Origin of the sequence: Oribacterium sp. oral taxon 078 str. F0263 (assembly GCF_000469565.1) — a bacterium.
In the GTDB taxonomy this organism is placed as follows: domain Bacteria; phylum Bacillota; class Clostridia; order Lachnospirales; family Lachnospiraceae; genus Oribacterium.
The window spans coordinates 1-42,302 of the sequence record NZ_KI273088.1 but is presented as its reverse complement, the minus strand read 5'-3'; the positions used below and the strand labels follow the sequence as shown (position 1 = coordinate 42,302).

Sequence of the window (42,302 nt, the reverse complement as noted above, 5' to 3'; positions counted from 1 at the left end):
GGCGCCCGGTTTTCCGGGCGCCCGCTTCCGGTCCCGCACCTTGCAAAGCGGAGACACAAAGAGGAAGGAGAATATGAGCTTTACCCACCTGCATGTTCACACAAGCTATAGTCTCTTGGACGGGGCCGGGAAGATTCCGGAGATGATCGCCCGCGTGAAGGAGCTCGGCATGGATGCTGTGGCAATCACGGACCACGGTGTGATGTACGGCGTGATCGACTTCTATAAGGAGGCGAAGGCGCAGGGCATCCATCCGATTCTGGGCTGTGAAATCTATTTGAGCCCTGCCTCCCGCTTCGATAAAAGCTTCGGAAAGGCGGAGGCGAGATACTATCATCTTGTGCTGCTTGCGGAGAATGAGGAGGGATACCACAACCTCATGAAGCTTGTGACGAGGGGCTTCACGGAGGGATTTTACTATAAGCCGAGGGTGGACTTTGAGCTTCTAAGGCGCTATCACGGGGGGCTCATCGCGCTTTCCGCCTGTCTTGCAGGAGAGCTTGCGAGGGATCTCTCGCGGGATCAGTATGAGGAGGCGAAGGATGCGGCGCTCCGCTATCAGGAGATTTTCGGGAAGGGGAATTTCTTCCTGGAGCTCCAGGACCACGGCTATCCGGAGCAGAGGAAGGTCAATCAGGGCCTTCTTCGGCTCCACGAGGATACCGGGATCCCAATGGTTGCGACAAATGATATTCACTATACCTTCCGGGAGGATGCAAAGGCGCACGACATCCTGCTCTGCCTTCAGACGGGGAAGAAGCTGAACGATCAGGACCGGATGCGCTATCCCGGGGGACAGTTCTATATTAAGTCCGAGGAGGAGATGCGGGAGCTCTTCCCCTATGCCGAGGAGGCGATCTTAAATACCGGGAAGATCGCAGAGCGCTGCCAGGTGGAGATCGAGTTCGGACACTACCACCTCCCGAAGTATGAGGTTCCGGACGGCTTCACCCCCCTTTCCTATCTCAGGAAGCTCTGCGAGGAGGGCCTTGTGAGAAGATACGGGGAGGAGGCGGAGCGCCATCGGGAGAGGCTCTCCTATGAGCTCTCCGTCATAAGCTCCATGGGCTTTACCGAATATTTTCTGATCGTCTGGGATTATATCCATTTCGCGAAGACGCACGGCATCGCGGTCGGGCCCGGAAGAGGCTCCGCCGCGGGATCCATCGTCGCCTACAGCATCGGAATCACGGACATCGATCCGATGCGCTATCAGCTCCTCTTTGAGAGATTCCTGAACCCGGAGCGGGTGACGATGCCGGATATCGATGTGGACTTCGAATACGAGAGGCGGCAGGAGGTCATCGACTATGTGACCGGGAAGTACGGGAAGGAGCAGGTCAGCCAGATCATCACCTTCGGTACGCTCGCGGCGAAGGGAGTCGTCCGGGATGTCGGAAGAGTCATGGACATCCCCTATGCGAAGTGCGACATGATCGCAAAGCTCATCCCGAATGAGCTGAATATGACGCTCGAAAGGGCGCTCTTTGGAAGTCCGGATCTCAAGAAGCTCTATGAGGAGGACGAGGAGACGAGGCGGATCATCGATATGTCGAGGCGTCTCGAGGGACTGCCGAGGCACAGCTCCACCCATGCCGCGGGGGTTGTGATCGCGGGCTCTGCAGTCGAGGAATTCGTGCCTCTCTCGAAGAATACAGACGGCGCGGTGACGACGCAGTTTACGATGACGACGGTGGAGGAGCTCGGGCTTTTGAAGATGGATTTTCTGGGCCTTCGGACTTTGACGGTGATCCAGGATGCGATCCGCTTTGCGGAAAAGGATTACGGAAAGAGGATCGATCTCGAGAGGATGGATTATGAGGATCCGAAGGTCTATGAGATGATCTCCCGGGGGGACTGCGCGGGCGTCTTCCAGCTTGAGAGCGGCGGCATGGTTTCCTTTATGAAGCGGCTTCGCCCCACAAGCCTTGAGGATGTGATCGCGGGAGTATCCCTCTACCGGCCGGGGCCGATGGACTTCATCCCGAGGTACATCGAGGGGAAGAAGCATCCGGAAAGGGTGAGCTACGAGCACCCGAGGATCGAGCCGATTTTAAAGTCCACCTACGGCTGCATCGTCTATCAGGAGCAGGTCATGCAGATCGTGCGGGAGCTCGCGGGCTACTCGATGGGAAGGTCTGATCTCCTCCGCCGCGCCATGTCGAAGAAGAAGGCCTCCGTCATGGAGAAGGAGAGGAGGAACTTCGTCTATGGAAATCCGGAGGAGGGCATACCCGGCTGTCTCTCTGCGGGGATCTCCGAGCAGGTGGCGAATCATATCTACGACGAGATGATTGACTTCGCAAAATATGCCTTCAATAAGTCTCACGCCGCCTGCTATGCGCTTATCGCCTATCAGACCGCCTATCTTAAGTGCTATTACCCCGCGGAATTTTACGCGGCCCTCATGAGCTCCTTTATGGACAATGCGGGGAAGACCGCGGAGTATCTGGAGTTTGCGAGGGACCGGGAGATCCCCATCCTCCCGCCGGACATCAATCTCGCGGAGAGCGGCTTCTCCGTCTCGGACGCTTCGATCCGCTACGGGCTCAGCGCCGTGAAGGGGATCGGGAGGAGCGCGGCGGAGCAGATCATCGAGGAGAGGAGAAGGGGCGGAAAATTCCGGGACCTCGAGGACTTCCTTCTCCGCATCTCGGACCGGGGCGTAAACCGGAGGGCGGTCGAGTCCCTGATCTACTCCGGAGCTTTGGACAGCCTTCCCGGAAACCGGAGGGAGAAGGTGACTGCCCTTCCCTTCCTGCTGGAGTCGAAGTCGAAGGAGAAAAGGAACGCGATGGCGGGGCAGATGACGCTCGCGGATCTCCTGGGAGAGGACAACGAGGAGGCAGAGGCCTTTCGCTTCACCATGCCGGTCCTCCCGGAGTTTCCGAAGGCGGAGCTTCTCCGAAATGAGAAGGACGCGCTCGGGGTCTATCTCTCGGGGCATCCTCTGGACAGCGACCGGGAGCTTCTGGACTTCTATGTGGATGCAAAGGCGGGAGCCTTCCGGACGGATCCGGAGAGCGGAGAAGAGGGCGGACTCTCCGAGGGACAGCTTGTGACAGTCGGCGGTCTCCTCACGGAGATCCGGCAGAAGGTCACGAAGAAGAACGAGCTGATGGCCTTTCTCACGCTGGAGGACCGGCAGGGGAGCATCGAGGTCACGGTCTTCCCGAGGACCTTTCAGGAGCAGAGGGAGGCCTTAAACGGCGAGGAGAAGCTACTTATCCAAGGAAGGGTGCAGCTTGGAGACGGGCAGGATGCAAAGCTCATCGCAGAGCGGATCCTCCCCTTCCGGGAAGTCCCCCGGGAGCTCTGGATCCAATTTTCCGATAAGGAGGATTATCTTCGGAGGGAGAAGGCTCTCTCCGGGCTTCTCCATCCGCATCCGGGGGAGGCGGAGGTCTGTGTCTATCTCAGAAAGGAGCGGGCGGTGAAGCGTCTTTCGAAGGATAGCGCCGTATCCATCGAAGAAGAGCTCCTCCGTTCGCTCCGCTCCGGCTTTGGTGAAAAAAATATCAGGCTCCGCTACGGCCTATTGAAAAAAAGAGGGCGATGAATTATGATTCCAGTGTCAAAAGTCTGCCTCTGCTTTTTTGCTTTGCGGAATTGGATCGGGGCTCTGAGCCTCTGAGAAGGGGGGCGAAAAAAGCGGATGGAGACAGGGGCTTTCCCATCGGATTCCTTCCTGATGGGCAGAACGGAGGGAGCTATGGCTGCTAAGATAAAGACGATTGGAGTTTTGACCTCGGGAGGGGATGCGCCCGGCATGAACGCGGCGATCCGGAGTGTGGTCCGGACCGCGATTCACAACGGAGTGGCGGTCAAGGGCATCATGAGGGGCTACGCCGGACTTCTGGAGGAAGAGATCGTCGATATGAATACGACCTCCGTCTCCGACACGATCAGCCGCGGCGGCACGATTCTTTTCACCGCGCGCTGCAGGGAATTTACGACTGCGGAGGGGCAGGAAAAGGGGGCGGAGATCTGCCGAAAGCACGGGATCGACGGCATCGTCATCATCGGAGGGGACGGCTCCTTCCGCGGCGCGGGAAAGCTCTCCGCCCTCGGGATCAATACGATCGGGGTCCCAGGGACGATCGATCTGGATATCGCCTGCACGGATTACACGGTCGGCTTCGACACGGCGATCAACACGGCCATGCAGGCCATCGATAAGATCCGGGACACCTCGACCTCCCATGAGCGCTGCTCGATCATCGAGGTCATGGGACGCCGGGCGGGCTACATTGCCCTTTGGTGCGGCGTCTCGAACGGCGCGGAGGAGATCCTTCTTCCGGAGAAGTATGACGGCGACGAGCAGTCCATCATCAACCGGATCATCGAATCGAGAAAGCGCGGAAAGAAGCACTATATCATCATAAATGCGGAGGGAATCGGGCATTCCGGCTCGATGGCGAGGCGGATTGAGGCCGCGACCGGGATCGAAACCCGGGCGACCATACTCGGGCACATGCAGCGGGGCGGCTCTCCGACCTGCAAGGACCGCTATTACGCATCCATCATGGGGGCGAGGGCGGCGGAGCTTTTGGTCGAGGGAAAGTCCAACCGCCTGGTGGCCTATAAAAAGGGAGAGTTTGTGGACTATGATATTCAGGAGGCTCTCCGCATGACGAAGAACATCCCGGCGGAGCAGTACCGGGTCGCGAAGCTCCTGGTGCGCTGAGCTCTGCCCCTGCTTTTGAGAGGGGCGGCCGGCGTGAGTTTCGCTGTCCTCTTCGGTGCGGAAGCTTTTCTCCGACTGCCGCATGGAGCGGCGCGGGGATGGATCGTAAGAAATTCCGGGCGAGAGAATAGCCCGCTTATGGACTGCCCGGCCCCGGCTTTTGCTTTTTTGGGCAGGGGGAAGGCGGAATCATTTCCGGGAGGAAAGGAAGGGGAGCTTCTTTTGAAGGGAGAGGGAGGGAAGATGGCGGATGAGAGCTCGGTGCTCTGCGCCGCGAATTCTTATATCGAGAAGTTTTACTGGAATCCGGCCTATCGGCTTCCGGAGGAGGTGCGGAAGCGCCTTCAGATCCTGGCCGTCCGTTTCACAGAGGAGGTCGGCGGGATCCTGATCCTCCGCTTCAATGAGAGAGGAAGTCTGGAGCTTCAGTCTGTGTCGGAGGAGGGAGATTATCTCTACGACGAGATCGGAGCAGAGCTTAAGCTCCGGGAGCTTTCGGCGGAGAATCAGGAGCTTTTCCAGAAGCTGGAGCTGTATTTTCAGGGGATGGAGGCCATTCGGAGGGCAGGTGCGGTCTGTGAGAATAGGGAAGCTTGAGCTCAGGGGAAATCTCGTCCTCGCGCCGATGGCGGGGGTGACGGATCTCCCCTTTCGAATCCTCTGTGAGGAGCAGGGGATCGCGCTCTCCTGCACGGAGATGGTGAGCGCAAAGGCCGTGCTCTACGAAAGCCGGAATACAGAGGACATTCTTGAGAGGGGGAAGGGGGAGTTTCCGCTCGCCGTGCAGCTTTTCGGATCCGATCCGGAGATCATGGGCGAGATCGCGGCCCGCCTGGAGGAGCGCTTTGATGTCCTGGATGTCAATATGGGCTGCCCTGTCCCAAAGATCGTGAGAAACGGAGAGGGCTCCGCCCTGATGCGGGAGCCGGAGCTTGCCGGGAGGATCATAAAAGCGATGGTCTCGCGGGTTCATAAGCCTGTCACCGTGAAATTTCGAAAGGGCTTTTCCGCGGGGGAGTCCACCGCCCCGGAATTTGCGAAGCGGATGGAGGATGCGGGAGCGGCCGCGGTGACGGTGCACGGCCGGACGAGGGAGCAGTACTACAGCGGAAAGGCGGACTGGGAAGTTCTCCGATCGGTAAAGGAGGCGGTTTCCATCCCGGTCATCGGAAACGGGGATGTGTTTTCCCCGGAGGATGCGAAGCGCATGCTGAAGTCTACGGGCGTGGACGGGATCGCCCTCGCGAGAGCGGTGAGGGGGAATCCCTGGCTGATCCGCCGGACGATCCGCTTTTTGGAGAGCGGCGTCCTGCCGGAGGAGCCGGAGCTTGAGGAGAGACTCCGGCTCATGGAGCGTCACATTGCGCTTATGGTGGAGTACAAGGGGGAGAGGACCGCGGTGCGGGAGATGCGAAAGCATCTCTCTTGGTATACGGCGGGCCTTCCCCGCTCCTCGGACTTTCGGAGGAGAGTGAATGCCGCGGAGACATCGGAGGAGCTTCGGGGCCTGCTCTCTTTGCTCCGCGGATAGAGGCTTAAAAACGGGCCGATCGTGGAGACCGGGTTCCTTACGGCTTCTGGGGCCTGCTCTCTCTGCTCCTCTGATAGATGAAAGGCGGATGAGGGCGGGGCCCTGATATAAAAAAAGTCCTTGACAGCTCTCCCGCGCTTATGTTAAAAAGGGGAACCATAGAAACCGTTGATGCGGAGATAACGGCAGGCATGATCCCACAGAGAGCCCGCGATGCTGAGAATCGGGCGGAACTACAGTCTGTCAAATGGACCGCAGAGGGCGCAGTCAAAGGTTCCGGAGACGGATCCGAGTATTCTGCGACGTGAGGGAATACGTCAGTTTCCGGGGATATGTTGGTATCCCGCAAAGTGCGCGTCAGATCGCGAAGCAGGGTGGCACCGCGAAGAATCTCTTCGTCCCTGGCAGAAAGAAGCTCTTTCTGCCGGGGACTTTTTGCTGTATCAGTCATGGGAGCGAAGAGGATCACTTCTCAAAGGAAACGGCCTCTCTCGATGAGATCGGCGGAAGACCGGTGGGAGAAGAACGAAGGGAAGCGGTGCCGGGGCCGGGAAGGAAGAGGGCCTTTTTGAGGACAGGCAGGGCGGCGGGACGGCACAGAGGGAAAAGGAGGATTAAGCATGGAGAGAAAGGGAAGATTTGGATCCTACGGGGGGCAGTACATCCCGGAGATTTTGATGAATGCGGTGAATGAGCTCGAGGAGGCCTACCGGAAATACGGGGAGGATCCCGATTTCCAGGCGGAGCTGAAGGAGCTTTTAAACGAGTACGCCGGCCGGCCTTCCCGCCTCTACTTTGCGGAGAAGATGACGAGAGAGCTCGGCGGCGCGAAGATCTACCTGAAAAGAGAGGATCTGAATCACACCGGAGCGCACAAGATCAACAACGTCTTAGGACAGGCGCTTCTCGCAAAGAGGATGGGAAAGACCCGCCTCATCGCGGAGACCGGGGCGGGACAGCACGGTGTCGCGACGGCGACCGCGGCGGCTCTCTTCGGGATGGAATGCGTCATCTTCATGGGGAAGGAGGATGTGGAGCGGCAGGCCTTAAATGCCTACAGGATGAAGCTCCTCGGGGCGGAGCTTGTGTCCGTATCCAGCGGAACGGGGACGCTGAAGGATGCGGTCTCCCGGGCGATGGGGGAGTGGACCAGGAGAATCAGGGACACGCATTACTGCATGGGCTCCGTCGTGGGGCCGCATCCCTTCCCCATGATTGTGCGGGACTTTCAGTCGGTGATCTCCAGGGAGATCAAGGAGCAGATCCTGAAAAAGGAGGGGAAGCTCCCGGACGCCGTCATCGCCTGTGTGGGAGGAGGCTCCAACGCGATCGGCTCTTTCTGCTCCTTCATCGGGGATCCCGGGGTTCGCCTCATCGGCTGTGAGGCGGCGGGGAGAGGGCTTGACAGTCCGGAGACGGCGGCCAGCATCCGCGCCGGAAGCCCCGGCATCTTCCACGGCATGAAGTCCTATTTCTGTCAGGACCGCTATGGACAGATCGCGCCGGTCTATTCCATCTCTGCAGGGCTCGACTATCCGGGAGTCGGACCGGAGCACGCGGAGCTCTATGAGAGGGGGAGGGCGGAGTACGTGCCGGTGACGGACGAGGAGGCTCTGGAGGCCTTTGAGTATCTGTCCAGGACGGAGGGAATCATCCCGGCGATCGAATCCTCCCATGCCCTTGCCCATGCGATGAAAATTGCCGGGGAAATGCGGAAGGATCAGTGCATTGTGGTTACGGTCTCCGGGAGAGGGGACAAGGACTGCGCGTCCGTCGCGCGTTTGAGAGGGGAGGAGATCAGCGAATGAGCCGCATTAAAGAAGCATTTCAAAAGGGAAGGGCCTTTATCCCGTTTATCATCTGCGGGGATCCGGATCTTAAGACAACGGAGGAGATCGTTCGTGAGATGGCAAAGGGCGGAGCGGACCTCATCGGGCTCTGCATCCCCTTTTCCGATCCTGCGGCGGAGGGGGCCGCTGTCATGGAGGCGGAGCTTCGCGCTCTGAGAGGAGGGACAACGACAGACGCCGTCTTCTCCCTTACGAGAGAGCTTCGGAGAGAGCTTTCGCTCCCGCTTATTTACAGAAGCTATGCCAATGTTGTATTCTCCTACGGGACGGAGCGCTTTATGAAGGAGGCGGCGGAGGCCGGTGCCGATGCCCTGATCCTTCCGGATGTCCCCTTTGAGGAGAGGGAAGAATTTCTGGGAGCCGCGAAAAAGCACGGAATCTGCCTGATCTCCATGCTCGCCCCTTCTCCGGAGAAGAGGGTCCTTGCAATCGCCGGGGACTCGGAGGGCTTCCTCTGCCTCCTGCCCTCTCCGGATGCGGGGGAAGGGGGCCTGTCCGAAATGAGGGAGACAGCAAAACTCATCCGGGAAAAGAGCGGAATCCCCCTTGTGATTGATTTCGGGGAGAAGGAGGCGGAAGAGGCCGGGGAGGCAGCGGCATTCTTTGACGGACTGATCGCGATGCCCGCTCTTCCCGGACAGGGAAAGGCGGAGTACGCCGGGGTCTATGCAAAGAGAATGGCAGAGGCCGTGCACAGAGTGCGCTGATATCAAAAAACGCTGCGGCGGCCAGGGATACAGCGGCCTTCCACCGCGGGACTGCGAATCTCCGCCTGCGCTGCTGCTATGGCCGGGGATCGGCGGGGGACACAGCAGCCTCCCGCCTCGGGAATCGGATAGCCGTATGCCGTGGAAATCGGATCGCCGCCTGCGCTGCTGCGGCGTCGGCTTGTAGTAAGCTCCGCGCTATGGTAGAATACTCCGGTCAGAGAGCAGTGAAGTCAGTCGGAAGCTTGACTTGATACTATCGGGGGATTTGCCATGGACCACACGGAGAAGAAAAACGGGCGCTTTATCATCGCGATGGAGAGGCTTCGAAAGGAGCAGACTGCCGCGGCGAAGAGATTTTTTTTGGATGCGCTGACGCAGGATGCGGAGTTCTATGTGCCGATGAAGACCGCAGGGATCGGGAGAGAGAGAAAGCCCGCATTTGCCGTCCTAAATGACGGAGAGAAGCATCATTATTATGCGATCTTCACCTCGAAAAAGAGGGCAGAGCACTGGAATGCGGAGGAGAAAAGCTATGCGGTGCTGGACTTTCGGCAGCTTGCCGGGATGTCTCTCGGGGATGAGCGGATCTCCGGCTTCGTGATCGATGCGGGGACGGAGGACATGATTCTCGGAAGGAAGCTGATTATGGATGCCCTCCGCGTAAAGAGAGCGAGAGAGCTCGGGGAGGAGGCGGTCGAGGTAGAGGGGGAGATCCGCTTCCGGGAGCCGACGGGAGACTACTGGGAGATGCTGGATGCGCTCCGGGAGTATATGTCGCAGGACCCGAATGTCAGCGCGGCCTATCTCCAGGAGGCGGAGCTCAACGGAGAACTCTGCTATGTGATTATCGTAAATCATATCGGGCAGATCCAGCCGAGCTTTGCCAATATCTCTTTGCTTGCGAAGGATTTTGGGAACGGCCGCCCGGTTGCTCTGCTCTCCGCAAGACTGGACCAGGCGGAGAAGGCGATCGCCTCCCTCCTCCCCTTCTACAGAAAGGCAATTCACCGCTGATGGAAAAAAAGAGAGTTGATCACAGCGCATTCCCGGCAGAATACGACGCGGACGCGGAGATTCTGATCCTGGGTTCCATCCCTTCTCCGATATCCAGGGAGGAGGGTTTTTATTATGCGAATCCCAGAAACCGCTTCTGGAGGGTGCTTTCCGCCGTATTTGAGGAGCCGCTCCCAAAGACGACGGAGGAGAGGAAGGATTTCGTCCACCGGCATCACATCGCCCTCTGGGACGCTCTGTCGAGCTGTCTCATCTCCGGGGCGAGTGACAGCTCGATAGAGGACCCGGTCCCGACGGATATCCCGGAGCTTTTAAAGAGAACAAAGATTCGAAGAATTTACTGCAGCGGTAAGGCGGCGCAGCGCTTCTACGAGAAGCTGAGCTATCCAAGGACGGGGCTCCATTCCCGCCTACTCCCGTCAACAAGTCCCGCAAACTGCGTGCTTTCTCTGGAGCGCCTGATCGAGGAATACCGCGTCATAAGAGAGGAATCCTGAGAAAGCCGCCAAAGAAAAGCCTATAAAAAAGAACATATATTTCTAAAACATAAGTTTACATATAAGAACATGTGTGCTATAATCGATCCATCGGAAATCGCGGGGGGACGCGGGAAAGGGACGGTGGATCGGATGGATTTTCTGAGGATTTCGGACAGGGCGGCCGGTTTTTTGATCTTTTCGGCCTCGATATTCGGCCTGTCAAGATTTTCCTGGCTGAGAGCTCTGGGCTTTCTGATGTTTGCTCTGCTGCTCCTTATCTCGGAGCTCAGCCGGAGAGATGCGGAGAGGGAGGAGGCTAAGAGGAGAGCGGAGCGGAGAAGGAAGGCCGGAAGGAGGAGAGTCGGCGGGAGAAGCCGAAAGAGAGTTCTGCCTCCCGCTTCCGGGAGAGCCGGGGAGCGGGCTTCCGCCTTCTCTTCCACTTCCGCGGAGAGACGGACAGCCTAGGGAGACCTTGAGGGGGCAGGGCTTCGGGGAGACAGGCGGAGAGCAATCTTTTTGGGGCTTGCATTTTCTCCTGATTATGATATCATAGCCGTTGGGAGTTTAGCTCAGCTGGTAGAGCACCTGCATCACACGCAGGGGGTCGCAGGTTCGAGTCCTGTAACGCCCAGAGGAAAAGCGAGGAGACGGAAAGGCCCGGGGAGACCGGGCTTTTTCTATGTGTTTTTTTCTGCATCTGAAATGGAACAAGCGCATTTTTTTTAATTACTTGTCAGTCTGAGACAAATCGACTAGAATAAAGGAACGGCGAGAGGCCGGAAAGAATCTATCTATTTAAACAAGGAGGACAAAACATGGCACATGTAATCAGCGACGAGTGCGTAAGCTGCGGCGCATGCGCATCCGCATGTCCCGTTCAGGCGATCTCCGAGGGAGAGAGCAAGTATGTCGTCGATGCGGACAGCTGCATTGACTGCGGCGCCTGCGAGGAGGTATGCCCCACCGGAGCGATCACCGCGGAGTAATCAGGAGACTTCGAGGCGGGAAGAGCCCTTCCGAGAGGAGGGGTTCTTTTTCTATTCCCGCCTGTATTCCCGGGACAGCGCCTCTTTTCATGGCTTCCGGGATAAGGGGAGCCTTTTGTCCCCGGGAGAGCCTTGCGGCATTTGGGGCAATCCGCTATACTTTCCCTTATGATGATCAATATTTCAAATTTAAATAAAGCCTTCCTGGACAAGCCGGTGCTCCGGGACGTTTCCTTCCATCTGGAGGAGAAGGAGAAGGCCGCGATCGTCGGCATCAATGGATCCGGAAAGACGACGCTTCTTCGCTGCATCCTGGGGGAGGAGGAGCCGGACAGCGGGATGATCGCCTTCGCAAAGGGAAAGAAGATCGGCTACCTTGCGCAGCAGCACGCGGATATGGCGCAGGATGACAGGGAATACGACATCCTCTCCGGGGGGCAGAAGACGAAGAAAAGGCTGGAGGAGATCCTCCTCGACAAGCCGGAGCTTTTGATTTTGGATGAGCCGACGAACCATCTGGACATAGAGTCCATCCAATGGCTGGAAAAGGTTCTGAAGCGTTACTCGGGAGCGGTGCTCCTCGTCTCCCACGACCGCTATTTCCTGGATCGGATCGTGACGAAGATCATTGATCTTGAGGGGGGAAGAGCCCGGATGTATCGGGGCAGCTACACGGAGTACGCGGAAAAGAAGCGCCGGATCCGGGAGGCGGAGAGGAAGGCTTATCTAAAACAGCAGCTTGAGCTTCGGCATCAGGAGGCCGTCATTGAGAAGCTCCGGCAGTTTAACCGGGAGAAGTCCATCAGGAGGGCGGAATCGCGGGAGAAGATGCTGGAAAAGATGGAGCGCCTCGAAAGACCGGAGGAGATGCAGAACGAGATGCGGCTTCTTTTGATGCCGAAGCTTCTCTCCGGAAATGATGTCCTTTCGGTGCGGGAGCTCTCAAAGTCCTATGATGGGAAAATGCTGTTTTCCCATGTGAGCTTTTCTATTAAGAGGGGAGAGCACGTCGCCGTGATCGGGGGAAACGGAAGCGGGAAGACGACGCTCCTCAAGATTTTGAACGGCCTGATCCCGGCGGACAGCGGGGAATTTCGCCTGGGGGCGAAGGTTAAGGCGGCCTATTATGACCAGGAGCACGCGGTTTTGGATCTGGAGAAAACGATTTTCGACGAGATCCGGGACAGCTATCCGGAGCTCGACAACACGAGGCTTCGGAGCATCCTCGCGGCCTTTCTCTTCATGGGGGACGATGTCTATAAAAAGATCGGAGATCTGTCCGGAGGAGAGAGGGGAAGGGTGAGCCTTGCGAAGCTGATGCTCTCGGATTCCAATTTCCTGATCCTGGACGAGCCGACCAATCACCTGGATATCCAGGGGAAGGAGGTCCTGGAGGAGGCGATTCGGAATTATGAGGGCACGGTGCTCTACGTCTCCCACGATCGCTACTTCATCAATCGGACTGCGGGGAGGATCCTGGAGCTCTATGAGGAGCGCTTCGATAATTATATCGGAAACTATGACTACTATCTCGAAAAGAGAGAGGATGTAAGAAGATACGGAGCGGCCGGGAGAGGGGAGGACAGAGGAGAGAGAAAAGCGAAGCAGGAGAGTTCAGGCCCTCCCTTGGAACCGATGTCCTCCGGAAAGACGGACTGGGCCGGACAGAAGGAGCATCAGGCGGAGCTTCGAAAGGCGCAGAACGGATTAAAGAAGACGGAGGCGGAGATTCAGAGGCTGGAGGAAAGGAGCGGGGAGCTCACGGAGCAGATGGCGCTCCCGGAGATCGCCTCCGATATCGGACGCCTCATGGAGCTTCACCGGGAGAAGGAGGCGGCGGAAGAGAGACTCTCGGAGCTCTATGAGGACTGGGAGCGCTTTTCCGAGGAGCTGGAACGGCTCGGATAAGGCGGTCAGGAGGGGATATTCTTCATGCTGAGGGAGATCCGCCCCCTCTTTTCATCGACGGAGAGGATCCGGACCCTTTTGACCTGACCGAGTTTCAGAAGCTCCGAGGGATGCTTCACATAGCGCTCCGCAAGCTCTGAGATATGGACGAGTCCGTCCTGATGGACACCGATATCCAAAAAGGCGCCAAAGTCTGTGATATTTCGGACGACGCCCTCTAAAATCATGCCCTCCCGAAGATCGGAGAGCTTCAGCACATCGGAGCGAAGGAGCGGAGCGGGACGGGATGCCCTGGGATCTCTTCCCGGCTTTTCCAGCTCACGGAGGACATCGGAGAGGCTGTACTCTCCGAGTCCCGTCGCATCCATGAGCTCTTTTTTTCGTATTCCCCGCTCTGATAGGAGACTTTCGATCTCCCGCGTCCTTCCGCTTCGGATATCCTCTTCGCAGAGACCGAGGAGAGAGAGGAGCTTTCTCGCAGCATCGTAGCTCTCGGGGTGCACGGCGCTTTCATCGAGAGGCTCTTTTCCCCCCGTGATGCGGAGAAAGCCCGCGCACTGCTCATAGGCTCTGGGGCCGAGCCTTGGGACCAGGAGAAGCTCTCTCCGCTCCGCGAAGCTCCCGTGGGATTCCCGGTAGGAGACGATATTTTTTGCGAGGGAGCGGGAAATGCCGGATACCGCGGAGAGGAGGGGGACGGAGGCGGTATTCAGGTCAACTCCGACGGAGTTCACGCAGTCCTCGACGATGGATCTGAGCTTCTCCGAGAGCTTCCCCTGATTCAGGTCGTGCTGGTACTGTCCGACGCCGATCGACTGCGGATCGATCTTTACGAGCTCCGAAAGAGGATCCTGGAGACGGCGCGCCATGGAGACCGCGCTTCTCTGCCCGGGATCGAAGTCCGGGAATTCTTCCGCGCCGAGCCTGCTCGCGGAATAGACGGAGGCCCCGGCCTCGTTTACGATCACATAGCGAAGCGGAAGGCGGCTCTCCCGGATGAAGTCCGCGATGATCTGCTCCGACTCCCGGGAGGCTGTCCCGTTTCCGAGGGAGATGAGGCTGACGCCATACTTTTTCACGAGGGAGGAGAGGAGCGAGAGGGCTTCCCGGATCTCATGCCTCGGGGCCGTGGGGTAGATGACGGCGGTATCCAGAACTCTGCCCGTCTCATCGATGACCGCGAGCTTGCATCCGGTCCGAAAGCCCGGGTCCCAGCCAAGTATGACCTTCCCGGAGAGGGGAGGCTGCAGGAGAAGCTGCTTTAGATTCATCCCGAAGACGGATATCGCGCTCTCCTCCGCCCGCTCCGTGAGCCGATTTCGAAGCTCGGTCTCGATAGAGGGGGCGATGAGACGCCGGTAGGCATCCCTTGCGCTCTCTTCGAGGAAGGGGCGGCTTAAGCGGTTTCCCCGCCGGAGAACCGCGCTCAAAAGCCGATCCAGGATTTTGTCCTCCGGAGCCAAAAGCTTTACACTGAGGACCTTCTCCGCCTCACCCCGGTTGATTGCCAGGATCCGATGGGGAGGAAGGCTTTTGACGGCTTCCTGAAAGTCGAAGTAGATCTCATAGACCGATTTTTCCTCCCGGAGAGCCTCATCCCGGAGCTTTGAGCCAAGAAGCCCCTCCGAGAAGCTTAATTCCCGGATAAAGGAGCGAAAGCCCGCCTCATCGGAGATCTGCTCGGCGAGGATATCCTCTGCGCCCCGGATCGCGTCCGCTGTCCCAAGGATCCCCTTCTCCGGATCGAGATAGCGCTTCGCCTCCTCCTCCACGGGGCGGGACGGCCGCTCCTCCAGGAGAAAGTCCGCAAGAGCCTGAAGACCCTGCTCTCTCGCGATCATCGCTCTCGTTCTCCGCTTGGAACGATAGGGGCGGTAGATGTCCTCCAGGGCGGAGGCGCTCTCCGCCTCCATTACCTTCGTTCGAAGGGCATCCGTCAGAGCCCCCTGCTCCTCGAGGGAGGAAAGGACAGAGTTTCTTCTCTCCTCCAGTCTCCGGAGGCCGCGGAGCCGCTCCTCGAAGCTTCGGAGCATTTCATCGTCCATTCCGCCGCTTCGCTCCTTTCGGTAGCGCGCGATAAAGGGGATGGTATTCCCCTCGTCGATCATTCCGATCACTGCTTCTGCCTGCGACAGACGGAGTCCCAGCTCCTTCGAAAGCGTTCCTGCAAGATTCATTTTTTTCTCCAATAAAGCTTATGCCGACATTTCCTCAAAGTGCCTCTATGATAGCATGTCCCTATGCTTCCAGGCGATAGAAATCCGGCATTTTTTGAAAGGCCCTTATGGGGACCTTCGCAATAAACGTCGGGATTCATCAGAAATCACAATTTGACGAAAGCGCGCTCTGCCTTAGACTGAAAGAAAAAGCCGAAGGGAGGGGCGTTGGAATGGGCGTGGAGCTGCCGAAAAATTTTTTGGAATTTGAGGATGTCAGGAAGGAAGGCTTCCTCCGGATGAAGAAGCTCAAGGAGGAGGGAAGGAGCGTGGTGGGGACCTTCTGCCAGTATACGCCCTCCGAGCTCATCGATGCCGCGGGGCTCTGTGAGGTGGGGCTTTGCGGGAGAAGCGCGGAGGCGATCCCCTCCGCGGAGAGGGATCTCCCGGGAAATCTCTGCCCTCTTATCAAGGCAAGCTACGGTCATGTCCTGGATAAAACCTGTCCCTACGCCTTTTTCTCGGATCTTGTGATGGGAGAGACGACCTGCGACGGAAAGAAAAAGATGTATGAAATGCTCGGCCGCCTGAAGCCGATGCATGTCATTCACCTCCCCAATGTCCCGGATACGGAGAGATCCCTTCTCTACTGGAGGATGGAAATAGAGGCCTTTAAGGAGAAGCTGGAGGAGAGCTTTGATCTTAAAATCTCGGAGGAGGCAATCCGCAGGGCGATTCGGAGGGGCAACCGGGAGAGGCGGCTTATGGCCAGGCTCTATGAGCTTGGAAGATATGATCCGCCCGCCATCACGGGGCTGGAGATGCGGAGCATCATGGACGGGAGTCAGTTTATCTTCGATAAGGAAGAGCGCTTTCGGAAAACGGAGGCGAAGATCGAAGAATGCGAGGCGGAGTACAGGGCGGGGAGGGGACCCTACAGCGGGAAGCGCCGTCCGCTCCGCATCCTGATCTCGGGCGCCGGTCTCGGGGGGACGGAGGACAAGATCATCGGGGCGATCGAGAGGGCGGGTGCCGCTGTCGTCTGCTATGAGGGCTGCTGCGGCATATCCTCCCGGAGGCGGCTGATCGATGAGTCCCCGGATAAGGACCCGATTCTCGCCATCGCGGAGAAATATCTCGAGGTCCCCTGCGCTGTCATGTCTCCGAATGAGCGCCGCATGGAGCAGGTGCGCTCCACCATCGACGAGTGGAGGATAGACGGCGTGATCAGTGTCAATCTCCATTCCTGCAATCCCTTCGGGATCGAGGCCAGGAATATCGGGAAGAGCTGTGAGGAAAAGGGCGTCCCTCATATGAAGCTTGAGACGGACTTTTATCCGAATGACAGGGAACAGCTGAAGACCAGGATCGAGGCCTTTTTGGAGCTTCTGGAGAGCAGAAAAAGGGGAGGAAAGAGGAAATGACCGACGAAGAATACCGGGAGCTCCTCTCGAGATTTCGAAATATCAGGGCAGAGGAGAGAAGCTATCTGGACGCTCTTAAGAAGAGGGGGGCGAGAATCGCCGGGGTCTTTTGCAGTTTCGTGCCGCTGGAGATCCTGGATGCCGCCGGGCTCTGCTCTGTGAACCTCCGAAACGGGGAGGAGAGCAGCATTTTACTTTCCGGGGAGGACCTTCCGGGAAATCTCTGCCCCTTAATCCAGAGCGGATACGGGGAGCTTTTCTCTCCAAGGAGCTCCTGCATGAGCTTTTCCGAGCTCGTCATCGGAGAGACGAGCTGTGATGGGAAGAAAAAGATGTATGAGCTTCTCGCAGAGAAAAAGGAGCTCTATCTTATGCAGCTTCCTCAGGGAGCGGACCGCCCTTATGCGAGGAAAATGTGGATCCATGAGTGCAGGAGGCTTCTCCGCGAGCTCGAAAAAAGAATGGGAAGGACTATATGCGGGGAAGAGCTCCGGGCCGCTTCGAGAGCCAGGAATTCCTATCGTCTCGCAAGGCTTCGCCTCATGCAGCTCCTAAGAAGGATACCGGCCCCTCTCTCCGGGGAGGAGCTCTTCTTGATTTTGGAGGGAACGGAGAGACTTTTTCCTCTCCCCGGGCGCATCTCTCTCCTCTGTGAGCTCACGGCCTATCTGGAGGAGAGATCCCGCCTTCTCCCGGAAGAGAGGGAGAGGAAGAGAATCCTGCTGACGGGCTGCCCGATAGGAGGGGTTTCAGAGAAGACGCTCCGCCTGATCGAAAGCGCCGGGGCCTCCGTCGTCTGCCTGGAAAACTGCGGCGGGCTGAAGGAGGTCTGCCCCATGGTGGATATCGATCGGGAGGATATCATGGAGGCGATCGCGGACCGCTGTCTGGAGATCGGATGCGCAGTGATGGATCCGAACCGAAGGAGGCTGGACAGGATCCGGGAGCTCTCGAAGGAGTACCGGATCGACGGGATCGTGGATATCGTGCTCAGAACCTGCCATTCCTACAGCGTGGAGCGTTTCTCCGTAAAGGAGCTCTCAGAGGGTCTGAAGATTCCCTACAGCTCCGTAGAGGTCGACTATTCCCGATCGGAGATCCTGAGACTTGCGACCAGGATGGAGGCCTTTTTGGAGCTTCTCTGATTTTGAAAGTTTTGAAAGGAAGAAATCCCGCCCGCTTTCCCCGGAAGAGATGTGCGGATGCGCCGTCCCCAGGGGAAGCATTTTTTATTATAAGTCCTCGTCAGATATCAGAATGTCCGCTCATTTGAGCACGGCGTCCATTCTGCCGCCTGACAGGGACTTAAAAAATTAAATTGTCAAGCGGCATCATTCCGGATAGAATAAAGAAATGCATATCTTCTCCGGGGAAGCGGAGAGCACAGAGGGGGGAGGGGCGACTTCGGCTAGCGCGCCGCAGGGAATTATGAAGCGAAAAAAACTGGAATTAACGATCACGGTCCTGATTTACCTTTTTTCCGCAGTCCTCGCGGGGGTCTTATCCTTTTATCTGCTCCGTGAGGATAAGCTGACGCCGCAGTTTTTGCAGAAAAATATCTTTCGCAATACCCTGGGGCCGCTGTGCTTCGCGGCTTTTGCCGCGATGAGCCTTCGCCTTTATGACGGGGCCTATGCCTTTGAGAGGATCAGTCTCTGGAGGAGCCTTTGGAAGAGTCTGGGATCGACGATCGCCCTGGCCGGGATCTGGGCCGCGATCCTGCTGCTCCAAAAGAACAGTGTCACGCAGTCGAGATATTATTTTGTCTGCTCTCTTCTGTTCTTCCTCCCCATCCTGGCCTTCCTCCTCTTCTTTGTGCAGAACTGGACGATCAACCACTTCTATAAGACGCAGAGCGCTTCCTTTGTCCTCCTCGCGACGAGCTCGGAGCGGGCGGCGGAATTCTCGGATTTTCTGAAGGGGGACTGGTACCGGAAGGTGGCGGCCATCGCGCTTTTGGACCGGGAGAGAAGACCGGAGGAGGCGGAGGAGATCGATCATATTCCGGTCGTCGCGGGGCGGAGGGATTATGTCTCCTGGGTGCAGCAGAACGCGCTGGATGAGATCTATCTCATCACGGAAGACACGCAGGAGCCGGACATCATCGACGCGGTGCGGAATTTCATCCAGATGGGGATCTCCGTCCATCTGAATCTCCCGACGGTGGAGAAGCTGGACCGCGCACTCGCCCTGGAGGAGGAGAAATACAGTCCGGCCATACAGAGGACTCTGCTCTATGCCAGAAACGGCTCTCCGATGCTGCTTCTGGATCAGCCGGAGCCGAAGCTCCGCTACATGCTGATCAAGCGGCTCATCGACATTCTGAGCGGCATCGTGGGTTCCCTCATCGCGCTCCTCCTCTTTTTCATTCTCGGCGCGGCGATCAAGCTGGAGTCGCCGGGGCCGGTGCTCTTCTCGCAGGAGAGGATCGGAAAGAACGGGCGGAAGTTCAGGATGTATAAGTTTCGCTCCATGTATCAGGATGCGGAGAAGCGGAAGGCCGAGCTCATGGAGAAGAATGAGATGGACGGCTTTATGTTCAAGATGAAGGACGATCCGAGGATCACGAAGGTCGGAAGGTTTATCCGAAAGACCTCTCTCGATGAGTTTCCGCAGTTTTTCAATGTCCTGCGGGGCGACATGTCATTGATCGGAACGCGTCCCCCCACGGTCAATGAGTTCAAGAAGTACAGCAATTACCATAAGAGGCGCCTCGCCATGAAGCCCGGGATCACCGGGATGTGGCAGGCCAGCGGGAGATCCGAGATCAAGGACTTCGAGGATGTCGTCCGCCTGGACTGTAAATATATCGATAACTGGAGCCTGTGGCTGGATCTTAAGATTTTGGCCAAGACCATTCTCGTCGTAGTGAGCGGGAAGGGCTCGGAATAGGATCTTAAAAATAGAAATCATAAACGGAAGAGAAAGGGTTTGAGATGGGTAATCAATACGAGAGAGAGGACGCGGAGATCGATTTTAAGCAGGTTCTCGCGGAGATCCTCGCGAGCTTTCGAAAGCTTCTTCTGACCGGGCTTTTGTTTGCGCTGCTCCTTGGGCTGATCAGTCTGGGGCTTGGTTTCCTGAAGACGAGGGACAAGGAGCTCACCGCGGAGTTAAATCAGCAGAACGTGGAGCGCCTGAACGCCTACAAGGTGGAGAAGAGCTCCTATCAAAAGCAGATCCGCCAGCTCCAGAACATGATTACGCAGAAGGAGAAGTACCGGAAGGAATCCCTTCTGATGAAGCTGGACGCCTCGAGCTTCTATGAGGGGGACATCAGCTTCTATATCACGACGAATTACAAGATCGATCCGAATCTCAGCATGCAGGATCCGGACCGTACACAGAGTGTGCTTGCGGCCTATGTGAATCTGCTGGGGCATGAGGATCTCTACCAGGAGATCTATGAGAAGAGCGGAAGGGATGTCCGCCCGAATTATCTGAAGGAGCTGGTCAGTGTGGGAGTGGACCCGAGCTCCGGACTTCTCAACATCATGATTGCCGGGGATACGCCGGAGCTTGTCAATACGATCGGGGAGACGATCATCAACTACCTCGAGAAGAATAAGGAGGAGGTGGCAAGTCAGATCTGCCCCCATGATCTCACGCTTCTTCAGAATCCGGGCTTCCCGGTGACGGAGGGGAGCAATAATGAGCATCTTGCGGCGAACAACGCCTCTCCCGGAGCGAATGGCTCTTCTTCGAATTCCTCTTCCGCGTCGGATGGCTCCTCCGCGGAGGGATCCTCCGTCACAAGCTTTGACGTGGCGGGGAAGCAGAAGTCCTACTTTGAGCAGGTGAATGGACTTCAGACCTCGCTCAGCGATGTCCAGAAGGCGCTGCTCAAGCTGCAAAGACCGAAGGATTCCGGCCTCACACCGCGTCACCTCGCAAAGAATGCGGTGAAGTTCGGCATACTCGGCATGATTCTCGGGATCTTCCTCGCCGCTGCGGCGATCCTCTGCCGCTTTGTCGCGGAGGATCCCCTGGTGGATGAGGATGGGAGCGCAAAGCGCTTTGGACTCAATGTGCTCGGCGGCAGGAAGCGCTTTGGCGGCAGGGAGCTCTTCTCCAAGCTGATGTCGCAGCTCTCCGGGGACAATGGCAGGAGCAGGGGAGAGGAGGCCTTTTACCGGATCTCCGCTGAAAACGCGAGGGCGATCCTCCATGTGAAGGGGGAGAGCTCCGGGAAGCTTCTCTTTGTCGGACATGAGGATGAGCTTCTTCGGGAGGCGGAGAGACGCTTTAAGGAGCTCTTCCCGGAGGAGGGCTGTCTTGCCGCCGGAAATATCCTGAGCGATCCGGATGCGATCTCCGCGCTTTCGGAGGGGGAGCGGGTCATCCTCCTCGAGAGAAGAGGAGCTGTGAGCAATCGAGGCCTGCAAAGGGAGGCGGAGAAGCTCCGTGCGCTCGGAAAGGAAATCGTAGGCCTGATGCTCTATTAAGCAGGGACCGGGGGAAAGCAAAAGCAGCGGAAGGTGGGAGAGTGGCCGAGAGAACGCATTCCATACGCTATAATTTCCTGATGAATTTCATTCTGACTGCCGCGCAGTTTGTCTTTCCCCTCATCAGCTTTCCCTACGTCTCCCGGGTGCTTCTCTCCGAGGGGACGGGAAGAGTCGCCTTCGTCAGCGCGGTGGCGAATTATTTTCTGATGATCGCTTCCCTCGGTATCCCGACCTATGGGATCCGGGCCTGCGCCCAGGTGAGAGACGACAGGCTTTCCCTCTCCAGGACGGCGCAGGAGCTTTTTTTTATCAATGCGCTCATGACCTGCCTGAGCCTTTTGGCCTTCTTTCTCTCCCTCTGCCTGATCCCCCGTTTTCGGGAGGAGAGCGGGCTTTTTTTCGTATATTCCTTCAGTATTCTTCTGAATCTCTTTGGGATGAACTGGCTCTTTCAGGCCCTGGAAAAGTACGATTACATCACCCTCCGGAGTCTGATTCTCGGTCTTCTCTCCATCGTTTTAATCTTTCTTTTTGTTAGGAGAAGAGGGGATGTCCTTCGCTATGCGGTGATCCTCGTCTTCTCCTCCTCGGCGGCAAATGTACTGAACCTGTTTCTGCTCCCCCGATATATATCGCTCCGTCCGCTCGGAGATTATCAGCTTCAAAGACATTTCCGTCCGATCCTGATTCTCTTCTCACAGAGCCTGGTTGTCTCCCTCTATACCAACATGGATACGGTGATGCTCGGCTTTCTCCGGGATTCCCGGGAGCTTGGGCTCTACAATGCCTCTGTCAGACTGAAGGGGGTTCTCCTTTCCCTTGTCACCTCGCTCGGAAACGTCCTTCTTCCCCGCATGTCCTATTACGCAAAGAGGGAGAGGAGGGAGGAATTTCTCATGCTCGCCGGAAAGGCGGTGAATTTCACGCTCTTTCTCTCTCTCCCCCTGGCGCTTTACTTTACCGCTTATGCGGAGGAGAGCATCCGCTTTCTGGCGGGGCCGGATTTTTCCGCGGCAGCTCCGGCAATGCGCTGCATGGCGGGAGCAGTCACTGCGATCGGATTGACCGCTGTCCTCGGGGTACAGGTTCTGACCGCGGAGGGGCGGGAGAGCAGAGTTCTGATCTCCGTGATTGCCGGGGCAGCCGCGGATTTCCTTTTGAATCTCCTTCTGATCCCCGGGCTCGGGGCTTTCGGAGCGGCGCTTGCGACTTTGGTGACGGAGTACCTTGTGCTTATGGTCCAGCTCATCTTCACAAGGAGCTATCTTCCCTACCTCTTTCGGAATTTCCGCGGGCAGCGCTTCCTTCTTTCCGCTCTTCTCTCCCTCCTCCCGGCTCTTTTAGTAAAAGGCCTCCCTCTTTCGCTTTTTTTCCGCCTCGCCCTTTCCGCCTTCCTTTACTTTGGAAGCTATGCCATCCTCCAGCTTCTCCCCCGGGAGGAATTTGTGCTGCTCGCCCTTTCCGCTCTGAAGAAGATTTCCCATAGAAAACGCTGAGAGAGGCGGCAGTCGGAGCGAGAGCGTCCTGTGCCGGACAGGGAAGCAGCAGGACTGCGTCCTGCATATTCATTGAATTACCGGAAAGATCAGTCCCCGCGCTGCTTCGCTTCTTCGAAGCTTCCACAGCGCTGACAGGTATTCGCATTCCACGCTGCAAAAAGCAGCAGCGCTTCATGCTCATACCTGTTGTCCCGTCAAATAGCCGAATGCTCCTGCAAGCAAGCTTGCCTCGCATTTGGCTGCTTGACGGGGACTTATGCAGTAAAAAATCCGGCGGAGCCGCCGGATTTTCATCAGTTCTTTTATCAGTGCTTTTCCTCAGTTCTTTTATCGGTGCTGAGGATGGAGAGAGGCAGAGATCACTCTACCATGGAGTCCGGAAGGACATTCTTCTGTCCCGGAGTGCCCGATCCCTTATCGGAGCTCTTGCCGTCTCCGGAATCCTCGCTGTCCTTGTCCTCTGTATTGGTGACGCTTTCCTTTTCCATTTCCTTCGTCTTTTTGTCCATTTCGGAACGGAAGTCAGATGCGTTCGTCTCTCCCTTTTTCGGAGCGAGGCCGGTGGAGTCCGTCTTATTGACGGCCTTATAATCCGAGCGGACACCGTTTTTCTTTACGGCGACCTTCTTCGTCTGTACCTTTCCATCCACAACCCATGCGCCGTCCTCGTTGACCTGATAGCCGTCCGGGGTCGTGGTGCTGGTGAGGAGCCAGCCGCTCTGATCGAAGTAGTAGCACTCCGCCACGCCGTCTCCGTTTCCGTCCAGCCAGTTCCAGCCGTCCTTCGCGTAGCTGGACTGGTCATAGCTGTACCACCAGCGGTTCTGGTTTCCGCCCTCTCCGTGCTGCCAGCCCGCAAGGGCGGTGAAGGCCGAAAAAGCGCTGAGGACTGCGATCGCCATTGTCATGGAGAATTTTCTCTTAATCATAATAGAAATTCCTTTCCCTTCTTTTATAGAAGTCCCTTCCTTTTTCCGGACAGATTTCCGGAGGAAGTCCATCGGTATCGGAGTTTTCTGTTTTAATCCGGTCTTGATTCCGGTCTCTGCCTCCCGCTCTTTAACGGAGACGCTGGCTATTGTAAAGGCTTTTTGGCCGCGGAGCAAGTAAATTTCCCTTAAACTGCGAGACAAATCTCTTACGAAAGAGGCGGAAGGAGGTGAGGTGCACAGACAAAAGACAGGGATATGCGCTCCGTGTTTCCCGGCTTGACAAGGCACCCCGGATTCGATATGATACCTGAGAAATACGCGTCGGCGTGATGGTCCGGACTCCTTCCGGCTGTTCCGCTGCACGGGAGAAGATGAAAAATACAGGAGAAAAACAATGATTACAAAGGAAAAGAAGGCGGAGCTTGTTGAAAAGTACGGAAGGAAGCCCGGGGATACGGGATCTCCCGAGGTACAGGTTGCGATTCTCACGGAGCGGATCACGGAGCTCACAGAGCATTTGAAGGGGAATCCGAAGGACCACCATTCCAGAAGAGGACTTCTTATGATGGTCGGTCACAGAAGAGGACTTCTGGATTATCTGAAGAAGACAGATCTCGACAGCTACAGAAGCCTCATCGAAAAGCTCGGTATCAGAAAGTAAACATGAGAGGAGGTAGAGGCGCTTTCCGGAAAGCGTCTCTATTTTTTCTCTTTGGAAAGTAAGAGCAGGAGGTTTCCGAGATCACTGAAGAGGCGGCGGGCATTCCGCAGTCTGTTCAGTGGCTTTGGAGCTTCTGCTCGGCCAATCAGGAGGAAGGTATGTATAAAAGCTATTCAATGGAGCTTGCGGGCAGAACCCTGACCGTGGATATCGGAAGGGTCTGTGCGCAGGCGAACGGAGCTGCGCTCATGCATTACGGCGAGACGACGGTGCTCTCAAGCTGCACGGCGTCCGAGAAGCCGAGAGACGGGGTCGACTTTTTCCCGCTCTCCGTGGAATATGAGGAGAAGATGTATGCGGTCGGGAAATTTCCCGGCGGCTTTAAGAAGAGGGAAGCCCGTCCGGCCGACAGTGCCATTCTGACGGACCGCGTCATTGACCGCCCGATGCGCCCTCTTTTTCCGAAGGATTACCGGAACGACGTTCTTTTGGACAATCTGGTGCTCTCCGTGGATCAGGACTGCTCTCCGGAGCTTCTTGCGATGCTCGGCTCTTCCCTCGCGGCCTGTATCTCGGATGTGCCCTTTGACGGCCCCTGCGCATCCACTCAGGTCGGGATGATCAACGGCGAGTTTATCATGAACCCGGGAAATGCTGAGAAGACGGCATCGGATCTCCTCCTCACGGTGGCCTCCACCAGGGACAAGGTCATCATGATCGAGGCCGGGGCAAACGAGATCTCCGATGAGAAGATGATTGAAGCGATCTATCTCGCGCATGGCCTGAACCAGCAGATCATCGGATTTTTTGACAGCATCATTGCGGAGTGCGGAAAGAAGAAGCACGAGTATGTCTCCTGCTCCATCCCGGAGACGCTCTTTGAGAGGATACGGGAGATCGTGCCGGAGAAGGAGATGGAGAAGGCGGTCTTCGCCGACGACAAGAAGGAGAGGGATGAGAATCTTTCTGTCTTGTCCGAGAAGCTGGAGGAGGCCTTCTCGGAGGATGAGGAGGCGCTTTCCCTCCTCCCGGAGGCGATCTATCAGTACGAGAAGAAGACGGTCCGCAGGATGATCCTAAAGGATCACAAGAGGCCGGACGGAAGGAGAATCGATGAGATCCGGCCGCTGGAGGCCGAGGTCGATCTGATCCCGAGGGTCCACGGCTCCGCGATGTTTAAGCGCGGACAGACGCAGATCCTGAATATTACGACTCTGGCCCCCCTCTCCGAGGTGCAGAAGGTCGAGGGGCTGAACGAGTATGAGACGGAGAAGCGCTATCTCCACCAGTACAACTTCCCCGGCTATTCTGTGGGAGAGGCGAGGGCGAGCCGGGGACCGGGACGCCGGGAGATCGGACACGGCGCGCTCGCGGAGAGGGCGCTCCTCCCGGTGCTTCCCTCTGTGGAGGACTTCCCCTACGCGATCCGCTCTGTCTCCGAGACTATGGAGTCGAACGGCTCCACCTCCATGGCGTCCACCTGCGCCTCCTGCATGTCTCTCATGGCGGCCGGCGTTCCCATCCGGAAGATGGTGGCCGGAATCTCCTGCGGCCTTGTGACGGGGGAGAGTGACGAGGACTATCTGGTGCTCACGGATATCCAGGGCCTGGAGGATTTCTTCGGGGATATGGACTTTAAGGTGACGGGTACCCGAGAGGGCATCACGGCGATCCAGATGGATATCAAGATCCACGGTCTGACACGGAATATCGTCGAGGAGGCGATCCGGAGAGCGCACGAGGCGAGACTCTTCATCATGGACGGTGTCATGAAGTCCGCCATCGCGGAGCCCAGGAAGGAGCTCTCCCCCTATGCGCCGAAGATCATCACGCTCCAGATCAATCCGGAGAAGATCGGCGATGTCATCGGAAAGCAGGGCAAGGTCATCAACGGGATCTCAGAGGAGACCGGCGCGAAGATCGATATCGATGACAGCGGCATGATCTCCATCTCCGGCATCGATCTCGCATCGCTCGAGAAGGCGAAGTCCATCATCGAGTCCATCGTGAACGATGTGGAGCCGGGACAGATCCTAGATGGGACTGTGGTCCGGATCATGAACTTCGGCGCCTTCGTGCAGCTCAGCCCGAATAAGGACGGCATGGTGCATATCTCGAAGCTTGCGGACGGCAGGGTGAACCGGGTTGAGGACGTCGTGCAGATCGGAGATAAGGTCAGAGTGAAGGTGCTGGAGATCGACAAGATGGGCCGCATCAACCTGACCATGCGCCCCATGGATCTTTCGGGCTCCGGAAGAGACTAGGGAAGCGGAAGCGGGGACGGGGCCGGACTTCGAGAGGAGCCGGCCTCCTTTTCATCCCCATCCCGCAGCGCAGAGAGTGGCCTGCGCTTTTAATCGCTTTTTGCCCGGGAGAGGCCGCCGGGACTTTCATCATCGGGAGGAGGGAATTTATGAGGATCAGAACCAGGTATGCGCCGTCGCCCACCGGCAGGATGCATGTCGGAAATCTGAGGACAGCGCTCTATGCCTATTTGATCGCAAAGCACGAGGGAGGAGATTTCCTTCTTCGGATCGAGGACACCGATCAGGGAAGGGAGGTCGAGGGCGCCGTGGAGATCATCCGGCGCACCCTGATCGATACCGGGCTTTTCTGGGACGAGGGTCCGGACAAGCCGGGGGACTGCGGCCCCTATGTCCAGTCGGAGAGGGTGAAGGCCGGGATCTACCGAAAGTACGCGGAGGAGCTTTTGGAAAAGGGGGAGGCCTATTACTGCTTCTGCACGAAGGAGCGCCTGGAGGGGCTGAAAACCGTCGTGAACGGGGAGGAGATCCTGCATTATGACAAGCACTGCCTCTCCTTAAGCCCGGAGGAGGTTCGGGAAAAGCTCGCCTCCGGCATCCCCTATGTCATAAGGCAGAATAATCCCCGAAGCGGGAAGACGGTCTTTCACGATGAGCTCTACGGCGATGTAGAGGTTGAGAATTCCGAGCTGGATGACATGGTCTTGATTAAGTCAGACGGCTTCCCCACCTATAATTTCGCGAATGTGGTGGACGATCATCTGATGCGGATCAGCCATGTGGTCCGGGGCAACGAGTACCTCTCCTCCAGCCCGAAGTACAATCGTCTCTACGAGGCTTTCGGCTGGGAAGTCCCGAAATATGTGCACTGCCCCTTGATCACCGATGAGGAGCACAGGAAGCTTTCCAAGCGCTCCGGTCATTCCTCCTTTGAGGATCTGATCGAGCAGGGCTTCGTGGAGGAGGCGGTCCTGAATTTTGTCGCCCTTCTCGGCTGGAGCCCGGTCGGGGAGCAGGAGATCATGAGTCTCCCGGAGCTCGTAAAAAGCTTTGACTATAAAAGGATATCGAAGTCCCCGGCGGTCTTCGATATGGGGAAGCTCCGCTGGATGAACTCGGAATATATCAAGGCGATGGACTTTGAGCGCTATTATAAGAGAGCGCTTCCCTTCCTCAGAGAGACGATCCGGCGGGAGCTGGACCTTCGGAGAATCGCGGAGATGGTGAAGAGCCGGATCGAGATATTCCCGGATATCCCGCAGCAGGTGGATTTCTTTGAGGCGCTTCCGGAATATTCGGCGGAGCTCTATGAGAATCGGAAGACGAAGAATGATGCCGAAAATTCTCTTAAGCTCCTCCGGGAGGTCCTTCCGCTCCTCGAAAAGCAGGAGGACTTCTCGAACGAGGCGCTCTTTTCCCTCCTCTCCGCCTACGGAAAGGAGAGAGGGTATAAGACGGGCTTTATCATGTGGCCGATTCGGATCGCACTCTCCGGGCGGAAAATGACTCCGGCCGGCGCTACGGAGATCCTCTCTGTCCTCGGAAAGGAGGAGTCGCTTTCCCGCCTGCGGGACGGCATCAAGCGACTTTCTTCCTGAGAGAGAAGAAGAGGGAGAAGAGCAGAGCGGGAGGGGAGGGGAGGAGAAGCATTGGAGAGCCGGGGGATTTCCGAAAAGGGGGCGGAGAGCGGGAGGCGTTTGAGCCCTTCCCAGGAGAGAGCAGTCTCTCACGGGGAGGGTCCGGCCCTCGTCCTCGCCGGACCGGGCTCCGGGAAGACCCTTGTCCTGACGGAGCGGGCCGGAAGACTCCTGCAAAGCGGGGTCCCCGGGGGAGAAATCCTGATTTTAAGCTTTACGAGAGCCTCCGCGGAGGAGCTTCGGCTTCGCTTTTGCAGGAGATTTCCGAGGACCGGGAGAGAAGTGTGCTTCGGCACGCTCCACTCGGTCTTTTTCTCGATCCTGAGAAAGCGCTACGGCTTCGGGAAGCGGAATATCCTGACGGAGGGAGAGAGGCAGCGGCTTTTGGAAGAGATCCTCCGAAAGGACAAAAGGCCCTTCCCGGAGGGGGAGGAATTTCGGAGAGCGCTCCTCCTCTCCTTTTCCGAGAAGAAGCGGAGGGAGGAGAGCGGGGAAACGGACTGTGGGCAGGAGGGGCAAGGGGGAAGAGAGAAGGCGGCGGCGCTTTACTTTGGAAGCTCCTTTTCAGAAGAAGACTTCGAGAGGCTCTATCGGAGCTATCGGGAAGCGATGGAGAGGGAGCAAAAGCTCGATTTTGACGATATGATTCTCCATACTCTCTCTCTTCTTCGGAGCGAACGGGAAAGCCTTTCCTTTTGGCAGAGACGCTTTCGCTATATCCTTCTCGATGAGTTTCAGGATATCTCCGAAGCGCAGTACGAGCTGCTCCGCCTCCTCGGGGAGCCGGAACGAAATCTTTTCTTCGTGGGGGATGAGGACCAGAGCATCTACTCCTTTCGGGGCGCAAGTCCGAAAATCATGCAGCGCTTCCTCTCGGACTACCCGGACGCATCCCGCTATCTGCTCCCGGAGAATTACCGCGCAAGACGGGAGCTGGTCCGCCTCTCCCACCGACTGATCGAGAACAACCGCCTTCGCTTTGCGAAGAAGCTGAGAGCGATGCTTCCGGGGGGCGGAAAGGGAAGGGAGTATCTGTTTCCGGACACGGAGAGGGAATACCGCTTTCTCTCGGAGCTCCTCTCTAAGGAGCTTTCGGAGGGGCTTCCCGGATCGGAGATCGCGGTCCTGTACCGGAATAGACTCGTCCTCTCCTCTTTGATCCCGTTTCTCCTTCGCCGCGGGATCCCGTTTTCCCTCGGGGAGAGGACGGAGGATCCCTTCTCCCACCTCGTCACGGAGGATCTCTCCGCCTATCTCAGGCTCTCCCTTCGGAGGGGAAGCCGCGCTGACCTTCTCCGGATTCTGAACCGCCCTCCCCGCTTTCTTTCCGGAGAGGCGCTTCGGGAGGAGGGCTCCGGCCTTCCCGAGCTTCTCTCCTACTACGGGGAGAAGCCAAAGGCCCGCGAAAGGGTCCGGGAGCTTCGGACGGATCTTCAGCGGATCGCCGCCCTTCCGACGGAGGCGGCTCTTCTCTATATCCGGAAAAAGATGGGCTATGAGGCCTGGCTCCTCGGAAAAGGGCAGAGAGATCCCGCTCCCTTTTCCGAGATCCTCGGCATGCTTTCCGGGCGCGCGGAGGACTTCCCGGAAAAGGAGGACTTTCTCCGCTTCCTGCGGGAGGGACGGGAGGAGCTCCGGGGCGCCTGCCGCGGGAACGAGGGAGAGGGAATCCGCCTTATGAGCTACCACAGCGCAAAGGGGCTCGAATTCGAGATCGTGCATCTCATCGATGTGGTGGAGGGAATCGTCCCGAGCCGGAGGGCGGACGGAAGGGAGGGCCTGGAGGAGGAGAGAAGGTGCTTCTATGTCGCCCTGACCCGGGCCAAGCGGGAAGTTCACATATATGTCACAAAGGAACGCTACAGTAGAAGCGTAAGGCCGTCACGATTTTTGGAGGAGCTCACGGGCTAGGGGGGGGGAAGAGATGGAGAAGTTGAAGGTCCTTGTGGTGGACGACGAAGAGAGGATGCGGAAGCTGATCTCCGACTTCCTTAAGGCGAAGGACTTTGAGGTTCTGGAGGCTGCCGACGGGGAGGAGGCGATTGACCTCTTTTTCGAGGAGAAGGACATTTCCCTTCTGATCCTGGATGTGATGATGCCGAAGATGGACGGCTGGGCGGTGCTGAAATCGATCCGGGAGCATTCCAGAGTCCCCGTGATCATGCTGACGGCGCGCTCCGAGGAGACGGATGAGCTCAGGGGCTTTGAGTACGGGGCGGATGAGTACATCTCGAAGCCCTTCTCCCCGAAGATCCTGGTCGCCAGGGTAGAGGCGCTGCTCCGAAGATCCGGCATCCAGCAGGAGGAGACCGTCAGCGTCGGAGGGATCGAGATCGATAAGTCGGCCCATTCCGTCAGGGTCGACGGGAAGGAGCTGGAGCTTAGCTTCAAGGAGTACGAGCTTCTCCTTTATTTTGTGGAGAACCGGGGCATCGCGCTCTCCCGGGAGAAGATCCTGAACAATGTGTGGAATTACGATTACTTCGGGGACGCCCGAACGATCGATACCCATGTAAAGAAGCTCCGGGCGAAGCTTAAGAGTAAGGGGGAGTACATCAGGACCGTATGGGGCATGGGATATAAGTTTGATCCGGAGGACTAGATGAAGATCCTAAAAAGAGGCCACAGCTCGATTCAATGGCGCTTAAACAGCATGTTTTTTCTTTTGGTACTCTTTATCCTTACGGCAATGCTCGCCGCCAATACCTTTTTCCTCGGGCGCTACTATCTCCGGGAGAAGGTCCATGTGCTGGAGACGGCCTACGCCACGATCGACGGGATGCTGGAGGAGGCGGACGGTCTCGAGGAGCTTTTCCCCGCGGATGAGAATTCCCCGGATTCTCTGCAGGAAAATCGGGCGACCCGCTATATCCGAAGTCTCACGGAGACCCAGAATATCAGCGTCATCATCCTGGACACAGAGACCGACAGGACCTTTGCCTCCTCCGCAAACTCCGAGTTTCTCTCAAAGCGCCTCTCCAGCAATATCCTGGGGGCCATCAATGGGAGAAAGGGCAGGACTCTTCGCAGATTCAGCAATTATGTCATCGAACAGAGCGGGGAGAGCGGGGAGGAGACCGGCTATCTCGAGAGCTGGGGATATTTCAGCGACAATGTGAGCTGCTTTATGATGTCGATGCCGCTCTCCAGCCTCAGGGAATCCACCGCCTTCTTCAACCGCTTCCTCCTTGCGATCGGCGGCTTCGCCATCGTGCTCGGAGGGATCATCATCAGCTTTGCGAGCTGGGAGATCACAAAGCCGATCAATGCCCTCGCGAAGCTCTCGGAGAAGATGTCGAAGCTGGACTTCTCCGCGCGCTACTGCGGGGACTCGGAGGATGAGATCGGCACGCTCGGAAAGTCGATGAATATCCTCTCGGAGCGTCTGGAGAGCACGATCGCGGAGCTGAAGACCGCGAACAATGAGCTGCAGCTGGATGTGGAGAACAAGAGGAGACTTGCCCAGAAGAGGGAGGAATTCGTTGCCAATGTCTCCCATGAGCTGAAAACGCCGATCGCCCTGATCCAGGGCTATGCGGAGGGCCTGATGGACGGTCTTGCGGAGGACAAGGAGAGCCGGGACTATTACTGCACCGTGATCTCCGACGAGGCAAAGCGGATGAACCGGATGGTGCGGGAGCTCATGAATCTCTCGGCGCTGGAGCAGGGGAAGGACCTGCCGGATATCACGCTTTTCTCCCTCGCGAAGGTCGTAGACGGCATTGTCTCCTCCTCGGAGCTTTTCTTAAGACAGCAGGGCATACGGCTCGAGGTCGATATCCCGGAGGATCTCAAGGTCTGGGCGGATGAGTTCAAGATCGAGGAGGTGCTCACGAACTATCTGAACAACGCGATGCACCATGTAAAGGAGCCGAAGCAGATCAGCATCTTTACGGAGAGGGAGGGGGGAGACAGGATCTCCGTCCATGTCAGAAATACGGGAGATCCCATCCCGGAGGAGGAGCTTCCCAGGCTCTGGGAGAAGTTCTATAAGGTGGACAAGGCGCACACGAGATCCTACGGGGGCTCCGGCCTCGGGCTCAGTATCGTAAAGGCGATCGCAGAGGCGCATCATCAAAGCTGCGGGGTGAAAAATACCAGGACCGGTGTGGACTTTTGGTTTACATTGGACCGGGAGAAGGAGGATTAGCGCCGAAAGGAGAGGCCTTTCCTCGGGGGGGGAGATCATGGAGAGAAAGAAGACACTGCTTTTTATCAATGCCCGGGCGGGGATGGAGAAGGGGGGGAGCGAGAGCTACCGGATCATGGAGGCTCTCTGCCGCCAGGGCTGCGAGCTCACGGTATATCCGGTGCTCCCCGCAGTCCCCGAGCTTAGCATCGACAGCATACTTTCCGGGAATGCGGGCCGCTTCGAGCTCGTCTCCTGTGTCGGCGGGGACGGGACGCTCCATCATCTTGTAAATGCGCTGATGAAGGAGGAAGAGAGGATGCCGATTCTCTACTTCCCCTTCGGGAGCACCAATGACTTTGCGAGAAGCCTCGGGATTCCGGCCTCTGTCACAAGGAACGCGGCTTCTGTCACGAGAGGCTCCCTCTTTCCCTGTGATATCGGCTCCTTGAACGGGAAATATTTCAGCTATGTGGCGGCCTTCGGCTCCTTCACAAAGGTGAGCTATTCCACAAAGCAGGATCTTAAGAATGTCCTGGGCTACCCGGCCTATCTGCTCCACGGGCTTCAGACTCTCCCGGAGAATCTGAATTACAGCAGGAGGCTGAAAATCCTTCACGATGGAGAGGTCGAGGAGGGGGACTTTCTCTTTGGCGCAGTATCCAACACAAGCTCCATCGGGGGCTTCTCCGCCTTCGGGAGCTCTGCCCTTAAGCAAAAGCCGTCCCCCGCCCTGAATGACGGCCTCTTCGAGGTGCTTTTGATCCGCGCCCCGAAAAACATCCAGGAGCTCACGGAGATTATCGGCAGTCTGGTCTCCGCGCAGATGGATCGGGACAGTCCCTATATCCGCGCCTTTAAAAGCGCGGAGCTTTTCATCGAGAGCGAAAGGAGCATCGAGTGGACACTGGATGGGGAATACGGAGGGAAATTCCGGAGGGCGGAGATCCGAAATCACCCAAAGAGCATCCGGATTCTGCTGCCCGCGGAGAGCGGAGGCGCGGAGAAAGGCGGCGGAAAACGGAGAAGCGCGGACGGCCGGGGAAAGGGGGCAGAGCGAAAGGCGGCGCTGAATTAAATTATTATGGCGGTCTTTCCCTATGACAAATTTTCGATCACGCAGCAAATACTGTTCATAAGAGAAGAAAGAAGATCAAAGCTTTTTCCGTTTGCTTCGGTACATGCGGAAAGGGTGCACTCGCTCTTATAAGTAGATATCGCCAGTTGAAAGTACGGCACGGGTTTCGCCGCCGCGACGATAAAAGCGTCCGAAACAGAGAGCCCCTGAAACACAAGACGCGCTTCCTCTATTTTCCCTAAATTGGTATACGAAGTCAAAGGAACGGAAATTTTGGAAGGAAGCAGCTTTTTCAGGATCGGGAAGGGGAGCAGACGGTACAAAAGATGCAGTAAAATCGGCTCTTTCAGACAAAAGCTGCTGTTTTTCTGCGCGGAGATCTGCGTAGAAATCTCTTTGCAGATCTTTTCAAAGCTTTCATGCCCATGAAAGCTGATATGGCAGTAATAATTTCCTGTCAGATTACAGATTGCGCCGCCTGCGTCCGCGTTGAATCTGCGAAGATCGACCGGGCAGGGGATGCTGATTTCCTTCCAGCCGAAGAGCTGATGCAAGGTCAGAATATAGGCCGAGAGCAAAATATCATTTATGCTGGGCCTGTATCCTATTGCGCGAGAGCGATAGCACTCCAATTTCGATAAATCAATTTTTTTCGCTATCAGTTTAGGCTTTTGAGAGCCTTCATCTAAGGGCAAGTGCAGCTTCCTGTCCATAGCTTCTGTCCCTGCCCTCGAAAATAGGATTTTTGCTTTTTGCATCACGGTAAATTTACTGCTTATCTGAGAAAAACTTCTGTCCGTATTGATCCGCGTTTTTATCCTTACATCATCGTTCGAGTATAGCTCAGCCAAAAGATATAAGAGCTGTTCCAATCCCCTTCCGTCGCAAAGCAGATGACTTGCAATTACGCAGAGAGAGTCTCTTTCCTCACCGCATATCCAATAAATTTTCAGTGGCGCATCCATCCCGATTTCAAGAGAGGATAATAAGGAATCATTTTCAATCATTGAAAAATCGTGATTGGCCCTTATGCCTATCAATAAATTTTCACAGGAGATATCGCTCTCCTTCCACAGCCCCTTATTTACGTCATATTTACAGCGTAAAATAGGATAAAATGAAATTAGAGCTTTTACCGCCCCTTTCAGTTTGCTGCCCTTCAATTTTCCATTAAAACGGATGCAGCTTCTGATAAGAGGCTTTTGAACGAAGCTGTAAATGTATTGCATCAAATCAAATGCCTGTCCCTTTAATTCCATAAGACCCGTGCTTCTCCTTAAAGCCTGATACAAGATATCATAAAGTCCGCAGTATCGGCCAAAACCCTAGATGAAGTATTCCCCTGCTCCTTTTGAATGTCAAGGTCAAATTTCCGGGGAAAGCAATTTTCCGATTGACAGCTTATCCGGACTTTGCCGTGCATCTATTTTCTTCATGACTTTCTATCCGGATCTTCCGGCTGGAAATGCTTCTTCAAGGGGCAGAGCCTCTGAAGGAAATCCTGAATTTTCATAGTGCCAAATCCGGAAGACGGGGATTTGCCCCTTTTCAAGGCCGATATTTTGTACTATGATACAAGAGAAAACAGCATCTGTCTTCGGGCCCGGCCGGGAGCTCATTGTATCATCCGATAGGGTGAGAGGAGGGCCAAAGCGGCGAATCTATGAGGCAGAAACGATAAAAGGCTGGGATGAAAGGAGTTTCGATGGACGAATTCAGAAGAAACACAGAGCTTGAGGGAAGCGCCTATCAGGACGGCGAGCTCTCCCTCGGACGCTATAATATCCTGATCGGGCTCCACCTGATCTACGGCATTTTCCTGACGGCACTGATATGCTATACCATGAGCGGCATCCTCGTGAATTACTACGGGAACCACCCCTTTATATTCACGATCCTTTTCTTTGTCGTGAGCCTTGGCGGAAGCTCTCTCGCAAGGAGGGGGAGCTATCCGATCGCGCTTCTCGGCTATACGATCACGGTGCTGGGCTTTGGTTCTCTCCTTGCGACGGTACTGCCCTTCTATGCCCTTCCTTTGATCGGAGCTGCAGCGGGCATGACGCTGGTGGTGCTCCTCACCATGACGCTTGCGGCGCTCATCATGCCGAAGGCCTTTCTTTCGATGGGGCGGACGATCTTCATCGCGCTGATCGGGCTCATCGTCGCAGAGCTTTTGGCGATGCTCTTCCATGTCTATAACTACGGCCTCTTCGGCGTGCTCGGTCTCTTCCTCTTCTCCCTCTACATCGGCTACGACTGGGCGAGGGGACAGCGCTGCCCGAAGACGGCGAGCTTTGCGGTCTATACGGCGCTGAATCTCTATGTGGATGTCATCAATATCTTCGTTCGGATTCTCTCTCTCATGGGGAGAAGGCGCTGAGACGGAGAAGGCGGTTCGGGGAGCCGGGCCGCTTTTTTCGGATAAGCGAATTACTTTTAAAAGAGATTCGAATTCAAAAATAAGCCAATAAAGGGGGAAAAGTATGGGAGAGAAGGCGGAGGACGGAAGGGAGAGGAGGGGAGCGGAGGCGGGCGGAGCGCTTCTGTTTCTCCTCTTTTTCTTCGGCCTTTTATTCGCCGTCGGGATTTCCTTTCTGATCGGCCGCTATCCGGTCGGCCCGGGAACAGTGCTGCGGATGCTCCTCTTCCGTCTTTTCGGAGTGCCCGGAAACTGGAACAAGGCGGAGCTCACGGTCGTTTTGGATATTCGCCTCCCCCGCATCCTCGCCGCAATGCTGGTGGGGAGTGCGCTCGCGATCTCCGGCGCGGCCTATCAGGGCATCTTCAAAAATCCCATGGTATCCCCGGATATCCTGGGGGCGAGCGCGGGGGCGGGGATCGGAGCGGCGATCGCACTTCTCCTCGGCTTCCCCCCGGCCCTGGTTCAGATTTCGGCCTTTGCCTTTGGGATCCTCGCGGTTTTTCTCGCCTACAGCCTAAGCCGCGCCCTCGGAAAGGGAGAGGATGCGGTGCTTCTCCTCGTGCTCTGCGGCATGGTGATCTCCACACTCTGTCAGTCCGGAATTTCCTTTGTGAAATATGTCGCAGATCCCAATTCGACGCTTCCGGAAATCACCTACTGGCTGATGGGGAGCATCGCGAAGGTGAGCTACCGGGATCTTCGGACTCTCCTCCCGGCCTATGGGATCGGGCTTTTGCCCCTCCTTCTTCTTCGCTGGCGCTTAAATGTGCTCTCCCTGGGAGAGGAGGCGAAGGCGCTGGGCATCAATACCGGAAAGATCCGGCTGATCACGATCATCTCCTCTACCCTTCTCACGGCGGCGACGGTCTCCGTCGCGGGCATTGTGGGCTTTGTGGGACTCATGGTGCCGCATCTGGTCCGCTTTATCGCAGGACCGAATTACAGGAGAGTGCTTCCGCTCTCCGTCCTCGCCGGGGCCTGCTTTTTGCTTTTGACCGATGACCTCTGCCGGGGCATGCTCCCCTATGAGATCCCGCTCGGCATTTTGAGCTCGGTGATCGGCGGTCCCTTTTTCGTGCTGATCCTTTTTCAGAGGAGAGGGGGGAATTTATGAAGCTGGAGCTGCACCATGCAGACTGCGGCTATGGCAGGACGAGGATCCTGTCCGGGGCATCGATCCGTCTGCAAAGCGGAGAGATCGTCTGCTTTCTCGGACCGAATGGTGTGGGAAAGACGACACTTTTTAAGTCGATGCTCGGGCTTCTTCCGCTTCTCTCCGGAGAGGTACTTCTGGACGGAACGGATCGGAAGAGAATTTCGGACCGAAGCTTTGCGAGAAAGGTGGCCTATGTTCCGCAGTCCCACATTCCGCCCTTTCCCTTCCGCGTCATAGATATCGTCGTGATGGGAAGGAGCGCGCATCTCTCCCCGCTCGCCTCCCCCTCGAGAAGGGATTATGCGATCGCGGAGGGCATGATGGAGCGGCTTGGAATCTCCCAGCTGCGAGAGCAAAGCTATACGAGGATCAGCGGAGGGGAGCGGCAGATGGCCCTGATTGCGAGGGCACTCACGCAGGAGCCGGAGCTCATCCTGATGGATGAGCCGACCGCGAATCTGGACTACGGGAATCAGGTCAGGGTCTTAAAGGTCATACGGCAGCTTTCCGAGAGCGGGCTGGGCGTCCTTATGACCTCCCACGATCCGGATCACGCCTTTTTGCTCGCGACAAGAGCGGTGCTTCTTACAAGGGAGCGGAAGCTCCTGAAGGGAAGCGTGGATGAGGTGGTGACGGAGGAAAATCTGAGGAGAGCCTACGGGACGAGGGTCCGGATCGTCGAGGGGGAGGAGGAAGGGGAGCGGATCCGCGCCTGTGTTCCGAGCCTAAGACAGATGTAAATAAATGTAATTCTAAACAAATGTAATTTTGAAAGGAGTAAAGAAAGGATGAAAAGGAACGGGAGGATTTTTTTGCTGATCGCCGCGGCGGCGATGCTTTTCGCCTCTGCCTGCGGAAAGAGCGGAGGAGAGAGCGGAGATAAGACGAGTGCGGCGGGCACGGAAAAAGCGGGCGATGCCGCTTCGGAAAAGAGCTCGGAGAATGGGGCAGGCAGCACGGCCGCAGAGTCCGAGAAGGGCAGCCGCACGGTCACGGATATGGCCGGGAATCAGGTGACGGTGCCCGAAAAGATCGAGCGCTATGCAGATGCCTGGTATGCGCATAATGAGGTCATCTGCATGCTGGATCAGGCCAAGGGGCTGGTCGCCACTTCTCAGACAAAGAAGAAGGGGCCCTGGATGTATTATGTGCAGCCGAATATGAATAACGCCCTCTCCACCTTCGGGGATCAGTTTAATCTGGAGGAGCTCGTCGCGAAGAAGCCGGACCTTGTCTTTGACTCGAAGGAGGACTACAGGGAGCAGCTGAATGCAGTGGGGATCCCCCTTGTCAATGTGATGTTCAAAAATTATGACGAGATGAAGCGCTCCGTAAGTCTGACCGGCGAGATCCTGGGAGAGGAGCAGATGGCCTCGGATTACTGCGCCTATCTCGACGGAGTTCTCGCGGAGCTGAAGGAAAAGCTTTCCTCTCTCAGCGAGGAACAAAAGCCGAAGGTCCTCCACGGAAATTCTGTCTACAGCTTCAGCGTGGATGGCTCCGATACGATCATCGACGCCTGGATCAGCGCGGCGGGGGGAAGGAATGTGGCCTCCTCTGTAAACGGCAATATGCAGACAGTTACTCTGGAGCAGATCCTGGAATGGGACCCCGATTATATCATCACGGGAACAAGCGATGAGGTCGAGAAGATTCGGAAGGATCCGAACTGGTCCGGGCTCCGGGCCGTGCAGGAGGGAAAGGTCTATGCGAATCCGAAGGGAGTCTTTTCCTGGGACCGCTACGGCGTAGAGGAAGCGCTGCAGCTGCAGTGGGCCGCATCTCTCCTCCATCCGGATCTCTTCCAGACAGATATCAAAGCAAAGATCCGGGAGTTCTATCAGAAGTTTCTGAACTTTGATCTCACGGAGGAGCAGGCGGAGCTTATCCTCCAGGCGAAGCCGCCGGAGGAAAACTAAGGAAAGGAGGATGGATCCAGGACGCCTGTGCCATGGGCGTGTGCCTCAAAAGACACTCTCGTTCGGGGCTCCACGCAGCGGTACTAAACTCACACTTCGCTGCACTCGTGTTCGTTAAGTGCCGGCGTTCCGCACGCTTTTGCGGCATCACGCCCGTTGGCACGTGATTGTTCCGATGGAATCCGTTTCCCCGAGCGATAGACGCATCATCATGATGGTGAAGCGTTTCCAATTTCTGCGGCCGATCTGCCGTTTTGTCTGCCAAAGAGCGGGCCGTCTTTTGCCCCGGCGCTTAAGGACTCGGCTTCGCCCGGGAGGCTTCCTCTGGGAGCGACTTTCCGCCGTTCTCCAGGATCGTCAGCATTTCCCTCGGCGTCACCACATAGGGCTTCAGCGGGAAATGTTTGATGTTTCCGGTCACCAGATAAGCGTCGCTGTCTTTTCTGGCTTCCATAGTGATCGCATATAAGATCACGTCCTTCGGGTCGGGCAGGTTTTCCTCCAGCTTCTCCGGGTCAAGGAACACGCCGCGCATCCGGATCCCATCCGTCACGGTTTGGATATCCTCTTCCTTAAAGGGGAATTTCTTCCGCCGCAGCACCTCGTCGTATTCAGCCATGATCTCATCGCTGAGGAGCGGAACAATGCTTCCGACAAGGGCCTGTTCCAGCACCGCTCCGGGCACGGAATCCCAGCGAAGAAGAGCGGAGACCAGTACGTTGGTGTCTATCACTGCATAGAGCTTCATACGTTATTTCCCGCTTCTTACGGCTGCGATCTCCGCGTTGATTTCATCCAGTGTCATTTCGGCTACACCGGCTTCCTCCGCATCACTGCTCATGCGCTTCATGGCTGCGACAGCTGCCGTCGCCTTATAGTCCTCTTCCGGCAGGATCATGCTGAAGGGGATGCCGCGCACCTGCACAGAGCGAGTCAGGAACATGCGGATTGCCGTGGGCAGGTCGAGACCGAGCCGGGAATATACATCGGAAGCTTCCTTCCGAAGGGTGTCGTCTATACGAAGCTGAAGTAATCCATTTGCCATGGTTACACCTCCATTCAAATCTGCATTTGTTTGTAATGCAATCGTACCACATTCTCTGTAAGAAATCAAGTGCATTACAAAACTCTTTACGAACAAGTGTAGCAGTTCTGGCCCCGGCTTTCGGCACTTGCCAAAAGCCGCCGGAGGACGTAAGATGTTTTCGGTCCCGCGATAGGAAGGGGCGGGCGGTTCAGAGTGGAAAGGACAGAAACGATGAAATGCAGGCACTGCGGGGAGGAAATCCCGGATAAGAGTGAGTTCTGCCCCCGCTGCGGGCAGAGGATCCTTCGGATCCGGCCGAAGCAGATCTGCTCAAAATGCGGTGCGGAGGTGCCGGAGGGAGCAGATCACTGTCCGGGCTGCGGGGGAAAAGTCGTCGGAAAGAGACAAGAGGAGGAAGAGCCGGGGGAGGCTCCCGCGGCAAAAGCTCCGTTTTCGGACGCTCTCATCCCGCTTTCCCGCGCCGTTTTGCCCGGCCTGGGGGCCTGCCTTTTCTCCTTCCTCTTTTTCGCGTCGAGCGGGCGCTTTCCGCTTTCCAATGCGCTCCTTTTCTATCTGCTTCTGAGTGGCTTCTTTGCCTGGATTGACCTTCGCAGACTGGAGAGAGAGGGGATGCTTTTGGAGGAGGGAGGGGAACGCTTTTTGCTTTTCCTCCCGATCATCGGGCTTTGCAGGAGACTCCGTCTTCTCCCCTCCCCCGGCTTTTTCGACAAGGCCGCGCCGATTCTGGAGCTCCTTTTCCTAAACGGGGTCTTTTTGCCGTATTATATCCTGAGAGCGGCTCAGGGAGGACTTTCTTGAGAAGGGTTGAGACAGAGGAGGAGCTCTCGCTGGATAAGATCATAGAAAGCGGACAATGCTTCCGCCCGCTCTGCCTTTCTTCCGGACTGTACCGTTTTATTAAGGGAAGGGAAATCTTATATATTCGCCCGGAGCGAGGGGAGAGAGAATTTCGGGTTTCCTGTTCCAGGGAGAAGTGGGAGAGGATCTGGGCGGAGTACTTCGACCTTAGGAGAAGCTACCGAAAGCTTCTTCAGGGGATTCCGGAGGAGGACAGTTATCTTAGGAGGGCGGAGGCCTTCGGGAGGGGAATCCGGGTTCTTCGCCAGGATCCCTTTGAGGTGCTGATCTCCTTTATTATTTCCCAGAGGAAGTCCATTCCCGCGATCCGGGGCTGCATCGAGAAGCTGTCCGCTTGCTGCGGGAGGAGCGTGAGAACTCCTTATGAGGAGGAGCCGGTCTTTCTCTTCCCTTCGCCGGAGAGCATCGCCGCCCTCTCCGAGGAGGAGCTTCGGAAGCTGGGGCTTGGCTACCGGGCTCCCTATCTAAGGGACGCCGCCGAGAGAACTCTCCGGGGAGAGCTCTCGGTGGAGAGGCTCTCGGCGCTTCCCACGGAGAGACTTTGCGAGGAGCTCCTCCGCACCAGGGGCGTCGGACGAAAGGTTGCGGACTGCGTTCTCCTCTTTGGCTATGGGAGGACGGAGAGAGCGCCGATCGATGTCTGGATCCGCCGGACGATTGAGGAACGCTACTTGGGTGAGGATCCTTTTCCATCTCTTCCGGAGCCCGGGATTTTGCAGCAGTATCTTTTTTATTACGCGATTTTTCACAGGGAGGAGTTTGGAAGGTGAACTGTCATTTCTTTGCGACCCTGTCCCGGATGCGGTATATCGAGCGCTGGGCACTTATGAGAAACAGCTGCCCGGAAAACCTGAGTGAGCACAGTCTGGAGACCGCGATGATCGCCCACTGCCTCTGCGAGATCGGAAATCTTCGCTACGGCAGAAGTCTGAGCGGGGAGAGGGCGGCCCTCCTGGCTCTCTATCATGATGTCCCGGAGATCATCACCGGCGATATGCCGACTCCCGTGAAATATTCCGGAGAGGAGATGCAGAAGGCCTATCGGGAGCTGGAGAAGGGGGCGGCGGAACGCCTGCTCTCTCTCCTTCCGGAGGACCTGCGCCCGCGCTATGAGGAGCTCTTCTTTCCCGATCCAAAGTCCTACCTTCTCCGGCTTGTGAAGGCGGCGGACAAGCTCTCCGCCTATATCAAATGCCTCTCTGAGGAGCAGGCCGGGAACCGGGAGTTTCGAAGCGCGAAAAAATCCACGGAGCGGATTCTTCGGTCCCTTTCCGCAGAGCTCCCGGAGCTCTCCGACTTCATGCGCGATTTTCTCCCCTCCTACGGGAGGACTCTGGACGAGCTCATAGGAGAAGAGGATGGAGAGGAAATGCCGGCCGATCACAAGATCTAGTGAGGGAGAGAACTGTATTCTGTGCTTCAGGCTCTTAAAGATTATTCGGGGAAAAAGAGAGGAAAAAAGAAAAGAAAAATAAAGAAAAGCATTGACAGAAGAGGGGAGAGGAT

35 protein-coding genes and 1 tRNA gene are annotated in these 42,302 nt (G+C 56.7%); 31 read left to right on the top strand and 5 right to left on the bottom strand.

Annotation, left to right across the window (positions count from 1 at the left end; translation table 11 throughout):
- The first annotated feature begins 73 nt into the window (after positions 1-73).
- The 12 genes from HMPREF1986_RS02460 to HMPREF1986_RS02400 all read left to right on the top strand — a co-directional run bounded on the left by HMPREF1986_RS02460 (position 74) and on the right by HMPREF1986_RS02400 (position 13,165).
- The gene (locus HMPREF1986_RS02460) at positions 74-3,559 is read left to right on the top strand and encodes a DNA polymerase III subunit alpha (RefSeq protein ID WP_036598938.1); all 3,486 of its coding nucleotides are present in this window, start codon (positions 74-76) and stop codon (positions 3,557-3,559) included.
- Between the two features lie 153 nt (positions 3,560-3,712).
- Positions 3,713-4,687 (top strand): 6-phosphofructokinase, encoded by a 975-nt coding sequence (gene pfkA / locus HMPREF1986_RS02455; RefSeq protein WP_036598920.1) that lies wholly within the window; start codon positions 3,713-3,715, stop codon positions 4,685-4,687.
- Between the two features lie 243 nt (positions 4,688-4,930).
- Entirely contained in the window at positions 4,931-5,284 is a 354-nt protein-coding gene (locus tag HMPREF1986_RS02450) for a DUF6145 family protein (RefSeq protein ID WP_036598935.1), read from the top strand.
- Entirely contained in the window at positions 5,265-6,218 is a 954-nt protein-coding gene (gene dusB, locus HMPREF1986_RS02445) for a tRNA dihydrouridine synthase DusB (RefSeq protein ID WP_021773158.1), read from the top strand. The genes HMPREF1986_RS02450 and dusB overlap by 20 nt, the downstream gene beginning before the upstream one ends.
- Positions 6,219-6,838: 620 nt before the next feature.
- Positions 6,839-8,026, top strand: coding sequence for a tryptophan synthase subunit beta (gene trpB / locus HMPREF1986_RS02435; protein ID WP_036598918.1), 1,188 nt, complete (start codon positions 6,839-6,841; stop codon positions 8,024-8,026).
- Complete coding sequence (trpA, locus tag HMPREF1986_RS02430; protein WP_021773153.1) at positions 8,023-8,775, top strand: tryptophan synthase subunit alpha; 753 nt, start codon at positions 8,023-8,025, stop codon at positions 8,773-8,775. The genes trpB and trpA overlap by 4 nt, the downstream gene beginning before the upstream one ends.
- A 273-nt stretch (positions 8,776-9,048) precedes the next feature.
- A complete protein-coding gene (locus HMPREF1986_RS02425) occupies positions 9,049-9,792 on the top strand; it encodes an enhanced serine sensitivity protein SseB C-terminal domain-containing protein (RefSeq protein ID WP_021773152.1) in 744 nt (247 codons plus the stop codon).
- Complete coding sequence (locus tag HMPREF1986_RS02420; RefSeq protein WP_021773151.1) at positions 9,792-10,289, top strand: DNA-deoxyinosine glycosylase; 498 nt, start codon at positions 9,792-9,794, stop codon at positions 10,287-10,289. The genes HMPREF1986_RS02425 and HMPREF1986_RS02420 overlap by 1 nt, the downstream gene beginning before the upstream one ends.
- Positions 10,290-10,412: 123 nt before the next feature.
- The gene (locus tag HMPREF1986_RS02415; protein ID WP_036598916.1) at positions 10,413-10,736 is read left to right on the top strand and encodes a hypothetical protein; all 324 of its coding nucleotides are present in this window, start codon (positions 10,413-10,415) and stop codon (positions 10,734-10,736) included.
- Between the two features lie 93 nt (positions 10,737-10,829).
- Positions 10,830-10,902, top strand: a tRNA-Val gene (locus HMPREF1986_RS02410).
- 184 nt (positions 10,903-11,086) lie between these two features.
- Positions 11,087-11,257, top strand: a complete 171-nt coding sequence (locus HMPREF1986_RS02405) for a DUF362 domain-containing protein (RefSeq protein WP_009214276.1) — start codon at positions 11,087-11,089, stop codon at positions 11,255-11,257.
- A 168-nt stretch (positions 11,258-11,425) separates the two neighbouring features.
- On the top strand, positions 11,426-13,165 hold the full coding sequence (locus HMPREF1986_RS02400; RefSeq protein ID WP_021773149.1) for an ABC-F family ATP-binding cassette domain-containing protein: 1,740 nt from the start codon (positions 11,426-11,428) through the stop codon (positions 13,163-13,165).
- A gap of 5 nt (positions 13,166-13,170) precedes the next feature.
- Here the strand turns inward: HMPREF1986_RS02400 and HMPREF1986_RS02395 are convergent, their stop codons facing one another.
- Positions 13,171-15,342, bottom strand: a complete 2,172-nt coding sequence (locus HMPREF1986_RS02395; protein WP_021773148.1) for a Tex family protein — start codon at positions 15,340-15,342, stop codon at positions 13,171-13,173.
- 212 nt (positions 15,343-15,554) lie between these two features.
- Between HMPREF1986_RS02395 and HMPREF1986_RS02390 the strand changes: the two genes are divergently transcribed.
- From HMPREF1986_RS02390 to HMPREF1986_RS02370, 5 genes are all read left to right on the top strand, one after another.
- Positions 15,555-16,745, top strand: coding sequence for a double-cubane-cluster-containing anaerobic reductase (locus HMPREF1986_RS02390; RefSeq protein WP_036598913.1), 1,191 nt, complete (start codon positions 15,555-15,557; stop codon positions 16,743-16,745).
- A complete protein-coding gene (locus HMPREF1986_RS02385) occupies positions 16,742-17,890 on the top strand; it encodes a double-cubane-cluster-containing anaerobic reductase (protein WP_021773146.1) in 1,149 nt (382 codons plus the stop codon). The genes HMPREF1986_RS02390 and HMPREF1986_RS02385 overlap by 4 nt, the downstream gene beginning before the upstream one ends.
- A gap of 283 nt (positions 17,891-18,173) precedes the next feature.
- Positions 18,174-19,637: a sugar transferase gene (locus HMPREF1986_RS02380; RefSeq protein WP_036598932.1), complete on the top strand. Its 1,464-nt coding sequence runs from the start codon at positions 18,174-18,176 to the stop codon at positions 19,635-19,637.
- A gap of 44 nt (positions 19,638-19,681) precedes the next feature.
- Positions 19,682-21,190 (top strand): hypothetical protein, encoded by a 1,509-nt coding sequence (locus HMPREF1986_RS02375; protein ID WP_021773143.1) that lies wholly within the window; start codon positions 19,682-19,684, stop codon positions 21,188-21,190.
- Positions 21,191-21,231: 41 nt separating this feature from the next.
- The gene (locus tag HMPREF1986_RS02370) at positions 21,232-22,689 is read left to right on the top strand and encodes a flippase (RefSeq protein WP_081688419.1); all 1,458 of its coding nucleotides are present in this window, start codon (positions 21,232-21,234) and stop codon (positions 22,687-22,689) included.
- 362 nt (positions 22,690-23,051) lie between these two features.
- Here the strand turns inward: HMPREF1986_RS02370 and HMPREF1986_RS02365 are convergent, their stop codons facing one another.
- Positions 23,052-23,621 (bottom strand): hypothetical protein, encoded by a 570-nt coding sequence (locus tag HMPREF1986_RS02365; RefSeq protein ID WP_036598929.1) that lies wholly within the window; start codon positions 23,619-23,621, stop codon positions 23,052-23,054.
- A gap of 397 nt (positions 23,622-24,018) precedes the next feature.
- Here HMPREF1986_RS02365 and rpsO point away from each other — a divergent pair, with 397 nt between their 5' ends.
- The 7 genes from rpsO to HMPREF1986_RS02330 all read left to right on the top strand — a co-directional run bounded on the left by rpsO (position 24,019) and on the right by HMPREF1986_RS02330 (position 33,393).
- Positions 24,019-24,285, top strand: coding sequence for a 30S ribosomal protein S15 (gene rpsO, locus HMPREF1986_RS02360; RefSeq protein WP_009214296.1), 267 nt, complete (start codon positions 24,019-24,021; stop codon positions 24,283-24,285).
- 158 nt (positions 24,286-24,443) lie between these two features.
- On the top strand, positions 24,444-26,549 hold the full coding sequence (locus tag HMPREF1986_RS02355; protein ID WP_036598912.1) for a polyribonucleotide nucleotidyltransferase: 2,106 nt from the start codon (positions 24,444-24,446) through the stop codon (positions 26,547-26,549).
- A gap of 149 nt (positions 26,550-26,698) precedes the next feature.
- Positions 26,699-28,147: a glutamate--tRNA ligase gene (gene gltX / locus HMPREF1986_RS02350; protein WP_036598911.1), complete on the top strand. Its 1,449-nt coding sequence runs from the start codon at positions 26,699-26,701 to the stop codon at positions 28,145-28,147.
- Positions 28,148-28,198: 51 nt separating this feature from the next.
- Positions 28,199-30,097: an ATP-dependent helicase gene (locus HMPREF1986_RS02345; RefSeq protein WP_021773138.1), complete on the top strand. Its 1,899-nt coding sequence runs from the start codon at positions 28,199-28,201 to the stop codon at positions 30,095-30,097.
- 13 nt (positions 30,098-30,110) lie between these two features.
- Positions 30,111-30,788, top strand: a complete 678-nt coding sequence (locus HMPREF1986_RS02340) for a response regulator transcription factor (RefSeq protein WP_009214301.1) — start codon at positions 30,111-30,113, stop codon at positions 30,786-30,788.
- Positions 30,789-32,336 carry a sensor histidine kinase gene (locus HMPREF1986_RS02335; protein ID WP_021773137.1) on the top strand — a complete coding sequence of 516 codons (1,548 nt, stop codon included), beginning with the start codon at positions 30,789-30,791 and terminating at the stop codon, positions 32,334-32,336.
- Positions 32,337-32,373: 37 nt separating this feature from the next.
- On the top strand, positions 32,374-33,393 hold the full coding sequence (locus HMPREF1986_RS02330) for a diacylglycerol/lipid kinase family protein (RefSeq protein WP_021773136.1): 1,020 nt from the start codon (positions 32,374-32,376) through the stop codon (positions 33,391-33,393).
- A gap of 20 nt (positions 33,394-33,413) precedes the next feature.
- Here the strand turns inward: HMPREF1986_RS02330 and HMPREF1986_RS02325 are convergent, their stop codons facing one another.
- Complete coding sequence (locus tag HMPREF1986_RS02325; RefSeq protein WP_021773135.1) at positions 33,414-34,652, bottom strand: hypothetical protein; 1,239 nt, start codon at positions 34,650-34,652, stop codon at positions 33,414-33,416.
- Between the two features lie 446 nt (positions 34,653-35,098).
- Here HMPREF1986_RS02325 and HMPREF1986_RS02320 point away from each other — a divergent pair, with 446 nt between their 5' ends.
- The 4 genes from HMPREF1986_RS02320 to HMPREF1986_RS02305 all read left to right on the top strand — a co-directional run bounded on the left by HMPREF1986_RS02320 (position 35,099) and on the right by HMPREF1986_RS02305 (position 38,890).
- Positions 35,099-35,773 (top strand): Bax inhibitor-1/YccA family protein, encoded by a 675-nt coding sequence (locus HMPREF1986_RS02320; protein WP_036598909.1) that lies wholly within the window; start codon positions 35,099-35,101, stop codon positions 35,771-35,773.
- Between the two features lie 103 nt (positions 35,774-35,876).
- On the top strand, positions 35,877-36,929 hold the full coding sequence (locus tag HMPREF1986_RS02315; protein WP_021773131.1) for a FecCD family ABC transporter permease: 1,053 nt from the start codon (positions 35,877-35,879) through the stop codon (positions 36,927-36,929).
- Positions 36,926-37,711, top strand: a complete 786-nt coding sequence (locus tag HMPREF1986_RS02310; RefSeq protein ID WP_021773130.1) for an ABC transporter ATP-binding protein — start codon at positions 36,926-36,928, stop codon at positions 37,709-37,711. Before HMPREF1986_RS02315 ends, HMPREF1986_RS02310 begins: the two co-directional genes overlap by 4 nt.
- Before the next feature lie 48 nt (positions 37,712-37,759).
- On the top strand, positions 37,760-38,890 hold the full coding sequence (locus HMPREF1986_RS02305) for an ABC transporter substrate-binding protein (protein ID WP_021773129.1): 1,131 nt from the start codon (positions 37,760-37,762) through the stop codon (positions 38,888-38,890).
- Positions 38,891-39,182: 292 nt separating this feature from the next.
- Here the strand turns inward: HMPREF1986_RS02305 and HMPREF1986_RS02300 are convergent, their stop codons facing one another.
- Both HMPREF1986_RS02300 and HMPREF1986_RS02295 read right to left on the bottom strand, forming a co-directional pair.
- Positions 39,183-39,638, bottom strand: a complete 456-nt coding sequence (locus tag HMPREF1986_RS02300; protein ID WP_021773128.1) for a putative toxin-antitoxin system toxin component, PIN family — start codon at positions 39,636-39,638, stop codon at positions 39,183-39,185.
- Positions 39,639-39,641: 3 nt separating this feature from the next.
- Complete coding sequence (locus HMPREF1986_RS02295; RefSeq protein ID WP_021773127.1) at positions 39,642-39,935, bottom strand: type II toxin-antitoxin system RelB/DinJ family antitoxin; 294 nt, start codon at positions 39,933-39,935, stop codon at positions 39,642-39,644.
- A gap of 195 nt (positions 39,936-40,130) precedes the next feature.
- On the opposite strand from HMPREF1986_RS02295, the gene HMPREF1986_RS02290 reads away from it, so the two are divergent.
- From HMPREF1986_RS02290 to yfbR, 3 genes are read left to right on the top strand one after another with little or no spacing between them, the layout of a single operon-like run.
- Positions 40,131-40,736, top strand: coding sequence for a zinc ribbon domain-containing protein (locus HMPREF1986_RS02290; RefSeq protein WP_155978750.1), 606 nt, complete (start codon positions 40,131-40,133; stop codon positions 40,734-40,736).
- The gene (locus HMPREF1986_RS02285; RefSeq protein WP_021773125.1) at positions 40,733-41,566 is read left to right on the top strand and encodes a DNA-3-methyladenine glycosylase family protein; all 834 of its coding nucleotides are present in this window, start codon (positions 40,733-40,735) and stop codon (positions 41,564-41,566) included. Before HMPREF1986_RS02290 ends, HMPREF1986_RS02285 begins: the two co-directional genes overlap by 4 nt.
- Positions 41,563-42,189, top strand: coding sequence for a 5'-deoxynucleotidase (gene yfbR, locus HMPREF1986_RS02280; RefSeq protein WP_081688418.1), 627 nt, complete (start codon positions 41,563-41,565; stop codon positions 42,187-42,189). Before HMPREF1986_RS02285 ends, yfbR begins: the two co-directional genes overlap by 4 nt.
- The last annotated feature ends 113 nt before the right edge of the window (positions 42,190-42,302 follow it).

Excerpts from the sequence above, each read along its gene's own strand:
- gltX (WP_036598911.1), top strand. The coding sequence starts at position 26,699 with ATGAGGATCAGAACCAGGTATGCGCCGTCGCCCACCGGCAGGATGCAT.
- HMPREF1986_RS02365 (WP_036598929.1), bottom strand. The coding sequence starts at position 23,621 with ATGATTAAGAGAAAATTCTCCATGACAATGGCGATCGCAGTCCTCAGC.
- HMPREF1986_RS02390 (WP_036598913.1), top strand. The coding sequence starts at position 15,555 with ATGGGCGTGGAGCTGCCGAAAAATTTTTTGGAATTTGAGGATGTCAGG.
- HMPREF1986_RS02330 (WP_021773136.1), top strand. The coding sequence starts at position 32,374 with ATGGAGAGAAAGAAGACACTGCTTTTTATCAATGCCCGGGCGGGGATG.
- pfkA (WP_036598920.1), top strand. The coding sequence starts at position 3,713 with ATGGCTGCTAAGATAAAGACGATTGGAGTTTTGACCTCGGGAGGGGAT.
- HMPREF1986_RS02325 (WP_021773135.1), bottom strand. The coding sequence starts at position 34,652 with ATGGAATTAAAGGGACAGGCATTTGATTTGATGCAATACATTTACAGC.
- HMPREF1986_RS02320 (WP_036598909.1), top strand. The coding sequence starts at position 35,099 with ATGGACGAATTCAGAAGAAACACAGAGCTTGAGGGAAGCGCCTATCAG.
- HMPREF1986_RS02315 (WP_021773131.1), top strand. The coding sequence starts at position 35,877 with ATGGGAGAGAAGGCGGAGGACGGAAGGGAGAGGAGGGGAGCGGAGGCG.
- HMPREF1986_RS02425 (WP_021773152.1), top strand. The coding sequence starts at position 9,049 with ATGGACCACACGGAGAAGAAAAACGGGCGCTTTATCATCGCGATGGAG.
- HMPREF1986_RS02335 (WP_021773137.1), top strand. The coding sequence starts at position 30,789 with ATGAAGATCCTAAAAAGAGGCCACAGCTCGATTCAATGGCGCTTAAAC.
- HMPREF1986_RS02340 (WP_009214301.1), top strand. The coding sequence starts at position 30,111 with ATGGAGAAGTTGAAGGTCCTTGTGGTGGACGACGAAGAGAGGATGCGG.
- HMPREF1986_RS02310 (WP_021773130.1), top strand. The coding sequence starts at position 36,926 with ATGAAGCTGGAGCTGCACCATGCAGACTGCGGCTATGGCAGGACGAGG.
- trpB (WP_036598918.1), top strand. The coding sequence starts at position 6,839 with ATGGAGAGAAAGGGAAGATTTGGATCCTACGGGGGGCAGTACATCCCG.
- HMPREF1986_RS02305 (WP_021773129.1), top strand. The coding sequence starts at position 37,760 with ATGAAAAGGAACGGGAGGATTTTTTTGCTGATCGCCGCGGCGGCGATG.
- HMPREF1986_RS02295 (WP_021773127.1), bottom strand. The coding sequence starts at position 39,935 with ATGGCAAATGGATTACTTCAGCTTCGTATAGACGACACCCTTCGGAAG.
- HMPREF1986_RS02395 (WP_021773148.1), bottom strand. The coding sequence starts at position 15,342 with ATGAATCTTGCAGGAACGCTTTCGAAGGAGCTGGGACTCCGTCTGTCG.
- HMPREF1986_RS02300 (WP_021773128.1), bottom strand. The coding sequence starts at position 39,638 with ATGAAGCTCTATGCAGTGATAGACACCAACGTACTGGTCTCCGCTCTT.
- HMPREF1986_RS02405 (WP_009214276.1), top strand. The coding sequence starts at position 11,087 with ATGGCACATGTAATCAGCGACGAGTGCGTAAGCTGCGGCGCATGCGCA.
- HMPREF1986_RS02420 (WP_021773151.1), top strand. The coding sequence starts at position 9,792 with ATGGAAAAAAAGAGAGTTGATCACAGCGCATTCCCGGCAGAATACGAC.
- trpA (WP_021773153.1), top strand. The coding sequence starts at position 8,023 with ATGAGCCGCATTAAAGAAGCATTTCAAAAGGGAAGGGCCTTTATCCCG.
- HMPREF1986_RS02375 (WP_021773143.1), top strand. The coding sequence starts at position 19,682 with ATGGGTAATCAATACGAGAGAGAGGACGCGGAGATCGATTTTAAGCAG.
- HMPREF1986_RS02355 (WP_036598912.1), top strand. The coding sequence starts at position 24,444 with ATGTATAAAAGCTATTCAATGGAGCTTGCGGGCAGAACCCTGACCGTG.
- rpsO (WP_009214296.1), top strand. The coding sequence starts at position 24,019 with ATGATTACAAAGGAAAAGAAGGCGGAGCTTGTTGAAAAGTACGGAAGG.
- HMPREF1986_RS02380 (WP_036598932.1), top strand. The coding sequence starts at position 18,174 with ATGAAGCGAAAAAAACTGGAATTAACGATCACGGTCCTGATTTACCTT.
- HMPREF1986_RS02450 (WP_036598935.1), top strand. The coding sequence starts at position 4,931 with ATGGCGGATGAGAGCTCGGTGCTCTGCGCCGCGAATTCTTATATCGAG.
- HMPREF1986_RS02400 (WP_021773149.1), top strand. The coding sequence starts at position 11,426 with ATGATGATCAATATTTCAAATTTAAATAAAGCCTTCCTGGACAAGCCG.
- HMPREF1986_RS02460 (WP_036598938.1), top strand. The coding sequence starts at position 74 with ATGAGCTTTACCCACCTGCATGTTCACACAAGCTATAGTCTCTTGGAC.
- HMPREF1986_RS02385 (WP_021773146.1), top strand. The coding sequence starts at position 16,742 with ATGACCGACGAAGAATACCGGGAGCTCCTCTCGAGATTTCGAAATATC.